We start from the raw sequence: 49,411 nt of genomic DNA, 5'->3' as shown, positions 1-49,411 counted from the left end.
GGGCCTGTCGGTCACCGTCTGGGCGCACCACATGTTCGTCACCGGGCAGGTGCTGCTGCCGTTCTTCTCGTTCATGACCTTCCTGATCGCGGTGCCGACGGGCGTGAAGTTCTTCAACTGGGTCGGCACCATGTGGCGCGGCTCGCTCTCCTTCGAGACGCCGATGCTGTGGTCGATCGGCTTCCTGGTGACCTTCCTGTTCGGCGGCCTGACCGGCGTGCTGCTGGCCTCGCCGCCGATCGACTTCCACGTCTCGGACTCGTACTTCGTCGTCGCGCACTTCCACTACGTGGTGTTCGGGACGGTGGTGTTCGCGATGTTCGCGGGCTTCTACTTCTGGTGGCCGAAGATGACCGGGCGGATGCTGGACGAGCGCCTCGGCAAGATCCACTTCTGGACGCTGTTCGTCGGCTTCCACACCACCTTCCTGGTGCAGCACTGGCTGGGCGCCGAGGGCATGCCGCGCCGCTACGCCGACTACCTCGCCTCGGACGGCTTCACCACGCTGAACACCGTCTCCACCATCGGCTCCTTCCTGCTCGGCCTCTCCACCCCGCCGTTCCTCTACAACGTCTGGAAGACCGCCAAGTACGCGCCCAAGGTCGGCGTCGACGACCCGTGGGGCTACGGCCGCTCGCTGGAGTGGGCCACCTCCTGCCCACCGCCCCGGCACAACTTCACCACCCTGCCGAGGGTCCGCTCCGAGTCCCCGGCCTTCGACCTGCACCACCCCGACGTCGCCGAGTTCGACCGGCTGCAGAACGACCGCCCGCTGCCCGACCCGCACTGACGCCGCACCCGCGCCGCACCCGACATGCGCCGTCCGTTTCGCGGTGGTACGAATCGTTTCGTCCCTGCGCCGTTCGAGGCGCGGGGACGTTCCGTCTGACTGTGCGCGGGATCGGAGCGTCATGGACAACTATCCGCTGCTCAACATCTTCTGGACGATGCTGGAGCTGTTCCTCTGGATCCTCTGGTTCTTCCTGCTGTTCAAGATCATCACCGACATCTTCCGCAGCGAGGACATGGGCGGCTGGGGCAAGGCCGGCTGGACGATCTTCGTGATCCTGCTGCCCTTCCTGGGCGTACTGGTCTACCTGATCGCCCGCGGCGGCTCCATGCACCAGCGGGACGCGGAACAGGCCAGGAAGGCCGACGCGGCGTTCCAGGACTACGTCCGCAGGGCGGCGGGCACCGGAGGCGCCGCCCCCGCCGGCGGCGGCGGTTCCACCGGACACGTGGAGGACCTGGCGAGGCTGGCCGAGCTCAAGAACAGCGGCGCGCTCTCCGAGGACGAGTACCGGCGGGCCAAGGACAAGCTGCTCGCCTGACACCCGTTCGGCGCAACGGTGAGGGGCCCGCCCGTGCGGCGGGCCCCTCACCGTCCCCGGCCCTCGGCCCGCCACCGTCACACCCCTGCCACGGAGTCGCGCCACCACCTGCCGCTCCCGCCCCCCGTGTGCGAGCCTGGGAGGCATGAAGCTGATCAACTTCCTGCTCAACGTCATCTGGCTGCTGTTCTGCGGCCTGTGGATGGCGATCGGCTACGCGATCGCCGGGATCGTCTGCTTCGTCCTGATCGTCACCATCCCGTTCGGCATCGCGTCCTTCCGCCTCGCGGGGTTCATGCTCTGGCCGTTCGGCCGCACCACCGTGGTGCGGGCCGACGCGGGCGCCCCGTCCTGCGCGGGCAACGTGATCTGGCTGGTGTTCGCGGGCTGGTGGCTGGCGCTGGCGCACATCGTCACCAGCATCCCGCTGTTCGTGTCGATCATCGGGATCCCGTTCGGCTGGGCGAACCTGAAGATGGTGCCGATCTCGCTGATGCCGCTGGGCCGCGAGGTGGTCTCCACCGACCAGGGCTTCGGCAGCCGCTGACCGGGCCGCTCGAAAACCGCTCGCGGCCGGGCCCGGGGCCGGGGTACGACTGTCCGGTCCTGTCCGGGCGTCGGGGAGGGGTGCGGGTGGACGGCGAGATCATGGCCGGCGGGGTCAACCGGGTGGAGCGGCGCGGCGACCGGGTGCTGCGGCCGACCGGGCCGTGGTCGCCGGCCGTGCACGGGCTGCTGGCGCACGTGCGGGCGGCCGGGTTCACGGCGGGGCCGCGGTTCCACGGCCTGGCCGAGGACGGCCGGGAGGTGCTGGACTTCCTGCCCGGCGAGGTCTCCGACTACCCGCCGACCCCGGCCGCCGCCTCCCGCACCGCGCTGCTCGACGCGGCGCGCCTGCTGCGCGAGTACCACGACGCCACGGCGGGCTACACCGCCGAGGGCTGGATGCTGCCCGCCCGCGAGCCCGCCGAGGTGGTCTGCCACGGCGACTACGCCCCGCACAACTGCGTGCTGGACGGCGAACGGGTGGTCGGCGTCATCGACTTCGACACCGCCCACCCCGGCCCCCGGCTGTGGGACGTCGCCTACGCCGCCTACCGCTGGGCGCCCACCACCGCCCCCGGCAACGCCGACGGCTTCGGCACCCCCGACGAACAGGCCGTCCGCGTACGGGAGTTCTGCGACGCCTACGGTCTCGGCCGGGCCGACCGGGCGGGCCTGGTCGACACGATCGAGGCCCGGCTGCACGCCCTGGTGGCGCACATGCGGGCCGAGGCCGCCGCCGGGAGCGCCGCGTTCGCCTCGCACCTGGCCGACGGGCATCACCTGATGTACCTCTCCGACGCGGCGTACGTGGTGCGCGAACGCGCCCGGTTCGAGGCTCAACTCCTGGACGGCTGACGGGAGATCAGCTCCCGGTACCAGTGGTACGAGGCCTTCGGGGTGCGCCGCTGGGTGGCGTAGTCGACGTGGACGACGCCGAAGCGCTTGCCGTAGCCGTACGTCCACTCGAAGTTGTCCAGCAGCGACCAGACGTAGTAGCCGCGCACGTCCACCCCCGCCGCCACCGCCGCCGCCACCGCCCGCAGGTGGCCGTCCAGGTAGGCGATCCGGTCGGTGTCGCGCACCACCCCGTCCGGGCCGGGGGAGTCGTCCTCGGCGGAGCCGTTCTCGGTGACGAACAGCGGCGGCAGCGCCGCGCCGTACTCGTCGCGCAGGCCGACCAGCAGGTCGCGCAGGGTGTCCGGGGCGACCGCCCAGTCCATCGCGGTGTGCCGGGCGTGCGGGTCGCGGACGTGCGCGAAGCGGTTGTCGGTGGCGTCCCGCCGGGCCGGGTCGGGCTCCCGGTGCGGGGCCGTGCGGACGGTCGCCGGGGTGTAGTAGTTCACGCCCAGGAAGTCCAGCGGCGCGGAGATCACCGCCAGGTCGCCGTCGCGGCGGAAGTCCTGGCGCTCGATCAGCTCGCCCCAGGTGTCCGACTCGGAGGCCGGGTAGCGCCCGCGCAGCAGCGGCTCCGTCCACACCAGGTTGCGCTGGGTGCGGGCGCGCAGCGCGGCGGGCCCGTCCTCGGGGGCGGCGGGGTACACCTGGTCGAGGTTGAGGGTGATCCCCGCCTCCCGGACGCCGGCCGCGCGCAGCGCGTCCATCGCCAGGCCGTGCCCGAGCAGCAGGTGGTGGGCGGCGGCCAGGGCCGGCGTCCCGGAGCGCACCCCCGGGGCGTGCACGCCGTTGCCGTAGCCCAGGAAGGCGCTGCACCAGGGCTCGTTGAGGGTGGTCCAGCGCGGCACCCGGTCCGCCAGCGCCTCCGCCACCACCGCCGCGTACTCCGCGAAGCGGTGCGCCGTCTCCCGGCTCCGCCAGCCGCCGCCGTCCTCCAGCGCCTGCGGCAGGTCCCAGTGGTAGAGCGTCACGGCCGGCTCGATCCCGGCCGCCAGCAGCCCGTCCACCAAGCGCGAGTAGAAGTCCAGCCCGGCCCGGTTGACCGCCCCGCCGCCCTCCGGCAGCACCCGCGGCCAGGACACCGAGAAGCGGTACGAGTCGACGCCCAGCCGCCGCAGCAGCTCGACGTCCTGCGGCCAGCGCCGGTAGTGCTCGCAGGCCGGCTCGCCGGTGTCGCCGCCCTCGACGCGCCCCGGTTCGGCGCAGAAGGTGTCCCAGATGGACGGGCCGCGGCCGTCGGCGCGGGTGGCGCCCTCGATCTGGAAGGCGGCGGTGCCGGCGCCGAAGACGAAACCGGGCGGGAAGGAGAGTTCGGCCATGGTCCGATTCTCAACCGCATCAAGCGGTGTTGAACAGCTTCTATATCCTCACGATTCTACTTTTGACTAAACGATTGCCTTACTGGTCCTGGCGCTCCAGGTGCTCGCGCAGCGTCCGGAACTCGGCCGCGAGCCCGTCCAGCGTGTAGTGCGCGTTCAGTCCGCTCGGGTTCGGCAGCAGCCACACCTCGGTGTCGCCGATCGGCTCCGGCTGCGGTCCGACCGTCGCCCGCGGCCGGCCGAACGCCGCCCGGTACGCCCCGATCCCCAGCACCGCCAGCACCCGCGGCCGCAGCCGCCGCACCCGCGCCTCCAGCGCCCGACCGCCCTCCAGGTACTCCTCGGCGGTCAGCTCGGCCGCCTTCGCCGTGGTCCGGGCCACCACGTTGGTGATCCCCAGCCCCAGCGCGATCAGCTCCCGCTGCTCGGCCGGCCGCAACTGCCGGGGCGTGAAGCCGGACCGGTGCAGGGCGGGCCAGAACCGGTTGCCCGGCCGGGCGAAGTGCTGCCCGGTGGCGCCCGACCAGAGGCCCGGATTGATCCCGCAGAACAGCACCCGCAGGCCGGGCGCGGCCACGTCCTCGATGGTGGTGCCCTCGGCGGCGGCGAGCTCTTCGGGCGTGGGCTTGGCGCCGGTGGCCGGGCGCTGCGGCGGGGTACGGGTCACCCCACCCACTCTGCCCCACCGGGCGGGCGCGCGAACGTCGACAAGCGCCCACGAACCGTTTTCGGGGTCATGGCTCCGGAGGGCCGTTCCGGCAGGTCGGAGCAGGCGCGTGCGATGTCCGGCATATCGGATGGATAGTCAGTTCGATTGTTTTCCTGACCTGATGACTTCCCGGGCGGAGAATGGAGCGGTGCCATACGAACTGAACGCGCTGATCGCCGCCGAAGAGCTGATCGCCGTGGTGACGGCCGAAGTCCCGCTCGCGCGCTCCGCACCGCTGCCGCACGGCCTCGCGCTGGTGCCGATGACCGACGAACTCCACGACGCGCTCCAACACCCCTCCAACGCGCCGGACTTCGGGTTCAAGCGGTTCCCCTCCGGATTCGCCCTGCGCATCGCCGGCTGGTCCAAGTCCGCCCCGATCGCCTACGTCGAGGCCGACGACGAACACCCCGCCGGCCGCCGCGCCGCGCTCTGGTACGACGGCCGGCCCACCCTCGGCCCGCTCGCCCCCGCCGACGGCACCCCGCTCGCCGACGTCCTGCGCGCCCTCGGCACCACCGACGCGACCACCCCGGCCGTCACCGCCGCCGTCGACGCGTACCGCCGCACCCCCGCCGGGCCCGCCGGGGCCTGACCGCCGGCGAGCCGGTGCGCGGTGGCGAGGAGGACCGGTGGCCCGGTGAACGCCGGGAGGGCGCGCCGTCGCCGGTGCGCCCTCCCTGGTGCCGGGACTCGCGTCCCCGCCGCTCAGCGGTAGTTGACGAACTGGATCGCGAAGTCCAGGTCCTTGCCCTTGAGCAGTGCCTGCACGGCCTGCAGGTCGTCCCGCGACTTCGAGCTGACCCGCAGCTCGTCGCCCTGGACCTGCGCCTTGACGCCCTTGGGGCCCTCGTCGCGGATGATCTTCGCGACCTTCTTGGCGTCGTCGGTGGTGATGCCTTCCTTGATGTCGGCGAAGATCTTGTACTCCTTGCCGGACAGCTGCGGCTCCGCCGCGTCCAGCGCCTTCAGCGACAGCCCGCGCTTGACGAACTTGGTCTGCAGCACGTCCAGGATCGCCCGGACCCGCTCCTCGCCGTTGGCCTTCATCTCGATCTTCTCGCCGGACCGCTTGATCTCGGCACCCACGTTCTTGAAGTCGAACCGGGTGGCGATCTCGCGGGAGGTCTGGTTGATCGCGTTGTCGACCTCCTGCCACTCGACCTTCGAGACGATGTCGAAACTGGAGTCGGCCATGGGTGTTGGTCTCCTTGCACTACAGGCTGCACGGTCGCGCCACCCGCCACCGGCGGGCGACGCCCCAGCCTATCCAGCACCCCGCGCCCCCGCCCGCAACGGCCGCGCGCGGACCTTGATCACGACGTGACGTAACCGGGTGGCGAACCACCCCCCGACATCAGGTATCGTTTACGACGTCGAACGGGGCACCACCTCGCGAGACACCATCCCTGGCGGGTTGCCCGAGCGGCCAAAGGGAGCAGACTGTAAATCTGTCGCGCAAGCTACGCAGGTTCGAACCCTGCACCCGCCACTGGATCGTGGAGAAGCCCCCGGGCTGCGGAGACGCAGCCCGGGGGCTTCTTCGTTGTCGTCGGCCGGCCGGGACCGGCCGGGGCGGCGGCCGGGAGGCTCAGCCCGGGTGGTTCTGGCGGGGGAGGGCCAGGGTGACGGTGTCGGCGAATTCGCGGACGGCGCTGGTGCGGGAGACGATGCGGCCGCAGTGGACGACCAGGCGGGAGTGGCCGCCGGAGAGGGCGCCGGTGAGGCTGTCGCCGCGGACGGCGAGGAGTTCGGCGGGGAAGCCGGCGTCGACCCGGACGGGGGGGAGGCCGAGGGTGGCGCGGGCCTGGGCGGAGACGGCGTCGTAGGCGGCTTCGGGGGAGAGGGCGCCGCTCGCGGCGAGCAGGCGGGCGGCGTCGAGGGGGTCGGCCCGGCCGACCGGGTTGGAGGCGTCGCGGAGGGCGCCGCTGCCGGCCGTGAGGGCGACCCGGGCGTGCGCGAACTCCCGTACCAGGGAAGGGCGCAGGCCGATCGGGTGGCCTTCGAGGCCGGTGCAGCCGCCGTTCTGCGGGAGGCAGACCACCCGGATGCCGGCGTGGGCCAGCACGCCGGCGCCGCCGGGCGGCAGCGCGCTGCACGGGCCGAGCGCCACCCGGGGCCGGTGCGGGGCCAGCGCGGCGACCACCCGGGCGAGTTGGGCCTGGTCGGCGGCGTTGGTGTGCAGGTCGACGGGGCAGTCGGCGTCGGCCGCGGCCTCCAGCAGGACGTGCACGTAGCCGACCGGGTCCGGGTCGAGGTCGGGACAGCCGCCCGCCGCGTCCGCGCCGAGCTTGAGCGCGTCCCGCAGCAGGGCCCGCCCGTCCGCCCCGGCCCGGCCGGTGAGCAGCCGGGGCATCGCGACCGCCTGCAGCTCGGCCAGCCCGCGCAGCGACTGGCGGGCGGTGAGGACGGCCTCCAGTCGGCCCAGCCCGTGCACGTCGCCGATCCGGACGTGGGTGCGCTGGGCGGTGGCCCCGTAGCCGAGCGAGGTCAGCGCGGACTCGGTGGCCCGGCGGACCAGCTCGGCCGGGCCGTCGCCGGCGGGTTCGGGCAGGGCCGCGGAGAACGCGCTGTCGTGGTGCCCGTGCGGTTCGGCGGGGGCGGGCAGCAGCAGGTAGCCGGACAGGTCGATCCGGGCGCCGGTGGTGACGGTGGGCTGCCCGGGCATCGCGGGCAGCGGTCCGAGGCTGCCGACCGTGCCGACGGCCTGGATCCGGTCGCCGCTGATCCGGACGTCCACCACCCGCCCGTCCAGCAGCCGGGCGCCGGTGAGCAGCAGCACCGGCCCGTGCCCGAGCGGGTTGGCGGGCAGCGGCGGCTGGGCGCCCTCGCCGGGTTCGCTCATCGGCCCGCTCCTCCAGCTCCGTTGACCGCCCGGCGGCTCCGGGGCCGGTACGGGGCGGCCGACCTGCGGCGCACCCGTGAAGAGGTCACTTGAGAGATCACTGACGGTCGAGCCTAGGCCGCGGGCGGGCGGGACGGTCGGATGCGGGGCGCCCTGCCGTGTCGGGCGGGTCCGGGTTGCGGCGCCGGCCGAACTGGTGTCGGGTGACGCCGCGTCAGTGCGGGCCCGCCGACCTGCGGAGATCCGGCGCGGATACGGATTTCACCTCTGGCCCGGAACCGTGTAATCTCTTCCTCGTTCGCCCCTATAGCTCAGTCGGTAGAGCGTCTCCATGGTAAGGAGAAGGTCTGCGGTTCGATTCCGCATGGGGGCTCTGGTGAGAGGCTCCTCGCTCCGGCGGGGTTTCGATCATCAAAGCGGTGTAGCTCAGTTGGTAGAGCAAGCGGCTCATAATCGCTGTGTCACCGGTTCAAGTCCGGTCACCGCTACCCCGCGTAGTCGATCGGGGGGGACTACTCCCGATCGGCTACTCTTGTCTGTGTTCTCATTCATTGTCCAAGGAAGGCACTCCCGTGGCTGCCACCGATGTCCGCCCGAAGATCACGCTGGCCTGCGTGGAGTGCAAGGAGCGGAACTACATCACCAAGAAGAACCGGCGTAACGACCCGGACCGTCTTGAGATGAAGAAGCACTGCCCGCGTTGCAACTCTCACACGGCGCACCGCGAAACCCGCTGACTTTGCCTCGACTCCAGGCCGCACCCCACTCGGGGCGCGGCCTGGAGTCGTTTCTGCATGCCGCACCGGACGTACCAGAGGAGTTGCACCATGCCACTCGACCCCTCGTTCATCGGGCGGACCTACCCGCCCACCGAACCGTACGAGGTGGGCCGGGAGAAGATCCGCGAGTTCGCCGCCGCGATCGGTGACGCGAACCCGGCGTACACCGACGCCGAGGCCGCCAAGGCGCTGGGCCACCCGGACGTCGTCGCCCCGCCGACCTTCCCGTTCACGCTGAGCTTCCGGGCCGCCGCGCAGGTCGTCAACGACCCCGAGCTGGGCCTCGACTACAGCCGGGTCGTGCACGGCGACCAGAAGTTCGCCTACACCCGTCCGGTGCGGGCCGGCGACCGGCTCTCCGTCACCGTCTCGATCGACGCGATCAAGTCGCTGGCGGGCAACGACGTGCTGACCGTCCGCGGCGAGGTCGACGACGCCGGCGGCGAGCACGTGGTGACGTCGATCATGACGCTGGTGGCGCGCGCCGCCGACGAGGCGGGGGAGGAGTGACCGTGGCGGTCCGCTTCGACGAGGTCCAGGTCGGCACCGAGCTGCCGGCACGGTCGTTCCCGGTGACCCGGGCGACGCTGGTGCAGTACGCCGGTGCCTCCGGGGACTTCAACCCGATCCACTGGAACGAGAAGTTCGCCCTGGAGGTCGGCCTCCCGGACGTGATCGCGCACGGCATGTTCACCATGGCCGAGGCCGCCCGGGTGGTGACCGACTGGGTCGGCGACCCGGCCGCGGTCGTCGAGTACGGCGTCCGGTTCACCAAGCCGGTGGTCGTCCCCAACGACGGTGCGGGCGCGACGATCGAGGTCACCGCGAAGGTCGCGGCGCTGCTGGAGGACAACCGGGTCCGGGTCGACCTCACCGCCACCAGCGCGGGGCAGAAGGTGCTCGGCATGGCCCGGGCCGTCGTCCGGCTGGCCTGACGCGCTCCCGGCGGGGTCCCGGACGGCGGGGCCCCCTCCCGGGGGCTTGCGAAGTTATTGGCCAATCACTAATCTGTGGGTGTGGCCAGGAACAGCATGCGGATGTCCGCCGAGGAGCGGCGCGAGAGCGTCGTCCGGGCGGCCGTGGTGGAGTTCGCCCGGGGCGGCTACCGGGGAACGTCCACCGAGGCGATCGCCCGCCGGGTGGGCGTCTCGCAGCCGTACCTGTTCCGGCTCTTCCCCAACAAGCAGGCGATCTTCGAGGCGGCGGCCGAGCACTGCATCGAGGAGACCTGGCGGGCCTTCGACCGCGCGTCGGAAGGTCTGACGGGGGAGGCCGCGTGCGACGCGATGGGCGAGGCGTACCTCGGCCTGGTCGAGGACCGCGAGCAGGTCATGATGCAGATGCAGATCTACGTCTCGGTGTTCGCGGCGGAGTCGGTCGGGGACGTCGAGATCGGCGAGATGGCGCGGGCGGGCTGGTCGCGGCTGTTCGAGCGGATCGAGGAGCGGATCGGGGACCGGACCGCGGCGGCCGAGTTCATGGCGCACGGAATGCTGATCAACACCCTGGTCGCGCTGGGGTACCCGTTCGAGCACGGGCTCTGGTCGGCGTTCGTGGAGCTCAGCGGGAAGCGGAAGCAGGCCGGGGAGGGCTGAGGCGCTCCGCCGACGGTGGCGGGCGCCCTTTTTTCGGCCCTCGAAAGTTATTGATCAATCACAATCCTTGGGGGAAGAGCAGATGAACAGGCAAGCCGTCTGGACCCTGGTGGTCGTCAGCACGGCCAGTTTCATGGCCGGACTCGACAACCTGGTGGTCACCACCGCACTGCCCGCGATCCGCGCCGACCTGGGCGGCGCGCTCGCCGACCTGGAGTGGACGGTCAGCGCGTACACCCTGACCTTCGCCGTCCTGCTGATGTTCGGCGCGGCCCTCGGCGACCGCTTCGGCCGCCGCCGGATGTTCCTCGGCGGACTCGCCGTCTTCACCCTCGGCTCGGCGTCCGCCGCGCTCGCCCCGGACATGGGGACGCTGATCGCCGCCCGCGCCGTCCAGGGCGCCGGCGCGGCGGTGATGGTGCCGCTCACCCTGACCCTGCTCACCGTCGCGGTGCCCGCCGCCAGGCGCGGAATGGCGTTCGGCATCTGGTCCGGCGTCAGCGGGCTGGCCGTCGCCACCGGGCCGCTGATCGGCGGCAGCCTCACCGAGCACTTCTCCTGGCAGTGGATCTTCTGGGTGAACGTCCCGGTCGGCCTGGTCCTGCTGCCGCTCGCCCGCGCCGTGCTCGGCGAGAGCCGCGGCGAGGAGCCCCGCCTCGACCTCGTCGGCACCGCGCTGGTCAGCGCCGGACTGTTCGGCGTCGTCCTCGGCCTGGTCCGCGGCAACCCCGACGGCTGGACCGACCCGCTGGTCCTCACCGCGCTGGTCGGCGGCACCCTGCTGCTGGCCGCCTTCGTCGGCTACGAGATCCGCTTCGCGAAGCGGCCGATGCTGCCGATGCGGCTGTTCCGCAACCGGGCGTTCAGCGCCGTCAACGGAGCCAGCCTGCTGATGTTCCTCGGCATGTTCGGCTCGATCTTCCTGATCAGCCAGTACTTCCAGGGCGTCAACGACTACACCGCCGAACAGGCCGGCGTCCGGATGCTCCCGTGGACCGCCATGCCGCTGCTGGTCGCCCCGATCGCCGGAATCCTCACCGACCGGATCGGCGGCCACCCCATCGTCGTCACCGGACTCGCCCTGCAGGCCCTCGGCCTGGTCGGGATCGCCCTGCTCGCCGAGGACTCCGCCGGGTACGGGGCGCAGATCCCCGTCCTGATGGTCTGCGGCATCGGGATGTCCCTGTACTTCGCGCCCACCGCCAACCTGGTGATGGCCAGCGTCCGCCCCGCCGAACAGGGCATCGCCTCCGGCGCGAACAACGCCATGCGCGAGGTCGGCGGCGCCCTCGGGGTCGCCGTGCTGTCCGCGGTCTTCTCCGCGCAGGGCGGCTACGGCAGCGCCGACGCCTTCACCGACGGGCTGGTCCCCGCGCTCCTCGTCGGCGCCCTCGCGATCGGGTGCGGCGCGGTCGCCGCGGCGGTCGTCCCGCGCCGGCACGGCATGCGGGCCGCCCGGACGGTCACCGCGGGCCGCCCGGAAGCCGTCCTGGCCGACAAGTCCTGACCACCCGCCGACGAGGAGGAACCCACCGTGCTCGCCATGACACTCCCCTGGAGCCCCGGCCCCGCCGCGCCGCGGCCGCCCGCCCGGCCCGTGGTGATGGCCGCCGAACTCCGCGTCCGCGGACTGCGGCACGTCCCCGGCTTCCTGCGGCAGTCCCTGAAGGTCCGCGCCCAGGCCCGCCGCGCCCCCGGCGCGCTCGGCGTCACCCTGCGGGCCGAACCGCTGCGGCGCACCTTCTGGGTGCTCTCCAGTTGGAGCGACCGCGAGGCGCTCGCCGCGTTCGTCGGCTCCGAGACCCACCGGCGCGCGATGACCTCCCTCCGCCCGGTCATGGCCCACTCCCGGTTCAGCACCTGGGACGCGGAGACGGCGGCGGAGCCCACCTGGACCGAGACGCGCCTGCGGCTCGCCGCGGACGGGTGAGGCGGCGACGGCGGGAGCGCGGCCGGGGCCCGGGCCCCGGCCGCGCTCCCGCCGTCCTGCCCTGCCTTACGCTGGGGCGGTGATCGAGGAGATGGACGCGCCGCTGGCCCCGTTGACGACGCTGCGGTTGGGCGGCCCGGCGCGGCGGCTGGTGACGGCGCAGACGGACGCCGAGGTGGTGGCCGCGGTGCGCGCGGCGGACGCGGCGGGGGAGCCGCTGCTGGTGCTGGGCGGCGGGTCGAACCTGGTGATCGGGGACGCCGGCTTCCCCGGGACGGTGCTGCGGATCGCCACCGAGGGCTTCGCCCTGGACGGGACGCTGCTGGAGCTCGCGGCCGGCGAGGTCTGGTCGGACGCGGTGGCCCGCACCGTCGCCGCCGGCCTGGCCGGGATCGAGTTCCTGGCCGGGATCCCCGGCTCGGCCGGCGCCACGCCGGTGCAGAACGTCGGCGCGTACGGCCAGGAGGTCGCCGAGAGCATCACCGAGGTGGTCGCGTACGACCGCCTGCTCGGCGAGAGCGTCACGCTGTCCAACGAGGAGTGCGCCTTCTCCTACCGGCACAGCCGCTTCAAGGCGGACCCGGACCGGTACGTGGTGCTGCGGGTGCGGTTCCGGCTCGCGGACGAGGGCGGGCTGTCCTCGCCGGTGAAGTACGCCGAGGCGGCCCGGGCGATGGGCGTCGAGGCGGGGCAGCGGGTGAAGCTGGGCGACGCCCACGCCGAGGTGCTGCGGCTGCGCGCGGGCAAGGGCATGGTGCTGGACGAGGCCGACCACGACACCTGGTCGGCGGGGTCGTTCTTCACCAACCCGATCCTGACGGACGATCAGTTCGCCGCGTTCACCGCCAGGTTGGGCGACCTGCGGGCGCCGGCCTACCCGGCGGGCGAGGGCCGGACCAAGACCTCCGCGGCCTGGCTGATCGACAACGCGGGCTTCCGCAAGGGCCACGGCAGCGGCCCGGCGACGCTCTCCACCAAGCACACCCTCGCCCTCACCAACCGCGGCTCGGCGACCACCGAGGACCTGCTCGCGCTGGCCCGCGAGGTGCGCGACGGGGTGCGCGAGGCGTTCGGGGTGGAGCTGGTGAACGAACCGGTGATGGTGGGCGTCAGCCTCTGAACCGTCCGGGTACTCAGCCGCCGGCCGAGTACCCGGACGCTGTCGGGCGCCGCCCGCCGCACGGGGCGCTGTGCGCATGAGACGGATGTTCGAGCAGGTGCTCCCGCTGCTGACCGCCCTGCTGGCCTGGGCCGCCTGGCTGGGCTGGGACGGGGAGAAGGACGTGCTCCCGGACGGCACGGTCTCCGGACCGTACGAGGCGTGGCAGGTGCTCGGCCTGGTCGTGACGGTCGGCGCGGCGGTCTGCCGGTCCGCCCACCGGGGCGAGGTGTCCGCCGCGGTGGCGGGCAGCGCGGCGGGCCTGGCCGCCGCCGCCTGGGTGGACTGGTCCGGCGAGGGCGACGGGCTGTACGTGGTCGGGGTCGCCACGGTCCTGGTCGGCACCCTGGCCGTGAGCGGCGCCCTCGCCGGGGCGACCGCCGCCCTCGCCCGCCGGAGGGTCTAGACCGGCTCCTCCACCAGCCAGGTGTCGATCTCGCCCAGCAGTTCCTTCACCACGTGCTCGGGGGCCCGAGAGGAGCGGACCGACTGGCGGGCGAGCTCGGCCAGCTCGGCGTCGGTGAAGCCGTGCGACTCGCGGGCCAGGGCGTACTGGTCGGCCAGCCGGGAGCCGAACAGCAGCGGGTCGTCGGCGCCCAGGGCGAGCGGGACGCCGGCCTCGAAGAGGGTGCGCAGCGGCACCTGCTCGGGGCTGTCGTAGACGCCGAGGGCGACGTTGGAGGCGGGGCAGACCTCGCAGGTGACCTGCCGGTCGGCCAGGCGCTGGAGCAGTCGCGGGTCCTCGGCGGCGCGCACGCCGTGGCCGATCCGGGCGGCGCCCAGGTCGTCCAGGCAGTCGCGGACGGACTCGGGCCCGGCGAGCTCGCCGCCGTGCGGGGCGGCGATCAGGCCGCCGTTCCGGGCGATGGCGAAGGCGCGGTCGAAGTCGCGGGCCAGGCCGCGGCGCTCGTCGTTGGAGAGGCCGAAGCCGATCACGCCCCGGTCGGCGTAGCGGACGGCGAGCCGGGCCAGCGTCCGGGCGTCCATCGGGGACTTCATCCGGTTCGCGGCGACCAGCACCCGGATGCCGACGCCGGTGGCCTCGGAAGCCTCCCGGACGGCGTCCAGGACCAGTTCGAGGGTCGGGATCAGGCCGCCGAGCAGCGGCGCGTACGAGGTCGGGTCGACCTGGATCTCCAGCCAGCGGGAGCCGTCGGCGCGCTCGTCCTCGGCGGTCTCCAGGACCAGCCGGCGGATGTCGGACTCGTCGCGCAGGCAGGAGCGGGCGGTGTCGTAGAGCCGCTGGAAGCGGAACCAGCCGCGCTCGTCGGTGGCCCGGAGCTTGGGCGGGTGCTCGGAACTGAGCGCCTCGGGCAGCCGGATGCCGTGCTTGTCGGCGAGTTCGAGCAGCGTCGCGGGGCGCATCGAACCGGTGAAGTGCAGGTGCAGGTGGGCCTTCGGCAGGCTCCGGACATCACGCAGGCGATCCATTCACCGATCCTGCCGCAAAACACCCGGAAACAGGAACCGCCCCCCGCGCCTCGCCCGAAGGGGTGAGGTGCGGGGGACGGTGCTGACGGGAGGTCAGTCGCGGGCCTCGCCGAGCAGCTTCTGCAGCCGGCTGACGCCCTCGACCAGGTCGGTGTCGCCGAGCGCGTAGGACAGCCGCAGGTAGCCGGGGGTGCCGAAGGCCTCGCCGGGGACGACCGCGACCTCGGCCTCGTCCAGGATCAGCGCGGCCAGCTCGGCGGAGGTCTGCGGGCGCTTGCCGCGGATCTCCTTGCCCAGCAGGCCCTTGACCGACGGGTAGGCGTAGAACGCGCCCTCCGGCTCGGGGCAGTAGACGCCCTCGATCTCGTTCAGCATCGCCACGATGGTGCGGCGGCGGCGGTCGAACGCGGTCTTCATCTCGTCCACCGCGGACAGGTCGCCGGCCACGGCGGCCAGCGCCGCGCGCTGGGCCACGTTGGAGACGTTCGAGGTGGCGTGCGACTGCAGGTTGGCGGCCGCGTTGACGACGTCCTTCGGGCCGATCAGCCAGCCCACCCGCCAGCCGGTCATCGCGTAGGTCTTGGCCACGCCGTTGACCACGACGCACTTGTCGGCCAGCTCGGGCAGCAGGGCGGGCAGCGAGGTGAAGGTCGCGTCGCCGTAGACCAGGTGCTCGTAGATCTCGTCGGTGAGCACCCACAGGCCGTGCTCCAGCGCCCAGCGGCCGATCGCCTCGGCCTCGGCCTCGGTGTACACCGCGCCGGTCGGGTTGGACGGCGAGACGAACAGCACCACCTTGGTGCTGGCGGTGCGGGCGGCCTCCAGCTGCTCCACCGAGACCTTGTACCCGGTGGTCTCGTCCGAGACGACCTCGACGGGGACGCCGCCGGCCAGCTTCACGGCCTCCGGGTAGGTGGTCCAGTACGGCGCCGGGATGATCACCTCGTCGCCCGGGTCGAGGATGGCGGCGAAGGCGTTGTAGATCGCCTGCTTGCCGCCGTTGGTCACCAGCACCTGAGAGGCGTCCACCTGGTAGCCGGAGTCGCGGAGCGTCTTGGCGGCGATCGCGGCCTTCAGCTCCGGCAGGCCGCCGGCCGGGGTGTAGCGGTGGTTCGCCGGGTCCTGGCAGGCGGCCACGGCGGCGTCCACGATGTAGCCGGGGGTCGGGAAGTCGGGCTCGCCGGCGCCGAAGCCGATCACCGGGCGCCCGGCGGCCTTGAGGGCCTTGGCCTTGGCGTCGACGGCGAGGGTGGCGGACTCGGCGATGGCGCCGACCCGGGCGGAGACCCGGCGGTCGGCGGGGGAGACGTTCTCGGGGGTGGATGCGCTCATGCCCTGAATGGTCCCAGACCGCACGGGTGCCGGGCATCGCGGTTTCACCATGCGTGCCACGGGGTTCCAGCATCCGTACCGCACGTCCGGACGATCTCGGGCGGGCGGCGATCGGAGCCGGAGGATCTCGGGCGGAGAGCGTCGAAAGTCGGCGAATGTGGATCTCGGTGAATGAGGTTCGACCAATCGGCGAAGAACCCGTACACTCACTGCTCGATGGCTCCCGAAGTGCGGATCCTTCGGCCGGATACACCACACGGCCGGGCGGATGCGGTAGGTTGGGGGCCGCGCCGGAGCCGCGAGGTTCCGTAGGGCACTAGCTCAATTGGTAGAGCACCGGTCTCCAAAACCGGCGGTTGGGGGTTCGAGTCCCTCGTGCCCTGCTGCTTGATCCGTGCCAAGCCCGTTCGCTCCGCAGAGCGAGCGGGCTTGATGCGGAGAGGGCCCCACCCAGCACAGCTTTCGCCGGATCGCCCGTGCACCAGGCACGGACCTCCGCAGGACCGGGATTCAGGTGAGGACGAGTGACGGAGACCACGGGCTCCACCGCAACGCCTGAGAGCGGCAACCCCGAGGGGGCCGAGGGCGCCGCGGACGAGACCACCGGCACCGAGGACGGCAAGCTGTCCCGGCGCGAGCGCCGGCGCGCCAACAGGGCGTCCGGGGGCGAGGGCGGCAAGAAGTCCGGCAAGCGGGCCAAGAAGGGCCTGTTCGCCCGGATCGCGATCTTCTACCGCCAGATCATCGCCGAGCTCCGCAAGGTCGTCTGGCCCTCCCGCAACCAGCTGATCCAGTACACCACGGTCGTGGTGACCTTCGTGATCGTGCTGATGCTGCTGGTCGCCGGTCTCGACTGGGTCTTCGCGAAGGGTGCCTTCTGGATCTTCGGCTGACGCCCGATCCGGCAAAACCCCGCAGGGATCCCCGCAGGTCCCGCACCGCATACACCACCCCGACCCGGGCCGAACTCCTTCGGCCCGGGTCGAGCTGTCGGCGCGAAGGGCCACGGGCGACTACCGTTGAGTCGGTACTGTTGAGGTATCCGTTCCACAACCAGGAAAGAAGCAGCGACCGTGTCTGAGTCCCCCCTGTACGACGCCGACGAGACCGTCCGCGAGGCGGATGTCGCCGCCGAGCCGGACGCGGCCGAGGCTGCCGACGTCGAGGCCGCCGAGGAGATCGTCAACGAGGCGGACGCCGAGGAGGACGAGGTCGAGGCCGCCGACGAGCTGGAGGCGGGCGAGCCGGCCGAGGCCGCCGCCGTGCACGAGGTGGACGAGGCCGGGGTCGAGGCCGAGGAGGCCGCCGCCGAGGAGGGCGAGGAGCCCGCCGGGGAAGAGGCCGAGAGCGACCCGGTCGCCGAGTTCCGCGAGCAGCTGCGCCGCGCGCCCGGCGAGTGGTACGTCATCCACACCTACGCCGGCTACGAGAACCGGGTGAAGCAGAACCTGGAGCAGCGCTCCGTCTCGCTGAACGTCGAGGACTACATCTTCGAGTCCCAGGTTCCGCAGGAGGAGGTCGTCCAGATCAAGAACGGCGACCGCAAGACCATCCGGCAGAACAAGCTCCCCGGCTACGTGCTGGTCCGGATGGACCTCACCCCGGAGTCCTGGGGCGTCGTGCGCAACACCCCCGGTGTCACCGGCTTCGTCGGCAACGCCTACGACCCGTACCCGCTGACCCTGGACGAGGTCGTCAAGATGCTCGCCCCCGACGTGGAGCGCGCCGCCGCCAAGGAGGCCGGCAAGGCCTCGCCGGTGCGCCCGGTCGAGGTGCAGGTGCTGGACTTCGAGGTCGGCGACTCGGTCACCGTCACCGACGGCCCGTTCGCGACCCTGCAGGCGACCATCAACGAGATCAACCCCGACTCGAAGAAGGTCAAGGGCCTGGTGGAGATCTTCGGCCGGGAGACCCCGGTGGAGCTCTCCTTCGACCAGATCCAGAAGAACTGACCCACGGTCCACCGGCGGTGCCGGGGCGGGGCGAGAGCCTCCGCCCCGGCACCGTTTTGGTTCCGCGACACCTGACCAGTTAGCCTGGTCCGATGTGTGTCCTGGCGGCCGGGTTTCGCCCCGGGGCCGGGCACATCAGCAATCACCTCTCGGAAGGACCCGGAGAGACATGCCTCCCAAGAAGAAGAAGGTCACGGGGCTTATCAAGCTCCAGATCAACGCCGGTGCGGCGAACCCGGCCCCGCCGGTCGGCCCCGCGCTCGGTCAGCACGGCGTCAACATCATGGAGTTCTGCAAGGCGTACAACGCGGCCACCGAGTCGCAGCGCGGCATGATCGTGCCGGTGGAGATCACGGTCTACGACGACCGCTCCTTCACCTTCGTCACGAAGACCCCGCCGGCCGCTCGCCTCATCCTGAAGGCCGCGGGCATCGACAAGGGCTCCAAGGAGCCGCACAAGACCAAGGTCGCCAAGCTGACCTCGGCCCAGGTGCGCGAGATCGCCACCACCAAGATGCCCGACCTGAACGCCAACGACCTGGACGCGGCGGAGAAGATCATCGCCGGCACCGCCCGGTCGATGGGCATCACCGTCGAGGGCTGACCAGCCCCGTACGCCCTCCGTGGTAGGGCCCAGCGCGGCCCGTTCCCACCACGACTCCATTAACCACCAGGAGCAGCAGTGAAGCGCAGCAAGGCCCTCAAGGCCGCGGACGCCAAGATCGACCGCGCCCGGATCTACGCCCCGCTCGAGGCCGTCCGCCTCGCCAAGGCGACCTCCACCACCAAGTTCGACGGCACCGTCGAGGTCGCCATGCGTCTGGGCGTCGACCCGCGCAAGGCCGACCAGATGGTCCGCAGCACCGTCATCCTCCCGCACGGCACCGGTAAGACCGCCCGGGTCCTGGTCTTCGCGAACGGTGAGCGTGCCGAGGCCGCGCGTGCCGCGGGTGCCGACATCGTCGGCTCCGACGAGCTGATCGACGAGGTCGCCAAGGGTCGTCTGGACTTCGACGCCGTCGTCGCCACCCCGGACCTCATGGGCAAGGTCGGCCGCCTGGGCCGCGTGCTCGGTCCCCGTGGCCTGATGCCGAACCCGAAGACCGGCACCGTGACCCCGGACGTCGCCAAGGCCGTCAACGACATCAAGGGCGGCAAGATCGAGTTCCGCGTCGACAAGCACTCGAACCTGCACCTGATCATCGGCAAGACCTCGTTCACCGACGAGCAGCTGGTCGAGAACTACGCCGCCGCGCTCGACGAGGTCCTCCGGGCCAAGCCGTCCGCCGCCAAGGGCCGCTACCTGAAGAAGGTCGCCTTCTCCACCACCATCGGCCCCGGCATCCAGGTGGACCCCAACCGCACCCGCAACCTCCTCGTCGAGGAGGACCCGGCGGCGGTCTGACCCCGGGTCGGTTCTCCACGCGGTCAACGTTCCACCGGGCCCGCACCCCTTCGGGGGTGCGGGCCCGGTGGCGTTCGGAAAGGGTTTGCGCGGCGGTCGGAGCGGTTCGGTAGAGTCCGCACTCGTACTTCAGATGAGAATCCGATCAGAGGGGGACCCTCGTGCGCGCACTGCGTACCGTTGCCGTGGCTTGTTTGGCCCTCGGCGCCCTGACCGCCTGCAGCAGCTCCGGTTCGGGCGGCTCGACCGACGCCAAGACCGGCACCGACGCCTCGCAGAGCGCCCCGGCCGCGGGCAAGGCCGACGCGAAGCTGCCCCCCAAGGAGGCCCTGCTGGCCGCCGCCGCGGTCATGGACAAGGCGGGCAGCGCCAAGCTGGTCGTCAAGGGCGGCGACAGCGACGGCACCGCCGACTACGTGTGGAAGGCCCCGGCCTCCTTCCTGATGGAGACCAAGGAGGAGGGCAAGGAGGTCAAGGTCCTCTTCGTCGGCGACCAGATGTACGTCGGCGCCACCGCCGACATGGCCGCGGTCGCCCCGGGCAAGAAGTGGATGTCGCTCAGCACCAAGGACGCCTCGGGCGAGGCCGGCGCCGAGGCGGGCACCTTCGCCGCGATGATGCAGCTGATGAACCCGTCGGTGCAGCTGGCCGCCGCCGCGCCCACCGCCACCCTGGTCGGCACCGAGACCGTGGGCGGCCAGAGCGCCACCCACTACCGCAGCGAGATCAAGGTCGACGACCAGATCGCCAAGATGAACCTGGACCCGGCCCTCAAGGCCCAGGTGCAGGCCGAGCTGAAGAAGAAGGGCACGACCTCCACGGTCGACCTGTGGATCAACGCCAAGAACGAGCTGGTCCAGCAGTCCAGCCCGGACCCGGAGGCCGCCGCCGGATCCGCCCCCCAGGTGATCGGCTACACCCAGCTCGGCGCGGTCAAGGCCACCCCGGCCCCGGCCCCGTCCGAGGTCTTCTCCCTGACGGACCTGATGCAGCAGTAGGAAGCCGTGCGCCGGCGGCCCGCCCGGCCCGGGGGCGACTCCGGGGCCGGGCGGGCCGCATGGCATGGTGAGGGGACCGGACGGCGGCGGCAGGAGGAGGGACCGATGGGCGCACGGGCGCGCGGGGCCGGTGCCCTCCTGGCGGCCGTCCTGCTCACCGGCGCGGCCGCCGGCTGCACCGCCTCCGACCGGACGCCCGACCGCGCCGAGACCACCACCGCCGCCCCGTCCACCGCGCAGCCCAGCCCCACCGACCGCTCCCCGCACGGGGTGATGCTCTCCGCCCAGCTGGTGCTGCACGACGCCCGGCGCGCCGAGTACACCGCGGTGCTCGGCGGCGAGGGCGCCAGGGGCGAGCTGTTCTGGGCGCCCAAGACGGTGCTGAAGTACCAGAGCGACGCGAACGACCAGGTGCTGATGGTGCTGGACACCTCCGCCTACCTGGGCGGCGACCCGGGGAGCGCGGCCCGGCTCGGCGGCCCGCACTGGCAGAAGTTCTCCAACGGCCGGATCCCGTACAGCGACCTGATCGACCGGCTCAGCCCGGTGGTCGCGGTCGCCGCCGCGGCCGCCGCCCCCGACCCGCGGCTGGTCGGCGAGGAGAAGCTGCTCGACACCACCGCCGAGCACTACCGGGTCACCACCACCGCCGCCCGGTACGCCGCCGCGCAGACCCAGCTCGACCCGGCCCGGCAGCGGGCGCTGGAGACCGCGCTGGGCCCCGGCGACGTGGTGCTCGACCTGTGGCTGGACGACAACGACCAGGTGGTGCGGCTGCGCCGGGCCGCCGCCGAGGTCGACACCGTCGACTACCGCGAGTTCGGCAGCTCCGCGCTCTCCGTCCAGGCCCCCGCCGAGGCCGACACCGCGCCCGGCACCGGGGCCAGCCCGCCGGCCCTCCCGTAGCGGATTTGGTCAAACCCGTCCGGCCCGGTTAGGCTGGCCGAGCCAAAGACCGCTGGTTGTCGCCGTGCCCCGAGAGGGAGGACGGCGCCGAAGGATCCGCACCCGCTGCGGATCGCCCGCGCAGGTTATGGAGCAGAGTGGAGATCTCCGGGCCGTTCACGGTCCGTCGAGGTCATTGCGAGCCCCGTGCGCCTGCGCGCCGGGGCTTCTTCGCTTCCTGGGGTCCGCGGCGTTGGATGGTCGACTTCTCGAAGGTCGGCCCGACTTCGACATCACGGAAGGAGGCGTAAGCCTATGGCCAGGCCCGACAAGGCTGCCGACGTCGCCGAGATCACGGACAAGTTCCGTGCCTCCAGCGCCGCCGTTCTGACCGAGTACCGCGGTCTCACGGTGAAGCAGCTGAAGACGCTTCGTCGCTCGCTCGGCGGCAACGCCGATTACGCCGTGGTGAAGAACACGCTGACCAAGATCGCGGCCAATGAGGCCGGGATCTCCGAGCTCGACGACCTGTTCGCCGGTCCGACGGCTGTCGCCTTCGTCACCGGTGACCCGGTGGAGTCGGCGAAGGCTCTGCGTGACTTCGCCAAGGAGAACCCTGCTCTCATCATCAAGGGCGGTGTCCTTGACGGTAAGGCGCTGTCCGCCGATGAGATCAAGAAGCTCGCGGACCTCGAGTCCCGCGAGGTGCTGCTCGCCAAGCTGGCGGGCGCCCTGAAGGCCAAGCCCTCCCAGGCTGCCGCGGTCTTCCAGGCGCTCCCGTCCAAGCTCGTTCGCACCGTGGAAGCGCTGCGCGAGAAGGTCGAGCAGGGCGGTGCCGGTACTCCGGCTCCCGCCGAGGACGCGGAGTAACCACTCCCGTCCCAGCGGGCCCGTAAGCACGCCCGCCAACCCGTACATCCGGCACCTGCCGAATTAGTGGAAGGACGCCAATCATGGCGAAGCTCAGCACCGAGGACCTGCTCGAGCAGTTCGAGGGCATGACCCTGATCGAGCTCTCCGAGTTCGTGAAGGCGTTCGAGGAGAAGTTCGACGTCACCGCCGCCGCGCCGGTCGCCGTCGCCGCCGCCGGTGGCGCTGCCCCGGCCGCCGAGGCCGCCGAGGAGCAGGACGAGTTCGACGTCATCCTCGAGGGTGCCGGCGACAAGAAGATCCAGGTCATCAAGGAGGTGCGCGCCCTCACCTCCCTCGGCCTGAAGGAGGCCAAGGACCTCGTCGACACCGCCGGTGCGAAGGTTCTGGAGAAGGTCGCCAAGGACGTCGCCGAGAAGGCGAAGGCCCAGCTCGAGGGCGCCGGCGCCAAGGTCACCGTCAAGTGACTCGTTCCTCTCTCTGAGAGGTTCTTCGCGGGCCGGGCCGGCCACCCTCCGGGGTGGCCGGCCCGGCCTGCTCGCGTTCCCGGCCGGTCCGCCCGGTTGCTCCCGATGGCCCAAGGGGGAATCGGCCCCTGTCGGCGCCCGGGGGTAGGGTGATCGCTGTCCGTCGACCCCCGGGTGCAGGCAGCGTGTAACGCGTGGGGCCGCCCGGACGATGGGCACTGCGAGGTCCACACCCTGGTGGGGGCCTTGACGAACAGCACGCGGCGCGCGATTCTCGAGGCGCGTGCCCAAGCGGTACCGCCGACGATGCATATTCGGCGGCGGCACTGGGAAGGTTCCCGGTGACGCAGAAGTGGGTGCGACGGCCCGGCCGGTGAGGGATCACTGCCCGGGTTGTCGGTTGTACGGGAGGAGCGTCCGATTCGGTCTCCGAATCAGGGCTTGCTAGCAGTGTCGCCATTGGCTACACTGTCCCTTTGCGCTGCCTGTTAGCTGCTCCGTGACTCGTCGCCCGGAGTGGTCCCTGTCCTGACCTGGGGTTTCACCCCTCGGCAAGGCCCGGCCGGTATGCGCGTAGTGAGCTCCGAGCCCTCGGAAGGACCCCCCTCTTGGCCGCGCCGCGCAACGCCTCGAACAATTCCGCATCCACCGCCCCGCTCCGCGTCTCGTTCGCGAAGATCAAGGAGCCCCTCGAGGTCCCGAACCTCCTGGCCCTGCAGACCGAGAGCTTTGACTGGCTGCTCGGGAACGCGGCCTGGAAGTCCCGGGTCGAGGCTGCCCTGGAGAGTGGTCAGGACGTCCCCACGAAGTCCGGTCTGGAGGAGATCTTCGAAGAGATCTCCCCGATCGAGGACTTCAGCGGGTCGATGTCCCTGACCTTCCGGGACCACCGTTTCGAGCCGCCGAAGAACTCCATCGACGAGTGCAAGGACCGCGACTTCACCTTCGCGGCCCCGCTCTTCGTCACCGCGGAGTTCACCAACAACGAGACCGGTGAGATCAAGTCCCAGACCGTGTTCATGGGCGACTTCCCGCTCATGACCAACAAGGGCACGTTCATCATCAACGGCACCGAGCGTGTCGTCGTGTCCCAGCTGGTGCGTTCCCCGGGCGTCTACTTCGACTCCACCCTGGACAAGGTCTCCGACAAGGACATCTTCTCCGCCAAGATCATCCCCTCCCGCGGTGCCTGGCTGGAGATGGAGATCGACAAGCGCGACATGGTCGGTGTCCGCATCGACCGCAAGCGCAAGCAGTCGGTCACCGTGCTGCTCAAGGCCCTCGGTTGGACGACCGAGATGATCCTGGAGGAGTTCGGCGAGTACGAGTCGATGCGCGCCACCCTGGAGAAGGACCACACCCAGGGCCAGGACGACGCGCTGCTCGACATCTACCGCAAGCTGCGTCCGGGCGAGCCGCCGACCCGCGAGGCCGCGCAGACGCTGTTGGAGAACCTGTACTTCAACCCGAAGCGCTACGACCTCGCCAAGGTCGGCCGGTACAAGGTGAACCGGAAGCTGGGCAACGCCGAGTCGCTCGACTCCGGCGTGCTCACCGAGCCGGACATCATCAACACCATCAAGTACCTGGTGAAGCTGCACGCCGGCGAGACCGAGTGGCGCGATGACGAGGGCCGCGACATCGTCATCGAGGTCGACGACATCGACCACTTCGGCAACCGCCGCCTGCGCAACGTCGGCGAGCTGATCCAGAACCAGGTCCGCACCGGCCTCGCCCGCATGGAGCGGGTGGTCCGCGAGCGCATGACCACCCAGGACGTCGAGGCGATCACGCCGCAGACCCTGATCAACATCCGGCCGGTCGTCGCCTCCATCAAGGAGTTCTTCGGCACCAGCCAGCTGTCGCAGTTCATGGACCAGACGAACCCGCTGTCGGGCCTGACCCACAAGCGCCGTCTGTCCGCGCTCGGCCCCGGTGGTCTGTCCCGCGAGCGGGCCGGCTTCGAGGTCCGTGACGTGCACCCCTCGCACTACGGCCGCATGTGTCCGATCGAGACCCCCGAAGGCCCGAACATCGGTCTGATCGGCTCGCTGGCCTCGTACGGCCGGGTCAACGCGTTCGGCTTCATCGAGACCCCGTACCGCAAGGTCGTCGACGGCGTCGTCACCGAGGCCGTGGACTACCTGACCGCGGACGAGGAGGACCGGTACGTCATCGCGCAGGCCAACGCCCCGCTCACCGCGGAGCTGACCTTCGCCGAGCCCCGCGTCCTGGTCCGCCGCCGCGGCGGCGAGATCGACTACATCCCCGGCACCGAGATCGACTACATGGACGTCTCGCCGCGCCAGATGGTGTCGGTCGCGACCGCCATGATCCCCTTCCTCGAGCACGACGACGCCAACCGCGCGCTGATGGGCTCGAACATGATGCGCCAGGCCGTCCCGCTGCTGCGCAGCGAGGCGCCGCTGGTCGGCACCGGCATGGAGTACCGCTGCGCCGTCGACGCCGCGGACGTCATCACCGCCGACAAGGCCGGCGTGGTGCAGGAGGTCTCGGCCGACTACGTCACCGTCGCCAACGACGACGGCACGTACAACACCTACCGGGCCGCCAAGTTCACCCGCTCCAACCAGGGCACCGCCTTCAACCAGAAGGTGCTCGTGGACGAGGGCGCCCGGGTCGAGGCCGGCCAGGTGCTGGCCGACGGCCCGTGCACCGACGAGGGCGAGATGGCCCTCGGCAAGAACCTCCTCGTGGCGTTCATGTCGTGGGAGGGCCACAACTACGAGGACGCGATCATCCTGTCGCAGCGCCTCGTCCAGGACGACGTCCTCTCCTCGATCCACATCGAGGAGCACGAGGTCGACGCCCGTGACACCAAGCTGGGCCCCGAGGAGATCACCCGGGACATCCCGAACGTCTCCGAGGAGGTCCTCGCCGACCTCGACGAGCGCGGCATCATCCGGATCGGCGCCGACGTCGTCACCGGCGACATCCTGGTCGGCAAGGTCACCCCGAAGGGCGAGACCGAGCTGACCCCGGAGGAGCGCCTGCTCCGCGCGATCTTCGGCGAGAAGGCCCGCGAGGTCCGCGACACCTCGCTGAAGGTGCCGCACGGCGAGTCCGGCAAGGTCATCGGCGTCCGCGTCTTCGACCGCGAGGAGGGGGACGAGCTCCCCCCGGGCGTGAACCAGCTGGTCCGCGTCTACGTCGCCCAGAAGCGCAAGATCACCAACGGTGACAAGCTGGCCGGCCGCCACGGCAACAAGGGCGTCATCTCCAAGATCCTGCCGGTCGAGGACATGCCGTTCCTGGAGGACGGCACCCCGGTCGACATCATCCTGAACCCGCTGGGCGTCCCGTCCCGAATGAACCCGGGACAGGTCCTGGAGATCCACCTCGGCTGGCTCGCCCAGCAGGGCTGGGACGTCTCCGGCCTCGCCGACGAGTGGGCCCAGCGCCTCCAGGCGATCGGCGCCGACGTGGTCGAGGGCGGCACCAACCTCGCCACCCCGGTGTTCGACGGCGCCCGCGAGGACGAGATCACCGGCCTGCTGGACAACACCACCCTCACCCGTGACGGTGAGCGCCTGGTGAACTCCACCGGCAAGGCCCGGCTGTTCGACGGCCGCTCCGGCGAGCCGTTCCCGATGCCGATCTCGATCGGCTACATGTACATCCTCAAGCTGCACCACCTGGTCGACGACAAGCTGCACGCCCGTTCGACCGGCCCGTACTCGATGATCACCCAGCAGCCGCTCGGTGGTAAGGCGCAGTTCGGTGGTCAGCGCTTCGGTGAGATGGAGGTGTGGGCCCTTGAGGCGTACGGCGCCGCCTACGCGCTGCAGGAACTGCTCACCATCAAGTCCGACGACGTCCTGGGCCGCGTGAAGGTCTACGAGGCGATCGTCAAGGGCGAGAACATCCCCGAGCCCGGCATTCCCGAGTCCTTCAAGGTCCTCATCAAGGAAATGCAGTCGCTCTGCCTCAACGTGGAGGTGCTGTCCTCGGACGGCCAGTCCATCGAGATGCGCGACAGCGACGAGGACGTGTTCCGCGCCGCCGAGGAGCTCGGCATTGACCTGTCCCGGCGCGAGCCGAGCAGCGTCGAAGAGGTCTGACGGAGGCCGGGCCGGCCTGGCGTAGAACCCGGGCCGGCCCAGCCCCCAGGCCCCCCTCAGACCAACAGACAGACTCTCGAATCACGAAAGAGGGCTTGACGACCAGTGCTTGACGTCAACTTCTTCGACGAGCTCCGCATCGGACTGGCCACCGCCGACGACATCCGCCAGTGGTCGCACGGCGAGGTGAAGAAGCCGGAGACCATCAACTACCGCACGCTGAAGCCGGAAAAGGACGGCCTCTTCTGCGAGAAGATCTTCGGTCCCACCCGGGACTGGGAGTGCTACTGCGGCAAGTACAAGCGCGTCCGTTTCAAGGGCATCATCTGTGAGCGCTGCGGCGTCGAGGTGACCCGCGCCAAGGTGCGCCGCGAGCGGATGGGCCACATCGAGCTGGCCGCCCCGGTCACCCACATCTGGTACTTCAAGGGCGTCCCGTCGCGCCTGGGCTACCTGCTCGACCTGGCGCCGAAGGACCTCGAGAAGGTCATCTACTTCGCCGCCTACATGATCACCTGGGTGGACGACGAGCGTCGCCAGCGCGACCTCCCGTCCCTGGAGGCGCACGTCTCGGTCGAGCGCCAGCAGATCGAGAACCGGCGCGACGCCGACCTGGAGGCCCGGGCCAAGAAGGCCGAGGCCGACCTGGCCGAGCTGGAGGCCGAGGGCGCCAAGGCCGACGTGCGCCGCAAGGTGCGCGAGGGCGCCGAGCGCGAGATGAAGCAGCTGCGCGACCGCACGCAGCGCGAGATCGACCGCCTGGACGAGGTCTGGACCCGCTTCAAGAACCTCAAGGTCCAGGACCTCGAGGGCGACGAGCTGCTCTACCGCGAGCTGCGCGACCGCTTCGGCACCTACTTCTCCGGCTCGATGGGCGCCGCGGCCCTCAAGGACCGCCTGGAGTCCTTCGACCTGGCGGAGGAGGCCGAGCGCCTCCGCGAGATCATCCGCACCGGCAAGGGCCAGAAGAAGACCCGCGCGCTCAAGCGCCTCAAGGTCGTCTCCGCCTTCCTGCAGACCAGCAACAAGCCCAAGGGCATGGTGCTCGACTGCGTCCCGGTGATCCCGCCGGACCTGCGCCCGATGGTCCAGCTCGACGGTGGCCGCTTCGCCACCTCCGACCTGAACGACCTGTACCGCCGCGTCATCAACCGCAACAACCGCCTGAAGCGGCTTCTCGACCTCGGCGCGCCCGAGATCATCGTGAACAACGAGAAGCGCATGCTCCAGGAGGCCGTCGACGCGCTCTTCGACAACGGCCGCCGCGGCCGCCCGGTCACGGGCCCCGGCAACCGTCCGCTGAAGTCGCTGTCCGACATGCTCAAGGGCAAGCAGGGTCGTTTCCGCCAGAACCTGCTCGGCAAGCGCGTCGACTACTCGGCCCGTTCGGTCATCGTCGTCGGCCCGCAGCTCAAGCTGCACCAGTGCGGCCTGCCCAAGGCCATGGCGCTGGAGCTCTTCAAGCCGTTCGTGATGAAGCGCCTGGTCGACCTGAACCACGCGCAGAACATCAAGTCGGCCAAGCGCATGGTCGAGCGCGCCCGCCCCGTGGTGTGGGACGTCCTCGAAGAGGTCATCGCCGAGCACCCGGTGCTGCTGAACCGTGCGCCCACCCTGCACCGCCTCGGCATCCAGGCCTTCGAGCCGCAGCTGGTCGAGGGCAAGGCCATCCAGATCCACCCGCTCGTCTGCACCGCGTTCAACGCGGACTTCGACGGCGACCAGATGGCCGTGCACCTGCCGCTGTCCGCGGAGGCGCAGGCCGAGGCCCGCATCCTGATGCTGTCCTCGAACAACATCCTGAAGCCGGCCGACGGCCGTCCCGTCACCATGCCGACCCAGGACATGGTGCTGGGCCTGTTCTTCCTCACCTCCGACCGCGAGGAGGTCAAGGGCAAGGGCCGTTCCTTCTCCTCGACCGCCGAGGCGATCATGGCCTTCGACGCCCGCGAGCTGGACGTCCAGGCCCCGATCGACCTGCGCCTGCCGGCCGGCACCGTCCCGCCGCGCGGCTGGACCCCGCCGGTGGACGAGGACGGGCAGCCGGCCTGGACCGAGGGCGAGCCGTTCCGGATCACCACCACCCTGGGCCGCGCGCTCTTCAACGAGCTGCTGCCCGAGGACTACCCGTTCGTCGACTACGAGGTCGGCAAGAAGCAGCTGTCGGCGATCGTCAACGACCTCGCCGAGCGCTACCCGAAGGTCGTCGTCGCCGCGGCGCTCGACAACCTGAAGGCGGCCGGCTTCCACTGGTCGACCCGTTCCGGTGTCACCGTCTCGATCTCGGACGTCATCGTCCCGCCGAGCAAGCCCGCCATCCTGGAGGGCTACGAGGCGCAGGCGGAGAAGGTCCAGAAGCAGTACGAGCGCGGTCTGATCACCGACAACGAGCGCAAGTCCGAGCTGGTCGGCATCTGGACCCGCGCGACCAACGAGGTCGCCGACGCGATGGCCGCGAACTTCCCGAAGACGAACCCCATCTTCATGATGGTCGACTCGGGCGCGCGCGGAAACATGATGCAGATGCGTCAGATCGCCGGTATGCGCGGTCTGGTGTCGAACGCGAAGAACGAGACCATCGCCCGTCCGATCAAGGCCTCGTTCCGTGAGGGCCTGTCCGTGCTGGAGTACTTCATCTCCACCCACGGTGCCCGTAAGGGTCTGGCCGACACCGCGCTGCGCACCGCCGACTCGGGTTACCTGACCCGTCGTCTGGTGGACGTCTCGCAGGACGTGATCATCCGCGAGGAGGACTGCGGCACCGAGCGCGGCCTCAAGCTGTCGATCGGCTCGGTCGGCCCGGACGGCGTGCTGCGCAAGGCCGACGACGTCGAGACCAGCGTCTACGCCCGCATGCTCGCCGAGGACATCACCGTCGACGGCAAGCTGATCGCCACCGCCAACACCGACCTCGGCGACGTCCTGATGGACGAGCTGATCCGGCACGGCGTGAGCGAGGTCAAGGTCCGCTCGATCCTGACCTGCGAGTCCGCGGTCGGCACCTGTGCCTTCTGCTACGGCCGCTCGCTGGCCACCGGCAAGCTGGTCGACATCGGTGAGGCGGTCGGCATCATCGCCGCCCAGTCCATCGGTGAGCCCGGCACCCAGCTGACCATGCGCACCTTCCACACCGGTGGTGTGGCCGGTGACGACATCACCCAGGGTCTGCCGCGTGTCGTCGAGCTCTTCGAGGCCCGCACCCCCAAGGGTGTGGCCCCGATCTCGGAGGCGGCCGGCCGCGTCCGGATCGAGGACACCGAGAAGACCCGCAAGGTCGTCGTCACCCCCGACGACGGCTCGGACGAGATCGCCTACCCGGTCTCCAAGCGCGTCAAGCTGCTGGTCAGCGAGGGCGAGGCGGTCGAGGTCGGCCAGAAGCTGACCGTCGGTGCGACCAACCCGCACGACGTGCTGCGCATCATGGGCCAGCGTGCCGTCCAGATCCACCTGGTCGCCGAAGTCCAGAAGGTCTACAACTCGCAGGGCGTGTCGATCCACGACAAGCACATCGAGATCATCATCCGGCAGATGCTCCGCCGCGTGACGATCATCGAGTCGGGCGACGCCGAGCTGCTCCCGGGCGAGCTCGTCGAGCGCGGCCGCTTCGAGCAGGAGAACCGCCGCGTGGTGTCCGAGGGCGGCCACCCCGCCTCCGGCCGTCCGCAGCTGATGGGTATCACCAAGGCCTCGCTGGCCACCGAGTCCTGGCTGTCGGCCGCCTCCTTCCAGGAGACGACCCGGGTGCTCACCGACGCGGCGATCCACGCCAAGTCGGACCCGCTGCTGGGCCTCAAGGAGAACGTCATCCTCGGCAAGCTCATCCCGGCCGGTACGGGTCTTCCCCGCTACCGCAACATCCGGGTCGAGCCGACCGAGGAGGCCAAGGCCGCGATGTACTCGGCCGTCGGCTACGACGACTACGACCTGTCGCCGTTCGGCGCGGGCTCCGGTCAGGCCGTCCCGCTGGACGACTACGACTACGGCCCGTACACCGGCTGATCCGTCACCGGCTGCACCGCAGGGCGGTCACCCCACTCGGGGTGGCCGCCCTGCGGCGTTCGCCCCCTAGGGGGATCCCTCCCGGGACGGAGGCCGGGGAACCGCTCCCGGGAGGGAGGCGGGCGGGGAGGGGCGCCGGGAGACTGGTGGTCGTCGAAGGGAGGCCGCGGTGAAGCGGTTGGTGGGGGCGGTGGCCGTCGTGGGGCTGCTGGCGGGCGGGGCGGTCGGGTGCGGGCCGTGGGACGACCGGAAGAAGACGGTGTCGTACGAGGTGCCCGGGCGGGTCACCGAGCTGCGGGTGGACGGCGAGGTCGGCGGGATCGAGGTGACGGCCGGCGACGGGCCGGTGCGGGTGGTGGAGAAGCGCAACTGGCAGGACGAGGAGCCGCAGGCCACCCACGTGCTCGCCGACGGGGTGCTGGAGCTGACGTACTCCTGCTCGCGGTGCGGGGTCGGCTACGAGGTGCGGGTGCCCGCCGGGACGGTGCTGCGGCTGAAGGAGACCACCGGCGGCATCCGGGTGCGCGGTCTGAGCGGGGACGTCACCGCGGAGGCGGTCACCGGCGGCGTGGAGGCCACCGGGCTGCGCAGTGCCAACGTCGTGCTGAAGGCCGAGACCGGCGGCGTGTCGGCCCGGTTCGCGGCGGCGCCGACCCGGGTCGAACTGCGCACCGAGACCGGCGGGGTGGAGCTGACCGTGCCCCCGGGGGAGGCGTACGAGGTGGACGCGCACGCCTCGACGGGCGGCACCGAGGTGAGCGTGCCCTCGCAGGCCGGGGCCGCGCGCACGCTGGTCGCCCGGGCGAACACCGGCGGCGTGAAGGTCGGTACCGGCTGAGCGCCGACTGTCGGTGCCGGGCCGTAGGTTGAGTGGTGTCGGCAGGTGGCGAGGGCCCCGCCGGCACCCCCAGAACTCTGTGCCCGAAAGGGGCGTCGGCCATGGCTGCCACCGTTTCCGCGGAACCGCAGGTGACCTACCTGGAACTCTCCGAGGACGAGGGGAGCGCCCACAAGTTCTACGAAGTCACGGTCAAGGAAGCCGAGTTGACGATCCGCTACGGCCGGATCGGCGAGCCGGGCACCACCAAGTCCACGGTCTGCGCGAGCGCCGAGAAGGCCGCCGCGCAGGCCGCCAGGAAGATCGGCGAGAAGGTCCGCAAGGGCTACGCCCCGGCCGTGCCGGGCGTGCGCCAGCGCCGGTCGGTGACCCGCCGGCAGATCGCCTCCACCCGCTCCACCGCCCGCCAGGCGCCGCTGCTGTGGCGCTTCCGCTCCGGCTCGCCCGCGTTCGGGGTGTACGTCGGCGAGGAGCACGCCTGGGTCGGCAACGAGCAGGGCGACGTCTACACGCTGACCACCGACGGGCGGGTCACCGGCCGGTTCGGGCTGCCCGACGGCGTCAAGTGCATCGTCGCCGACGACTGGTGGATCTACGCGGGCTGCGACGACGGCAAGGTGTACGACCTCGGCGGGAAGGTGCCGCGGGTGGCGTACGAGATCGCCCAGGACGTGGACATCTACTGGCTGGACATCCACGACGGCGTGCTCGGCGTCGCCGACGAGCGGGGCGGGCTGACCACCGTCGACCACGAGGACGAGTTCCAGTGGCGCCGGAGCGCGCAGGGCTCGTCCGGCTGGATGGTGCGCTGCGACGCCGAGTCGGTCTACCACGGCTGGTCGGCGGGCGTGGCCCGGTACGCCAAGCGCGGCGGCGACCAGCTGTGGCACACCCGGACCAAGGGCTCGGTGCTGTTCGGCTGGCAGGAGAGGGACGAGGTGTTCGCCGGCACCTCGCAGGGCTGGGTGCACCGGCTGCGCAAGGCCGACGGCTCGGAGGCCGCCGCGTACCGGTGCGACGCCGCGGTGTTCTCCTGCGCGGCCTCCCCGGACGGGGAGTTCGTGTTCGCGGGCGACAACCACTCGTCCGTCTACTGCTTCGCCGCCGACGGCACCCGGCTGTGGAAGCTGGGCACCGGCTGCGGCTCGGCGTACAGCATGCAGTACCGCGACGGGCGGCTGTACCTGGTCACCACCGACGGCTCGCTGGCCTGTCTGGACGCCTCCCAGGGCGCCGTGCTGGCCGCCGAGCAGGGCACCCTGCCGGCCACCGCCGAGGTGAGCGGCGCGGGCATCGAGCGGGTCGCGGCGGGCGCCGAGCTGGAGACCGTCAGCGCCGGGGCGGTGGCGGCCGGGGGCGTCGAGGTGGAGTGCGTGGCCGAGGGCGGGCGGCTGCGGGTGCGGGTGGTGACGCCCGGCTACGACGCCGCGCTGCGGGTGCAGTTCCCCAAGGACGTCCGGGTCGCCGGGGCCAGGTACCTGGTCGCCGAGGTGCGCCGGTCCGAGTCCGGCGGGTTCTACCGGGCGCGGGGGGAGATCAAGCGGCTGCTGTGACGCCCTGGAGCCCGTCCGGGGGGGGCGCGTCCGGCCGAGAGGCCCGGGGGCGCCCCTCCGCGCGTGCGGGAGGGCCTCGCGGGGGCCGTCCGACGATGCGAGAGGATGCGCGGCATGGGGACGTGGGGAAAGCGGGCGGAGGGGCTGCTGGCCCGGGGGCGGGCCCGGCCCCGGGCGGTGAACGCGGTGCTGGTGGCGCTGGCCGTCGGCGTCTCGCTGTGGGGGGTGTACACCGACCCCCACGACGCCGAACGGCAGTGGTGGGCCTACGCGTTGGCACTGGCCGGATCGCTGCCGCTGTGGTGGCGGCAGCGGGCGCCGTGGGCGGTGGTCCTGGCCTGCTCGGCACCCACCATGCTGCTGTCGGTGGTCGCGCACTTCGCGATGCCGCAGATCCAGCTCGCCACGGCGATCGCCGTCTACACCGTCGCCGACCGGGGCCGGGACTGGCAGCGCGTCGTGCTGCTGGTCTCCGTGGTGCTCGGCAACGTGCTGGGCACCCGGTCCTTCGGCGGCATGCTGTTCAGCCTGGTGGTGTCGGTCGGCAGCTTCGTGCTCGGCTCGATGGTGCGGGAGCTGCGCCGGCTGGCGGGCGTCGAGGCCGAACGGGCCCGGCAGGTCGGGCTGCGGGCGGCCAGCGACGCGGCCCGGGCGGTCGTCGAGGAGCGGGCCAGGATCGCCCGCGAGATGCACGACATCCTCGCCCACGCGGTCTCCCTGATGGTGGTCCAGGCCGAGGCCGGGCCGCTGGTGGTGCGGAGCGACCCCGACCGGGCGATCCGGGCGTTCGACGCCATCTCCGACTCCGGGCGCGACGCGATGGTGCAACTGCGGCGCGTGCTCGGCGTGTTGAAGGAGGAGGGGGCGGCGCCCGCGCTCGCCCCGCAGCCCCGGCTGGCGGAGCTCGCGGGCGTGCTGCAGCGGGTGCGCGACTCCGGGGTCGCCGTGCACGCCGAGATCGAGGAGACCGGACCCGCCGAGGTGCAGGCCGCGGCCTTCCGGATCGTCCAGGAGGCGCTCACCAACGTGGTCAAGCACGCCGGCGCCCGGCACGTCAGCGTCAAGGTCGCCGCCCGCGGCGGCACCCGGCTGCTGGTCGAGGTCGCCGACGACGGCACGGGGCCGGTCCCCGCCCCGGCCGGCGCGGGCGTCGACGGGCGCTCCGGCGGCCGCGGCCTGCTCTCCATCCGGGAGCGCGCGGCGGCCTGCGGCGGCAGCGCCGAGACCGGGCCGCGGGCCGGCGGGACCGGCTACCTGGTGGCAGCCGTGCTGCCGCTCGACGTCTGAGAAGGAGCGAGAGTTGACCATACGAGTGGTGATCGCCGACGACCAGGAGCTGGTCCGGGCCGGCTTCGGCATGATCCTCGACGCCCAGCCCGACATCGAGGTGGTCGCCGAGGCGGGCGACGGGCGGCAGGCCGTCGACGCCGTCCGCGAACACGCCCCGGACGTCCTGCTGCTGGACGTCCGGATGCCCGTCATGGACGGCCTGGAGGCCGCCCGCCGGGTCTGCGCCGAACACCCCGGCTGCAAGGTCGTCATGCTGACCACCTTCGACGTCGACGACTACGTCTTCGACGCGCTGTACGCCGGGGCCAGCGGCTTCCTGCTCAAGGACGTCCGCCGCGACGACCTCGCCCACGCCGTCCGGGTCGTCCACTCCGGCGAGGCGCTGCTCGCGCCGTCTGTCACCCGCCGCGTCATCGGCGAGGTCACCGCCCGCAAGGCCGCCGGCCCGCTGCCCGTCACCCGGCCGCTCGGACGGCTCCTGGGGTCGCTCACCGCGCGGGAGCTGGAGACCCTGCGGCTGGTCGCCCGGGGCATGTCCAACGCCGAGGTCGCCGCCGAGCTGGTGGTCAGCGAGCACACCGTCAAGACGCACGTCAGCAACCTCCTGCAGAAGCTCGGCCTGCGCGACCGCGTCCACGCCGTGGTGTTCGCCTACGAGGCGGGGGCGGTGACCGCGGGGGAGTAGCCGGTTCCCCCTCACGGGGGAGGCCCGTTTCTCACCGGCGCGGGGGAGGTGCGCGGCGACCCGGCCCGGCAGGCTCGGAGACGTCGGGAAGGGCACTCTCACGAGGGGGACGGGACAGATGGTGACGGGACGACGGGCACTGGGGTGGTCGGCCGGGCTGATGGCGGTGTACGGGCTGGTGCGCCTGGTGCCGGGCTCGCGCGGCGTGGGCGTCGGCTGGACGGTGGGGCACCTGGCGATGTTCGCGGGCCTGGCGCTGCTGGGCGCCGGGCTGGTCGGACTGTGGCGCCTGGTCGGCCGGGGCTCGGCCTGGGGCCGGGTCTGGCTGGCGGCCGGGTGCGCCGGCGTCGCCTCCGGCCTGGTCCAGGCGGGCATCGACCTGTACGCCAACGCGGTCGCCGCGGACCGCGCGGACCGCTCGGCGGTCTTCGACCGGGTGCGGTCGGTGCCCGGCGTGCAGCCGCTGGTGTACGGCACCGTCCCGGTGCTGCTGCTGTACACCGGCCTGATCGCGCTGCTGGTGCTGCTGTCGCTGCGCCGCGCCGTCCCCTGGTGGAGCCCGGCCCTGGTACTGCTGGGCACCCTGGCGATGGGCGCCTCGCTGGACTTCCTGGCCGTCGGCGCGGCGCTGCACCTGGCCGCGTTCCTGCCCGTGCCGGACACCGGCCGCGGCCGGCTGCGACCGGCTGGGGCCGGTGCCGTCCGGGGCGTGAGCGGGCGGTCCGGGGCGCGGGCCGCCGGGGAGTGACGGCGCGTCACCGGCCGACCGGTGCCGTGCCGCCGGAGGGCTGATGCCGCGTCACCGGCCGGGCCCGGTTAACCGGTGGCCGCCGGGCGGAGGCGGCCCGTACCCTCCGGGGCATGACCGGGAAGCGGCCGCTGGTGGCGGTGTTGACGGGCGCGGGGATCTCCACCGACTCGGGGATCCCCGACTACCGGGGCCCGCAGGGGCTCTGGCAGCGGGACCCGAGCGCGCAGGAGCTGGTGACGCTCCGGCCGTACCTGGCCAGCGCCGAGGTGCGCCGCCGGTCCTGGCTGATGCGGCGGGACGCGGGCGCGATCGGCGCCGAGCCGAACGCCGGCCACCGGGCGTTGGTGGAGCTGGAGCGCTCCGGCGTGCCGGTGCGGGTGCTCACCCAGAACGTGGACGGACTGCACCAGGCGGCCGGCCTCCCGGCGCGCAAGGTGGTCGAACTGCACGGGACGGCCGCCGAGGTGCAGTGCGTGCGCTGCCGGGTGACCGGCCCGATGGCGGCCGCGCTGGAACGGGTCGCCGCGGGCGAGGACGACCCGGCCTGCGAGCGGTGCGGCGGCGTGCTGCGGCCGCGCACCGTGATGTTCGGCGAGGCGCTGGACGAGGGGGTCCTGCAGCAGGCGGACGCGGTCGCCAAGAACTGCCAGGTGTTCCTGGCGGTCGGCAGCTCGCTGCAGGTGCACCCGGCGGCGCTGCTGCCGCGGATCGCGCTGGAGCACGGCGCGCGGCTGATCGTGGTCAACGGCGAGCCCACGCCGTACGACGACGACGCGCACGAGGTGATCCGGACGCCGATCTCGCGGGCGCTCCCGGAACTGGTGGCCCGCCTGGTGGACGGCGACCTGTCCGGGGCCTGACCGCCGCCGGACGCCCGGACGGGTGCCGGCACCGCCGTCCGGGCGCTACGGTACGGGCCCGGGCGGGCCCCGCCCGGGGCCGGAGGAGAGGAGCACGGGATGCGGCGGGCGACCGGAGCACTGCTGGGACTGGCGATCGGGGACGCCCTCGGCAAGCCCACCGAGTTCCTGAACCTCGACGAGATCCGGCTGCTCGCCCCCGACTGGCGACGGCTCCCGCTCCCCGAGGGGGCGGAGGTCACCGACGACACCCAGATGACGCTCGCGCTCGCCCGCGCCCTGCGCGACGCCCTCGCCGAGGGGCCGCTCGTCCCGGCGCGCTTCGAGCCGCCGCTGCGCGCGGAGTTCGTCGACTGGTGGCGCTCGCCGGACAACGACCGGGCGCCCGGCATGACCTGCCTGCGCTCCTGCTCCCGGCTCGCCACCGGCCTCCCCTGGCAGGACGCCAGCGACACCGGTTCCAAGGGCTGCGGCGCGAACATGCGGGTCGCCCCGCTCGGCCTGGTCCGCGAACTGACCGACCGCCAGGTGGCCGGCGCCGCCCAGCTGCAGTCCGGCCTCACCCACGGCCACCCCACCGCGCTCGCCGCCAGCGAGCTCACCGCGTTCACCGTCCGCTGGCTCGCCCAGGGCGCCGACCCGGCCGGGCTCCCCGCCCGGCTGCGCGCCCACGCGAACGAACAGCGCACCCGCTACGACGGTTCCTGGCTCGGCGACCTCGCCTCCCGGGACCACTTCGGCTCCCCGGAGGAGTTCATCGCCCGCGGCTGGGACGAGAGCCTGCGCGCCCTCGACCGGCTCGACGCCGCCCTCGCCGCCGCCGACCTCGAAGCCGACCCCTGCGAGCGCACCGGCGCGGGCTGGGTGGCCGAGGAGGCCTTCGCCAGTGCCCTGCTCTGCTTCCTCCTGCTGCCCGACGACCCGGTCGCCGCCGTCCGCCGCGCCGCCGTCTCCTCCGGCGACTCCGACTCCCTCGCCTGCCTGGCCGGCGCTTTCGCCGGCGCCAGGCACGGCGCGGACGCCTGGCCGCGGGAGTGGACGGAGCGCATCGAGTACCGCGAGGAGCTGCTGGCGCTCGGCGCGCTCTGGGACTGAGGGCCCGCGCCGGGCGGGGGCGGGCCCCCGACCGGCGATGCGTGCTCGCCCGCCGGAGGGTTCAGCGCCGGCGCAACCGCTCGCGCCCGTACGGCCCGGCGGGGACGGCGGGGACGGCGGCGGGGGGAACGGACCGGGGGCCGGCGGGGGCGGGGACGACCGTGGTGCGGGAGGCCGGGTAGCGGGCGGCCAGGGCCGCCCGGCCGTCCGGGGCGCCCGCGGCCACCAGGTCGTCGGCGACCTGGAGGACGACCTCGCGGCCCTCCACCAGCGCGCACCAGTCGGCGGGCAGGCCGGGCAGGCCGTGCACCGCGCCCACCAGGTTGCCGCACACCGCGCCGGTGGAGTCGCTGTCGCCGGAGTGGTTCACCGCCAGCACCAGGGCCGCGCGGGCGTCCCCGCCGGCCAGGGCCGCGTAGACGGCGACGGCCAGGCACTCCTCGGCGACCCAGCCGAGGCCGACCCGCTCCACCGCCTCCGCGCTGCCCGGGCCCTCCGCGGCGATCCGCACCGCCCGGCGCAGGGCGTCGGCGGTCTCCTGCCCCCAGTGCTGGGCGTCGAGCCGGGCCAGCACCGCGTCCAGCGCGGCGCGCAGCGGCACCCCGGCCGCGACGTGGGCGATCAGGGCCGCGAACGCGCCGGCCGCGAGGTAGCCGGTGGGGTGGCCGTGGGTCAGCTGCGCGGCCACCGCGGCCTGCTGGAAGGCCTGTTCGGGGTCGAGACCGGCCAGGCCGAACGGCGCCGAGCGCATCACCGCCCCGCAGCCCTTGGAGTCCGGGTTGACCGGGCCGTCCTGGCCGAACGGGGCGGCGGGCCGGTAGCCGGCGGCCACCCCGGTGGTGCAGGCGTTGCCCGGGGCCCGCGACGCGTACAGGAACTCCTGGGCGGCCAGCCAGCCGTCCGGGTCCCGGCCGGGCCCGGGCAGCCGCTGGGTGAGGAACCAGCGCCGGTACGCGGCGTGCAGGTCCTCCGGGCGGCCGCCGCGCAGCAGGCCCTCGGCGGTGAACAGGGTCATCTGGGTGTCGTCGGTGACCTGGCCGCCGCGGTCGGCGTCCGCCAGGTCGGTCAGGCCGTCCGGGCCGTACCTGGCGCGGATCCGCTCCAGGCGCTGGAACTCGACCGGCCAGCCCAGGGCGTCCCCCAGGGCCCCGCCGAGCAGCGAGCCGCGTACCCGTTGCGCGAAGTCCATCGGTGTCCCCCCTCTGTGGTGCGCCGACGGTCCGTCAGCGTTCGATGCGCCCCGAACCGCGGTGCAGGGAAGCCCGGTCGGCGGCGGCCCGGCCCTCGGCCCAGCCCTCGCCGTCGCTCACCCGCACCCGCTGCGAGACCAGTGTGGGGAACATTTCTCTCACAGCGTCGTCGACGGCCTCCGCCCGGGCCGCCAGTACGGGCAGCAGGCCGCCGGCGGGGACGGCCGGCAGTGGAGCGCCGTCCGGTCCCGCACCGTTCGTACGCCCCGCCGCGACCTCCTCGGTGGCCTGCTCGGTGGCCCGCTCGGTGGCCTCCGCCAGCCGCTCCCGGATCCGCGCCGCGTACGCCACCAGGAAGGACTGCCGGAACGCCTTGGTGCGGGCCGCGCCGTCCTTGTGCTTCCGGCTGCCCGCCCGGTGCATCGCCGCCGTGGCCTGCACCAGCAGCGAGGTGTACAGCAGTTCGACCGCGTCCAGGTCGGCGTCGAAGCCGATCACCGTGCAGAACCCGAACTCCTTCGCCCACACCACCCGGCACCGGTTCGCCGCCGCCACCGCGTCCAGCAGCATCGTCTTCGGGCCCTCGTACGGGTTGTCCACGCCGATCCGGACCGCCGCCGGATCGTCCGCCGACCGGCCGCCGCCCGCCGCGAGCAGCGCCTCGTCGATCGAGTGGCGGGCCATCAGCTCCTGCGCCTTCGCGGTCAGCGCCTCCGCCTCCTCCGGGAACCCGGTCGACTCGGCCTTCGCCAGCAGCGCCCGGATCCGGCCCAGCATCCGCGGCTCGTCCGCCCGCGGCGCCCCCGACCGGGGGGCGGCGGCCCGCCCGGGCGCCGGCCCCACCGGCTGGACGGGCGGCAGCAGCGCCCAGGCCCGCAGCAGCTCCAGCGCGGCCGTCGCCAGCGCGAACCGGTCCAGCCGGTGCCGGGCCGCGAACTCCGGCAGGTACGCCTCGTCGGACGGCCACCACGGGTGCGCGTCCAGCTCCCGCAACTGCTCCCGCCAGCGCCGGTCCAGCGCCGCCGCCGGGTGCCGCCGGCCCTCCGCCGCGATCAGGTCCGCCGCCAGCGCGACCTGCACCGGCCCCAGCTCCCGCCGCGCCACCCGCACCAGGTCGGCGGGCTGCCACCCGGCGGCCCAGCACCGGGCCACCGACCGCTCCGCCACCCCCAGCAGGGCCCGGCTCACCGCCGGCCACCGCTCGGTCGACGCCGCCAACGCGGACGCGGCCCCGTCCACCACGTACTCCAGCCCCCCGGCCGGCGCCCCCGCCACCCGGGCCACCGCCTCCGCCACCAGCTCGTCCACGGGCTGATCGGTGCTGGTCACGGCGCGTCCTGCTTCCTGCGGGGAACGGGGGAGGGAACGCCCTCCATGATGCCGGAGCGCGCGGGGCGGGCCCTCCGGCCGACGGTGGGGCGGCCACCGGTGGCCCGGGAGCGGCGGGCCCGGGCCGCGGGAGGTTCACCGCCGCCGCGCGGCCCGGTCGCCGGTCACCGCTCGATGACCTTGGCGAGGATCTCCGGCGTCCGTTCGACCAGCCCGCCCGAGGCCAGCCGGATCCCCAGCAGCGCCAGGGCCGCCCCGTACAGCACGCCGGCCGGCAGCACCGGCCAGGCCGGGTGGTGGCCCTGCAGCAGGAAGCCGAGCAGCGCCCCCACCGGCAGGCAGAGCACCGCCACGCCGACCATCGAGCCGAACGCGTTCGCCATCACCGCGCCGTTCTGCCCGGGCGCCGCGTTGCGCATCGGGTTGCCGTCGGCGGGCAGCGCGTACGGCGCCCGCACGCTGATCACGCAGCCCAGGCCGAGCGCGGCGCCGAGCACGGCCAGCGCCAGCCCGAGCGCCGGGAGCAGGCCGGCCCAGTCGCCGGTGAGGGCGGCCACCGGCGGACCGAACAGCAGCAGCACCGGCACCGCGTACAGCAGGATCGCCAGCACCCGACCGCGCAGCTCGTCCCGGGCGTCCCGGCGGGTGCCCAGGGTGGCGGCGATCATCCAGAACCCGGAGCCGTCCATCCCGAACAGGTTGCCGGACTGCAGGCCGAGCATCAGCCCGCCGATCGCGATCACGTACACCGTGTCCCAGCCCTGCACCACCGACAGCACCGAGAACACCGCCGTCATGCCGATGCCGGTGAACACCGCCGCCTTCGCCCGCGGCTCGCGCCAGGCGTAGCGCAGCTGCCGCTGGGCGACGGTGCCGACCCGGCCGGCCGGCAGCAGCCGCCACAGGCCCTCCGCCCGGGCGGAGGCGGCGGGCGAGGACTCCAGCAGCGTCGAGGAGTCGCCGCTGACCATCAGCTCCCGCAGGCTCCGCAGCCACCAGCGCAGCAGCACCACCAGCAGGGCCGCGGTCAGCAGCAACTGCCCGGCGGCGAGCGGGTAGGCGCCCTCGCCGGCCGAGCGCACCGCGTCGATCGCCGCCACCGGCGGGATCCACCGCACCACCGAGGCGTACGGGTGCAGCACCGACAGGTCGACGTCCCCGCCCGAGCCGTTCAGCGAGCTCTGCAGGCCGAGGTTGCCGGCCTGCGCCAGCACCGCGAACAGCAGGCCGCCGAAGATCGCGAAGTCCTTGCCGCGCCGGCTGGACAGCATCCGGGCGTTGCCCGCCCCGATCGCCCGGATCAGCGCCACCAGGGTCAGCAGGACCAGCGGCACCGCGACCACCGCCACCACCGCCGAGGCCGCGCCCCGCCCGGCCGCCACCGCGGCGCCGGTCAGCAGCAGCACGTTGACCAGCGGCCCGGGCCCGATCAGCCCGCCCAGCAGGGTGCCGCGCAGCAGCGCGGACGGCCGCAGCGGCAGCATGGTCAGCCTGGTCGGGTCGGCGCTCTCGTCGCTGGAGAAGAAGAACAGCGGCATCGCCGCCCAGGCCACGGTCAACCCGGTGACCAGCACCGCGGCCGCGTCGGCCGCGCCCTGGCGGCCGTGCAGCACGGCCAGCCCGATCGCCCCGCCCAGCCCGAACAGCAGCCCGACGACCAGACCGGCGACGTACCCGGCGGTCAGCCCGGGCGTGCGCCGCAGCCCGTTCAGCAGCAGCCGGACCTTGAGCGCGACCAGGGCCCGGACGACGGCGCGGTCGTCGGCGACGGCCGCGCTCACCGGTTGCCCCCGCCCAGCCAGTCGAGCGCCTGCCCGTCGTCCTCGCGGACGCCGACCAACCCGAGGAACGCCCGGTGCAGCGAGGTGCCGCCGCGGACCTCGTCGATCGGCCCGGCGGCGACCACCTTCCCCGCGTCGACCACGGCGACCCAGTCGCACAGCGACTCCACCAGCTCCATCACGTGGCTGGAGAACACCACGGTCGAGCCGGAGGCGGCGTACCTGGTCAGCACCCCGCGGATGGTCTGCGCGGAGACCGGGTCGACGCCCTCGAACGGCTCGTCCAGGAACAGCACGTCCGGGTTGTGCAGCAGCGCGGCGGCCAGGCCGATCTTCTTGCGCATGCCGGTGGAGTAGTCGGCGACCAGCTTGTCGGCGGAGCCGACCAGGTCGAGCACCGCCAGCAGCTCCTCGGCCCGCCGGTCGGTCTCGGGGCCGGCCAGGCCGCGCAACCGTCCGTTGAAGCGCAGCAGTTCGCGCCCGCTGAGCCGCTCGAACATCCGCAGGCCCTCGGGCAGGATGCCGATCCTGGCCTTGACCGCGGCCGGGTCCCGCCAGACGTCCTCGCCGTGCACCAGCACCGTGCCCAGGTCGGGCCGCAGCAGCCCGGTGACCATCGACAGGGTGGTGGTCTTGCCGGCCCCGTTCGGACCGACCAGGCCGATGAACGACCCGGCGGGCAGGTCCAGGCTCAGCCCGGCGACGGCGGTCTGCGCGCCGAAGCGCTTCCACAGGTCGCGGATCGAGACGGCGGGCGGCGGAGTGGTCGCCTCCATGGCGGGTGGTCTCCTTGTCGGGTCGGCCCGGGGGTCCTGTCCGGGCGGTCCTGTCCAGGCGGTCCTGTCCGGGGGTTCCCGTCCCGGGCTCCCGTCCGGAGGTTCCGGTCCGGGCGTCCCGAGGGGGCGGAGCGGCGGCCGGGTGCGTCCGGGGCGACCCTATGATCATTCCTTTGCCCGCACATCCCCCGTTCGGCGGTGTGCCGACCTTCCGGTCTTTCCCCCCGCCCCCGGCAACTACCCGGCCGCCCCGTTCGTCCTGCATCCTGGGAGCGCACGCGCACACGGGGAACGGGAGGTGGCCGCGGTGGCAGGTCAATGGGGGCCGCCGGCGCCGTACGGGCAGCAGCCCTGGCAGCCGGCGCCGACGCCGCAGTCCGCCATGCGGGCCGCCAACGCCGACCGCGAGCGCACCATCGACGTGCTGCGGGCCGCCTTCGCCGAGGGCCGGCTGACCGCCGCCGAGTACGAGCAGCGGATGGGCGCCGCCCACCAGGCCGCCACCTACGGGCAGTTGGCCGCCCTGGTGGCCGACCTGCCGTCCGGCCCGATGGTGCAGCCGTTCGGCGCGCCCGTCCCGGTGGTGCCGCCGACCTTCATGCCGCCCTTCGCGCCCTCGCCGCCCGCCCGCAACAACGGCCTGGCGGTGGCCTCCACGACGCTCGGCTGCCTGGCGCTGCCCGGAGCCGGCTTCGCCGCCGCCATCGCCGGGGCGGCCGGCCTGACCGCCCTCGGCCTCGGCGGCGCGGCCGCGGTGGTCACCGGACACCTGGCCCGCGCCCGGCTGCGCACCACCGGGGAGGACGGGGACGGCCTGGCGGTGTTCGGTCTGATCATGGGCTGGCTGTCGCTGGTCCTGCTGCTGTTCCTCCTCACGGCCATGGTGGGGAGCTGAGCCGGAGCGCCCCGCCCGGCCCGATCCCGTGCGGCGCCCGGAGGCGTGCCCGCCCGGGCGCGCCCCATTTGTTTTGACCGCCGCCTGTGCGCTAGGTACGCTCTGACCTTGTGCCTGGGGTGTGCCCGGGTCCTTGTGCGTGCCGCAGATCGGCCGCCGCAGCGGAGACTCCACCCGCTCGGTGTGTGCCGTAGCCGCAGCGCAGCTCATGGGATTCCGCGATTCTTCCCCCGAAGAAGGCCCAACACGCCCGACCGCGTGGGTCGGTGTGTGTGGGCCATACCGCAGGTTAGTTCCACCAAGCCTTGGCACACAGAAAACGGAGAAACGGTGCCTACGATCCAGCAGCTGGTCCGAAAGGGCCGGCAGGACAAGGTCGAGAAGAACAAGACGCCCGCACTGAAGGGTTCGCCCCAGCGTCGCGGCGTCTGCACGCGTGTGTACACGACCACCCCGAAGAAGCCGAACTCGGCTCTCCGCAAGGTCGCCCGTGTGCGCCTCACCAGCGGGATCGAGGTCACCGCTTACATTCCGGGCGAGGGCCACAACCTGCAGGAGCACTCCATCGTGCTGGTCCGCGGTGGCCGTGTGAAGGACCTTCCTGGTGTCCGCTACAAGATCATCCGCGGCTCGCTCGACACCCAGGGTGTCAAGAACCGCAAGCAGGCCCGCAGCCGCTACGGCGCCAAGAAGGAGAAGTAAGAATGCCTCGTAAGGGCCCCGCCCCGAAGCGCCCGGTCATCATCGACCCGGTCTACGGCTCCCCCCTGGTGACCTCGCTGGTCAACAAGATCCTGCTGCACGGCAAGCGCTCCACCGCCGAGCGGATCGTCTACGGCGCCCTCGAGGGCGTCCGCGAGAAGACCGGCGCCGACCCGGTGGTCGCGCTCAAGCGCGCCCTGGAGAACGTCAAGCCGACCCTCGAGGTCAAGTCCCGCCGCGTCGGTGGCGCCACCTACCAGGTGCCGGTCGAGGTCCGTCCGGGCCGCGCCAACACCCTGGCGCTGCGCTGGCTGGTCGGTTACTCCCGCGCCCGTCGCGAGAAGACCATGACCGAGCGTCTGCTCAACGAGATCCTCGACGCCAGCAACGGCCTGGGCGCTTCCGTGAAGCGTCGCGAGGACACCCACAAGATGGCCGAGTCGAACAAGGCCTTCGCGCACTACCGCTGGTAGTCCGAACCCCGTCACTAGACAGAGAGAGAACGAGCCACCATGGCTGCAACCTCCCTTGACCTCGCCAAGGTCCGCAACATCGGGATCATGGCGCACATCGACGCGGGCAAGACCACCACCACCGAGCGGATCCTGTTCTACACCGGTGTCTCGTACAAGATCGGTGAGGTCCACGACGGCGCTGCCACGATGGACTGGATGGAGCAGGAGCAGGAGCGCGGCATCACCATCACGTCGGCCGCGACGACCTGTCACTGGACCCTCGACGGCGTCGACAACACCATCAACATCATCGACACCCCGGGCCACGTCGACTTCACCGTCGAGGTGGAGCGCTCGCTGCGCGTGCTCGACGGTGGCGTGACGGTGTTCGACGGCGTCGCCGGTGTCGAGCCCCAGTCCGAGACCGTGTGGCGGCAGGCTGACCGCTACGGCGTCCCGCGCATCTGCTTCATCAACAAGCTGGACCGCACGGGCGCCAACTTCTTCTTCTGCGTGCAGACCATCGTGGACCGCCTCGGCGCCACCCCGCTGGTCATGCAGCTGCCGATCGGTGCCGAGGCCGACTTCACCGGCGTCGTCGACCTGGTGAAGATGAAGGCCCTGGTCTACTCGGCCGACGCGCCCAAGGGCGAGATGTACGACGTCGTCGACATCCCGGCCGACCTCGCCGAGCAGGCCGCGGAGTACCGCGAGGCCCTGATCGACACCGTGTCGAACATCAGCGACGAGGTGATGGAGCTCGCCCTGGAGGGCGAGGACATCCCCGAGGAGCTGCTGGTCGCCGCGATCCGCAAGGGCACGCTGAACTCGGACTTCACCCCGATCTTCTGCGGCTCGGCCTTCAAGAACAAGGGCGTCCAGCCCCTGCTCGACGCGGTTGTGAAGTACCTGCCGTCGCCCCTCGACATCGAGGGCATCGAGGGCACCAAGCCGAACAACCCCGACGAGAAGATCGTCCGCCAGGCCTCGGACGACGAGCCGCTCGCCGCGCTCGCGTTCAAGATCATGTCGGACCCGCACCTGGGCAAGCTCACCTTCGTCCGCGTGTACTCCGGCCGCCTGGAGTCCGGCACCTCGGTGCTGAACTCCGTCAAGGGCAAGAAGGAGCGCATCGGCAAGATCTACCGCATGCACGCGAACAAGCGTGAGGAGATCGACTCGGTGGGCGCCGGCGACATCATCGCCGTCATGGGCCTCAAGCAGACCACCACCGGTGAGACGCTGTCCGACGAGAAGAACCCGGTCATCCTGGAGTCCATGGACTTCCCGGCCCCGGTCATCCGCGTCGCGATCGAGCCCAAGTCCAAGGGCGACCAGGAGAAGCTGGGTGTCGCCATCCAGCGCCTGGCCGAGGAGGACCCGTCCTTCCAGGTCAACACCGACGAGGAGACCGGCCAGACGATCATCGCCGGCATGGGCGAGCTGCACCTCGAGGTGCTGGTCGACCGCATGCGCCGCGAGTTCAAGGTCGAGGCCAACGTCGGCAAGCCGCAGGTGGCGTACCGCGAGACGATCCGCAAGGCCGTCGAGCGCATCGACTACACGCACAAGAAGCAGACCGGTGGTTCCGGCCAGTTCGCGAAGATCCAGATCGCGATCGAGCCGCTGGAGTCCGGCGAGGGCTACGAGTTCGTGAACAAGGTCACCGGTGGCCGCGTTCCGAAGGAGTACATCCCCTCGGTCGACGCCGGCTGCCAGGAGGCCATGGAGTTCGGCGTGCTCGCCGGCTACCCGCTCCAGGGCGTCCGCGTCAGCCTGCTCGACGGTGCGTCGCACGACGTCGACTCGTCCGAGCTGGCGTTCAAGATCGCCGGTTCCATGGCGTTCAAGGAAGGTGCCAAGAAGGCGTCGCCGGCTCTGCTCGAGCCGATGATGGCCGTCGAGGTCACCACCCCCGAGGACTACATGGGCGACGTGATCGGCGACATCAACTCCCGCCGTGGCCAGATCCGGGCCATGGAGGAGCGTCACGGTGCCCGCGTCGTCAAGGCGCTGGTGCCGCTCTCCGAGATGTTCGGCTACGTCGGTGACCTGCGCAGCAAGACCTCTGGTCGCGCGAGCTACTCGATGCAGTTCGACTCGTACGCCGAGGTTCCGCGGAACGTGGCGGACGACATCATCGCCAAGGCCAAGGGCGAGTGACGTCCCGGTAATCGGGATGAATCAGACCCTTTAGGCTAGAAGGAGGGCACCCGGACGCAACCCGTCCGGGTTCCGCCCGGGAGCCCTCCGGCACCCCCACCCGCGGGACGGCTACGGGGCGCGACACCAGCGCCCCGTTACCAAAAACCCGATCCAGACCAACTGACGTCGTACGGCGTACAGAACTGTCCTCAGGAGGACTGCAGTGGCGAAGGCGAAGTTCGAGCGGACGAAGCCCCACGTCAACATCGGCACCATCGGTCACATCGACCACGGTAAGACCACGCTGACCGCGGCCATCACCAAGGTGCTGCACGACGCGTACCCGGACATCAACCCCTTCACGCCGTTCGACCAGATCGACAAGGCGCCGGAGGAGCGTCAGCGCGGTATCACCATCTCCATCGCGCACGTCGAGTACCAGACCGAGGCGCGTCACTACGCCCACGTCGACTGCCCGGGTCACGCCGACTACATCAAGAACATGATCACCGGTGCGGCCCAGATGGACGGTGCGATCCTCGTCGTCGCCGCCACCGACGGCCCGATGCCGCAGACCAAGGAGCACGTCCTCCTGGCCCGCCAGGTCGGCGTCCCCTACATCGTCGTCGCCCTGAACAAGGCCGACATGGTGGACGACGAGGAGATCCTGGAGCTCGTCGAGCTCGAGGTCCGCGAGCTCCTCTCCGAGTACGAGTTCCCGGGCGACGACCTGCCGGTCGTCCGCGTCTCGGCGCTGAAGGCGCTCGAGGGCGACAAGGAGTGGGGCGAGAAGCTCCTCGGCCTGATGCACGCCGTCGACGAGGCCATCCCGACCCCGGCCCGCCTCACCGACCAGCCGTTCCTGATGCCGATCGAGGACGTCTTCACGATCACCGGTCGTGGCACCGTCGTCACCGGCCGCATCGAGCGCGGCATCCTCAAGGTCAACGAGACCGTCGACATCATCGGCATCAAGACCACCAAGACCACCACCACGGTCACCGGTATCGAGATGTTCCGCAAGCTGCTCGACGAGGGCCAGGCGGGCGAGAACGTCGGTCTGCTGCTCCGCGGCATCAAGCGCGAGGACGTCGAGCGCGGCCAGGTCATCATCAAGCCGGGTTCGGTCACCCCGCACACCGACTTCGAGGCCCAGGCCTACATCCTGTCGAAGGACGAGGGTGGCCGTCACACCCCCTTCTTCAACAACTACCGTCCGCAGTTCTACTTCCGCACCACCGACGTGACCGGCGTCGTGACCCTCCCCGAGGGCACCGAGATGGTCATGCCGGGCGACAACACCGCCATGACCGTCGCGCTGATCCAGCCCGTCGCCATGGAGGAGGGCCTGAAGTTCGCCATCCGTGAGGGTGGCCGCACCGTCGGCGCCGGCCAGGTCACCAAGATCGTCAAGTAATCGCCGATCTGACCTCCGGTCAACTCCAGGGCCCGGCCCACTCCTTCGCGGGAGTGGGCCGGGCCCTCGGCGTTTCCCGGAACTTCCCGCCGCCGGCAGGTTTGGCGACCGCGCGCCGGGTGTGACGTGCACCCCAGCGGGTGAACCCGATTGGCGTATCGCCCGCGTCCTGTGGCAGGATGTCTGAGTTGCTCGGTTGAGTACCGATGCTGCGCGCCTCCCGCCGGGAGGACTGGAAGCGAGTCCCACGTACTCGTCGTTCCCGTGAATGGCCGTCCATGTGCCCACGTGTTGTGTGTGGGTGCAGTGGTGTGTAAGCGACACCGCGGCAGCTGCGGGGCGAAAGTACGGGAATCTTCCGGGAAGCGTGTGCGGGGTACCGACCCGGCTCCACCCCACCCCAGCAGTTCGAGACCGACGAGATCGTTTCGCCGGTCTTTTGCAAGCGCGAGTGCGACACGCCCGAGCGCGGGGGTCGGAGGGGGTCGTGTAGTAACGGACGACACAAAGGACTACGAAGTAGCCATGGCGGGACAGAAGATCCGCATCCGGCTCAAGGCCTACGACCACGAGGTCATCGACTCTTCGGCGAAGAAGATCGTCGAGACGGTGATCCGTACTGGTGCGCAGGTCGCGGGCCCGGTGCCGCTGCCCACTGAGAAGAACGTGTACTGCGTCATCCGCTCGCCGCACAAGTACAAGGACTCGCGCGAGCACTTCGAGATGCGCACTCACAAGCGTCTGATCGACATCCTCGACCCCACGCCGAAGACGGTTGACTCGCTGATGCGTCTCGACCTGCCGGCCGGCGTCGACATCGAGATCAAGCTCTGAGAGGCGCACCGAAGATGGCTAAGCAGATTAAGGGCATCCTGGGCGAGAAGCTCGGCATGACCCAGGTCTGGGACGAGAACAACCGGGTCGTCCCGGTGACCGTCGTCAAGGCTGGGCCCAATGTCGTGACCCAGGTCCACACCGCCGACAGCCCGGCCGGCTACGACGCCGTCCAGCTCGGCTTCGGCGAGATCGACCCCCGCAAGGTGAACAAGCCCCTCCAGGGCCACTTCGCCAAGGCCGGTGTCACCCCCCGCCGCCACCTGGTCGAGATCCGTACCGCGGAC

At 71.9% G+C, this 49,411-nt stretch carries 47 protein-coding genes and 4 tRNA genes (1 of these 51 running past the window's edge); 41 read left to right on the top strand and 10 right to left on the bottom strand.

The window, feature by feature from the left end; genetic code table 11:
* From OO48_RS09340 to OO48_RS09325, 4 genes are all read left to right on the top strand, one after another.
* A partial coding sequence (locus OO48_RS09340; RefSeq protein WP_033214123.1) for a cytochrome c oxidase subunit I occupies nucleotides 1–790 on the top strand: 790 nt, incomplete at its 5' end.
* Between the two features lie 121 nt (nucleotides 791–911).
* Complete coding sequence (locus tag OO48_RS09335; RefSeq protein ID WP_033214096.1) at nucleotides 912–1,331, top strand: SHOCT domain-containing protein; 420 nt, start codon at nucleotides 912–914, stop codon at nucleotides 1,329–1,331.
* A 145-nt stretch (nucleotides 1,332–1,476) separates the two neighbouring features.
* Nucleotides 1,477–1,878: a YccF domain-containing protein gene (locus tag OO48_RS09330; protein WP_033214094.1), complete on the top strand. Its 402-nt coding sequence runs from the start codon at nucleotides 1,477–1,479 to the stop codon at nucleotides 1,876–1,878.
* Nucleotides 1,879–1,964: 86 nt separating this feature from the next.
* Nucleotides 1,965–2,732, top strand: a complete 768-nt coding sequence (locus tag OO48_RS09325; protein WP_245194569.1) for a phosphotransferase — start codon at nucleotides 1,965–1,967, stop codon at nucleotides 2,730–2,732.
* Here the strand turns inward: OO48_RS09325 and OO48_RS09320 are convergent.
* Both OO48_RS09320 and mug read right to left on the bottom strand, forming a co-directional pair.
* Nucleotides 2,714–4,090, bottom strand: a complete 1,377-nt coding sequence (locus tag OO48_RS09320; protein WP_033214093.1) for a GH1 family beta-glucosidase — start codon at nucleotides 4,088–4,090, stop codon at nucleotides 2,714–2,716. The two genes, OO48_RS09325 and OO48_RS09320, sit on opposite strands and share 19 nt — an antisense overlap.
* A 79-nt stretch (nucleotides 4,091–4,169) precedes the next feature.
* Entirely contained in the window at nucleotides 4,170–4,757 is a 588-nt protein-coding gene (gene mug, locus OO48_RS09315; protein ID WP_033214090.1) for a G/U mismatch-specific DNA glycosylase, read from the bottom strand.
* Nucleotides 4,758–4,947: 190 nt separating this feature from the next.
* Between mug and OO48_RS09310 the strand changes: the two genes are divergently transcribed.
* Complete coding sequence (locus OO48_RS09310; RefSeq protein ID WP_051731919.1) at nucleotides 4,948–5,394, top strand: hypothetical protein; 447 nt, start codon at nucleotides 4,948–4,950, stop codon at nucleotides 5,392–5,394.
* Between the two features lie 113 nt (nucleotides 5,395–5,507).
* Here the strand turns inward: OO48_RS09310 and OO48_RS09305 are convergent, their stop codons facing one another.
* The gene (locus OO48_RS09305; RefSeq protein ID WP_033214088.1) at nucleotides 5,508–5,996 is read right to left on the bottom strand and encodes a YajQ family cyclic di-GMP-binding protein; all 489 of its coding nucleotides are present in this window, start codon (nucleotides 5,994–5,996) and stop codon (nucleotides 5,508–5,510) included.
* 214 nt (nucleotides 5,997–6,210) lie between these two features.
* Here OO48_RS09305 and OO48_RS09300 point away from each other — a divergent pair.
* Nucleotides 6,211–6,291, top strand: a tRNA-Tyr gene (locus tag OO48_RS09300).
* Between the two features lie 99 nt (nucleotides 6,292–6,390).
* On the opposite strand, the gene OO48_RS09295 is transcribed toward OO48_RS09300, so the two are convergent.
* Nucleotides 6,391–7,644 (bottom strand): amidohydrolase family protein, encoded by a 1,254-nt coding sequence (locus OO48_RS09295; RefSeq protein WP_033214087.1) that lies wholly within the window; start codon nucleotides 7,642–7,644, stop codon nucleotides 6,391–6,393.
* Nucleotides 7,645–7,944: 300 nt separating this feature from the next.
* Between OO48_RS09295 and OO48_RS09290 the strand changes: the two genes are divergently transcribed.
* The 10 genes from OO48_RS09290 to OO48_RS09250 all read left to right on the top strand — a co-directional run bounded on the left by OO48_RS09290 (nucleotide 7,945) and on the right by OO48_RS09250 (nucleotide 13,513).
* Nucleotides 7,945–8,017, top strand: a tRNA-Thr gene (locus OO48_RS09290).
* Between the two features lie 42 nt (nucleotides 8,018–8,059).
* Nucleotides 8,060–8,132, top strand: a tRNA-Met gene (locus OO48_RS09285).
* Nucleotides 8,133–8,216: 84 nt separating this feature from the next.
* A complete protein-coding gene (gene rpmG / locus OO48_RS36040) occupies nucleotides 8,217–8,381 on the top strand; it encodes a 50S ribosomal protein L33 (protein ID WP_006604855.1) in 165 nt (54 codons plus the stop codon).
* A 90-nt stretch (nucleotides 8,382–8,471) separates the two neighbouring features.
* Nucleotides 8,472–8,933, top strand: coding sequence for a MaoC family dehydratase N-terminal domain-containing protein (locus OO48_RS09280; protein WP_033214086.1), 462 nt, complete (start codon nucleotides 8,472–8,474; stop codon nucleotides 8,931–8,933).
* Nucleotides 8,930–9,358 (top strand): MaoC family dehydratase, encoded by a 429-nt coding sequence (locus tag OO48_RS09275; protein ID WP_033214085.1) that lies wholly within the window; start codon nucleotides 8,930–8,932, stop codon nucleotides 9,356–9,358. The genes OO48_RS09280 and OO48_RS09275 overlap by 4 nt, the downstream gene beginning before the upstream one ends.
* A 96-nt stretch (nucleotides 9,359–9,454) precedes the next feature.
* Nucleotides 9,455–10,018: a TetR/AcrR family transcriptional regulator gene (locus OO48_RS09270; protein ID WP_245194572.1), complete on the top strand. Its 564-nt coding sequence runs from the start codon at nucleotides 9,455–9,457 to the stop codon at nucleotides 10,016–10,018.
* Between the two features lie 82 nt (nucleotides 10,019–10,100).
* A complete protein-coding gene (locus tag OO48_RS09265) occupies nucleotides 10,101–11,525 on the top strand; it encodes a DHA2 family efflux MFS transporter permease subunit (protein ID WP_033214084.1) in 1,425 nt (474 codons plus the stop codon).
* A gap of 36 nt (nucleotides 11,526–11,561) precedes the next feature.
* The gene (locus OO48_RS34345; RefSeq protein WP_051731923.1) at nucleotides 11,562–11,948 is read left to right on the top strand and encodes a putative quinol monooxygenase; all 387 of its coding nucleotides are present in this window, start codon (nucleotides 11,562–11,564) and stop codon (nucleotides 11,946–11,948) included.
* Between the two features lie 82 nt (nucleotides 11,949–12,030).
* Nucleotides 12,031–13,068: a UDP-N-acetylmuramate dehydrogenase gene (locus OO48_RS09255; RefSeq protein WP_033214118.1), complete on the top strand. Its 1,038-nt coding sequence runs from the start codon at nucleotides 12,031–12,033 to the stop codon at nucleotides 13,066–13,068.
* A gap of 85 nt (nucleotides 13,069–13,153) precedes the next feature.
* Nucleotides 13,154–13,513, top strand: coding sequence for a hypothetical protein (locus OO48_RS09250; protein ID WP_106970278.1), 360 nt, complete (start codon nucleotides 13,154–13,156; stop codon nucleotides 13,511–13,513).
* On the opposite strand, the gene OO48_RS09245 is transcribed toward OO48_RS09250, so the two are convergent.
* On the bottom strand, nucleotides 13,510–14,538 hold the full coding sequence (locus OO48_RS09245) for an adenosine deaminase (RefSeq protein WP_033214082.1): 1,029 nt from the start codon (nucleotides 14,536–14,538) through the stop codon (nucleotides 13,510–13,512). The genes OO48_RS09250 and OO48_RS09245 overlap by 4 nt on opposite strands.
* Nucleotides 14,539–14,631: 93 nt before the next feature.
* Entirely contained in the window at nucleotides 14,632–15,870 is a 1,239-nt protein-coding gene (locus OO48_RS09240; protein ID WP_033214081.1) for a pyridoxal phosphate-dependent aminotransferase, read from the bottom strand.
* Nucleotides 15,871–16,180: 310 nt separating this feature from the next.
* Between OO48_RS09240 and OO48_RS09235 the strand changes: the two genes are divergently transcribed.
* From OO48_RS09235 to OO48_RS09150, 18 genes are all read left to right on the top strand, one after another.
* Nucleotides 16,181–16,253 (top strand) — tRNA-Trp (locus tag OO48_RS09235).
* Nucleotides 16,254–16,394: 141 nt separating this feature from the next.
* Nucleotides 16,395–16,763, top strand: coding sequence for a preprotein translocase subunit SecE (gene secE, locus OO48_RS09230; protein ID WP_033214079.1), 369 nt, complete (start codon nucleotides 16,395–16,397; stop codon nucleotides 16,761–16,763).
* 180 nt (nucleotides 16,764–16,943) lie between these two features.
* The gene (gene nusG / locus OO48_RS09225) at nucleotides 16,944–17,822 is read left to right on the top strand and encodes a transcription termination/antitermination protein NusG (protein WP_033214078.1); all 879 of its coding nucleotides are present in this window, start codon (nucleotides 16,944–16,946) and stop codon (nucleotides 17,820–17,822) included.
* 169 nt (nucleotides 17,823–17,991) lie between these two features.
* Nucleotides 17,992–18,426, top strand: a complete 435-nt coding sequence (rplK, locus tag OO48_RS09220) for a 50S ribosomal protein L11 (protein WP_030457453.1) — start codon at nucleotides 17,992–17,994, stop codon at nucleotides 18,424–18,426.
* Between the two features lie 78 nt (nucleotides 18,427–18,504).
* Complete coding sequence (rplA, locus tag OO48_RS09215; RefSeq protein WP_033214076.1) at nucleotides 18,505–19,227, top strand: 50S ribosomal protein L1; 723 nt, start codon at nucleotides 18,505–18,507, stop codon at nucleotides 19,225–19,227.
* Nucleotides 19,228–19,412: 185 nt separating this feature from the next.
* Nucleotides 19,413–20,225, top strand: a complete 813-nt coding sequence (locus OO48_RS09210; RefSeq protein ID WP_167346431.1) for an SCO4651 family lipoprotein — start codon at nucleotides 19,413–19,415, stop codon at nucleotides 20,223–20,225.
* Between the two features lie 105 nt (nucleotides 20,226–20,330).
* Entirely contained in the window at nucleotides 20,331–21,131 is an 801-nt protein-coding gene (locus OO48_RS09205) for an SCO4651 family lipoprotein (protein WP_033214072.1), read from the top strand.
* Nucleotides 21,132–21,425: 294 nt separating this feature from the next.
* Nucleotides 21,426–21,980 carry a 50S ribosomal protein L10 gene (rplJ, locus tag OO48_RS09200; RefSeq protein WP_014136320.1) on the top strand — a complete coding sequence of 185 codons (555 nt, stop codon included), beginning with the start codon at nucleotides 21,426–21,428 and terminating at the stop codon, nucleotides 21,978–21,980.
* An 83-nt stretch (nucleotides 21,981–22,063) separates the two neighbouring features.
* Nucleotides 22,064–22,447, top strand: a complete 384-nt coding sequence (gene rplL, locus OO48_RS09195) for a 50S ribosomal protein L7/L12 (protein WP_033214070.1) — start codon at nucleotides 22,064–22,066, stop codon at nucleotides 22,445–22,447.
* Nucleotides 22,448–23,055: 608 nt separating this feature from the next.
* On the top strand, nucleotides 23,056–26,529 hold the full coding sequence (rpoB, locus tag OO48_RS09190) for a DNA-directed RNA polymerase subunit beta (RefSeq protein ID WP_033214060.1): 3,474 nt from the start codon (nucleotides 23,056–23,058) through the stop codon (nucleotides 26,527–26,529).
* A gap of 105 nt (nucleotides 26,530–26,634) precedes the next feature.
* Nucleotides 26,635–30,528, top strand: a complete 3,894-nt coding sequence (locus OO48_RS09185) for a DNA-directed RNA polymerase subunit beta' (protein ID WP_033214058.1) — start codon at nucleotides 26,635–26,637, stop codon at nucleotides 30,526–30,528.
* A gap of 169 nt (nucleotides 30,529–30,697) precedes the next feature.
* The gene (locus tag OO48_RS09180) at nucleotides 30,698–31,366 is read left to right on the top strand and encodes a DUF4097 family beta strand repeat-containing protein (RefSeq protein ID WP_033214056.1); all 669 of its coding nucleotides are present in this window, start codon (nucleotides 30,698–30,700) and stop codon (nucleotides 31,364–31,366) included.
* 101 nt (nucleotides 31,367–31,467) lie between these two features.
* Nucleotides 31,468–32,919: a WGR domain-containing protein gene (locus OO48_RS09175; protein WP_033214054.1), complete on the top strand. Its 1,452-nt coding sequence runs from the start codon at nucleotides 31,468–31,470 to the stop codon at nucleotides 32,917–32,919.
* A gap of 114 nt (nucleotides 32,920–33,033) precedes the next feature.
* Complete coding sequence (locus OO48_RS09170; RefSeq protein WP_033214052.1) at nucleotides 33,034–34,206, top strand: sensor histidine kinase; 1,173 nt, start codon at nucleotides 33,034–33,036, stop codon at nucleotides 34,204–34,206.
* 13 nt (nucleotides 34,207–34,219) lie between these two features.
* Nucleotides 34,220–34,894, top strand: a complete 675-nt coding sequence (locus OO48_RS09165; RefSeq protein WP_033214050.1) for a response regulator transcription factor — start codon at nucleotides 34,220–34,222, stop codon at nucleotides 34,892–34,894.
* A gap of 118 nt (nucleotides 34,895–35,012) precedes the next feature.
* Nucleotides 35,013–35,642 (top strand): hypothetical protein, encoded by a 630-nt coding sequence (locus OO48_RS34985; RefSeq protein ID WP_157845410.1) that lies wholly within the window; start codon nucleotides 35,013–35,015, stop codon nucleotides 35,640–35,642.
* A gap of 113 nt (nucleotides 35,643–35,755) precedes the next feature.
* Entirely contained in the window at nucleotides 35,756–36,505 is a 750-nt protein-coding gene (locus tag OO48_RS09155; RefSeq protein WP_033214048.1) for an SIR2 family NAD-dependent protein deacylase, read from the top strand.
* Between the two features lie 99 nt (nucleotides 36,506–36,604).
* The gene (locus OO48_RS09150; protein ID WP_033214046.1) at nucleotides 36,605–37,600 is read left to right on the top strand and encodes an ADP-ribosylglycohydrolase family protein; all 996 of its coding nucleotides are present in this window, start codon (nucleotides 36,605–36,607) and stop codon (nucleotides 37,598–37,600) included.
* A gap of 61 nt (nucleotides 37,601–37,661) precedes the next feature.
* Here the strand turns inward: OO48_RS09150 and OO48_RS09145 are convergent, their stop codons facing one another.
* The 4 genes from OO48_RS09145 to OO48_RS09130 all read right to left on the bottom strand — a co-directional run bounded on the left by OO48_RS09145 (nucleotide 37,662) and on the right by OO48_RS09130 (nucleotide 42,676).
* Complete coding sequence (locus OO48_RS09145) at nucleotides 37,662–38,789, bottom strand: ADP-ribosylglycohydrolase family protein (RefSeq protein WP_063830643.1); 1,128 nt, start codon at nucleotides 38,787–38,789, stop codon at nucleotides 37,662–37,664.
* Between the two features lie 34 nt (nucleotides 38,790–38,823).
* Nucleotides 38,824–40,119 (bottom strand): DUF2786 domain-containing protein, encoded by a 1,296-nt coding sequence (locus OO48_RS09140; protein WP_033214044.1) that lies wholly within the window; start codon nucleotides 40,117–40,119, stop codon nucleotides 38,824–38,826.
* Nucleotides 40,120–40,283: 164 nt separating this feature from the next.
* Complete coding sequence (locus OO48_RS09135) at nucleotides 40,284–41,900, bottom strand: hypothetical protein (protein ID WP_033214042.1); 1,617 nt, start codon at nucleotides 41,898–41,900, stop codon at nucleotides 40,284–40,286.
* A complete protein-coding gene (locus OO48_RS09130; RefSeq protein WP_033214040.1) occupies nucleotides 41,897–42,676 on the bottom strand; it encodes an ABC transporter ATP-binding protein in 780 nt (259 codons plus the stop codon). The genes OO48_RS09135 and OO48_RS09130 overlap by 4 nt, the downstream gene beginning before the upstream one ends.
* A 307-nt stretch (nucleotides 42,677–42,983) precedes the next feature.
* Between OO48_RS09130 and OO48_RS09125 the strand changes: the two genes are divergently transcribed.
* From OO48_RS09125 to rplC, 7 genes are all read left to right on the top strand, one after another.
* Nucleotides 42,984–43,571 carry a DUF1707 and DUF4190 domain-containing protein gene (locus OO48_RS09125; protein ID WP_245194568.1) on the top strand — a complete coding sequence of 196 codons (588 nt, stop codon included), beginning with the start codon at nucleotides 42,984–42,986 and terminating at the stop codon, nucleotides 43,569–43,571.
* A gap of 330 nt (nucleotides 43,572–43,901) precedes the next feature.
* Nucleotides 43,902–44,273 (top strand): 30S ribosomal protein S12, encoded by a 372-nt coding sequence (rpsL, locus tag OO48_RS09120; RefSeq protein WP_014144289.1) that lies wholly within the window; start codon nucleotides 43,902–43,904, stop codon nucleotides 44,271–44,273.
* A gap of 2 nt (nucleotides 44,274–44,275) precedes the next feature.
* The gene (gene rpsG / locus OO48_RS09115; protein ID WP_030457432.1) at nucleotides 44,276–44,746 is read left to right on the top strand and encodes a 30S ribosomal protein S7; all 471 of its coding nucleotides are present in this window, start codon (nucleotides 44,276–44,278) and stop codon (nucleotides 44,744–44,746) included.
* A gap of 39 nt (nucleotides 44,747–44,785) precedes the next feature.
* A complete protein-coding gene (gene fusA / locus OO48_RS09110) occupies nucleotides 44,786–46,891 on the top strand; it encodes an elongation factor G (RefSeq protein ID WP_033214037.1) in 2,106 nt (701 codons plus the stop codon).
* A 205-nt stretch (nucleotides 46,892–47,096) separates the two neighbouring features.
* Nucleotides 47,097–48,290 (top strand): elongation factor Tu, encoded by a 1,194-nt coding sequence (gene tuf / locus OO48_RS09105; RefSeq protein WP_030457430.1) that lies wholly within the window; start codon nucleotides 47,097–47,099, stop codon nucleotides 48,288–48,290.
* A gap of 525 nt (nucleotides 48,291–48,815) precedes the next feature.
* Nucleotides 48,816–49,124, top strand: coding sequence for a 30S ribosomal protein S10 (rpsJ, locus tag OO48_RS09100; RefSeq protein ID WP_012785157.1), 309 nt, complete (start codon nucleotides 48,816–48,818; stop codon nucleotides 49,122–49,124).
* Nucleotides 49,125–49,138: 14 nt separating this feature from the next.
* A protein-coding gene (gene rplC / locus OO48_RS09095) for a 50S ribosomal protein L3 (RefSeq protein WP_033214020.1) crosses the window boundary here: on the top strand, nucleotides 49,139–49,411 show its beginning. Its footprint extends 375 nt past the window's final position; the window shows 273 of its 648 coding nt (coding positions 1–273); the start codon lies at nucleotides 49,139–49,141; the stop codon falls past the right edge of the window.

It is taken from the genome of Kitasatospora phosalacinea (assembly GCF_000716545.1).
Lineage (GTDB): Bacteria > Actinomycetota > Actinomycetes > Streptomycetales > Streptomycetaceae > Kitasatospora > Kitasatospora phosalacinea.
Note: the sequence above shows the minus strand (reverse complement) of the source record. Positions and strands in the feature narration are given on the sequence as shown.

Bases quoted from the DNA above. Each gene is read 5' to 3' on its own strand.
- OO48_RS09335 (WP_033214096.1), top strand. From the start codon at position 912: ATGGACAACTATCCGCTGCTCAACATCTTCTGGACGATGCTGGAGCTG.
- OO48_RS09330 (WP_033214094.1), top strand. From the start codon at position 1,477: ATGAAGCTGATCAACTTCCTGCTCAACGTCATCTGGCTGCTGTTCTGC.
- OO48_RS09320 (WP_033214093.1), bottom strand. From the start codon at position 4,090: ATGGCCGAACTCTCCTTCCCGCCCGGTTTCGTCTTCGGCGCCGGCACC.
- OO48_RS09305 (WP_033214088.1), bottom strand. From the start codon at position 5,996: ATGGCCGACTCCAGTTTCGACATCGTCTCGAAGGTCGAGTGGCAGGAG.
- OO48_RS09295 (WP_033214087.1), bottom strand. From the start codon at position 7,644: ATGAGCGAACCCGGCGAGGGCGCCCAGCCGCCGCTGCCCGCCAACCCG.
- OO48_RS09280 (WP_033214086.1), top strand. From the start codon at position 8,472: ATGCCACTCGACCCCTCGTTCATCGGGCGGACCTACCCGCCCACCGAA.
- OO48_RS09270 (WP_245194572.1), top strand. From the start codon at position 9,455: ATGCGGATGTCCGCCGAGGAGCGGCGCGAGAGCGTCGTCCGGGCGGCC.
- OO48_RS09265 (WP_033214084.1), top strand. From the start codon at position 10,101: ATGAACAGGCAAGCCGTCTGGACCCTGGTGGTCGTCAGCACGGCCAGT.
- OO48_RS34345 (WP_051731923.1), top strand. From the start codon at position 11,562: ATGACACTCCCCTGGAGCCCCGGCCCCGCCGCGCCGCGGCCGCCCGCC.
- OO48_RS09250 (WP_106970278.1), top strand. From the start codon at position 13,154: ATGTTCGAGCAGGTGCTCCCGCTGCTGACCGCCCTGCTGGCCTGGGCC.
- OO48_RS09245 (WP_033214082.1), bottom strand. From the start codon at position 14,538: ATGGATCGCCTGCGTGATGTCCGGAGCCTGCCGAAGGCCCACCTGCAC.
- OO48_RS09240 (WP_033214081.1), bottom strand. From the start codon at position 15,870: ATGAGCGCATCCACCCCCGAGAACGTCTCCCCCGCCGACCGCCGGGTC.
- rplK (WP_030457453.1), top strand. From the start codon at position 17,992: ATGCCTCCCAAGAAGAAGAAGGTCACGGGGCTTATCAAGCTCCAGATC.
- OO48_RS09205 (WP_033214072.1), top strand. From the start codon at position 20,331: ATGGGCGCACGGGCGCGCGGGGCCGGTGCCCTCCTGGCGGCCGTCCTG.
- rplJ (WP_014136320.1), top strand. From the start codon at position 21,426: ATGGCCAGGCCCGACAAGGCTGCCGACGTCGCCGAGATCACGGACAAG.
- rplL (WP_033214070.1), top strand. From the start codon at position 22,064: ATGGCGAAGCTCAGCACCGAGGACCTGCTCGAGCAGTTCGAGGGCATG.
- OO48_RS09175 (WP_033214054.1), top strand. From the start codon at position 31,468: ATGGCTGCCACCGTTTCCGCGGAACCGCAGGTGACCTACCTGGAACTC.
- OO48_RS09170 (WP_033214052.1), top strand. From the start codon at position 33,034: ATGGGGACGTGGGGAAAGCGGGCGGAGGGGCTGCTGGCCCGGGGGCGG.
- OO48_RS34985 (WP_157845410.1), top strand. From the start codon at position 35,013: ATGGTGACGGGACGACGGGCACTGGGGTGGTCGGCCGGGCTGATGGCG.
- OO48_RS09155 (WP_033214048.1), top strand. From the start codon at position 35,756: ATGACCGGGAAGCGGCCGCTGGTGGCGGTGTTGACGGGCGCGGGGATC.
- OO48_RS09150 (WP_033214046.1), top strand. From the start codon at position 36,605: ATGCGGCGGGCGACCGGAGCACTGCTGGGACTGGCGATCGGGGACGCC.
- OO48_RS09145 (WP_063830643.1), bottom strand. From the start codon at position 38,789: ATGGACTTCGCGCAACGGGTACGCGGCTCGCTGCTCGGCGGGGCCCTG.
- OO48_RS09130 (WP_033214040.1), bottom strand. From the start codon at position 42,676: ATGGAGGCGACCACTCCGCCGCCCGCCGTCTCGATCCGCGACCTGTGG.
- rpsG (WP_030457432.1), top strand. From the start codon at position 44,276: ATGCCTCGTAAGGGCCCCGCCCCGAAGCGCCCGGTCATCATCGACCCG.
- fusA (WP_033214037.1), top strand. From the start codon at position 44,786: ATGGCTGCAACCTCCCTTGACCTCGCCAAGGTCCGCAACATCGGGATC.
- rpsJ (WP_012785157.1), top strand. From the start codon at position 48,816: ATGGCGGGACAGAAGATCCGCATCCGGCTCAAGGCCTACGACCACGAG.